Raw genomic sequence first — 56,791 nt, forward strand, 5'->3', positions numbered from 1 at the left:
CCCCCAGCCGCACCCCCCCAGCCGCAGTACCCACGGCCGGCGGGCCTGCCCGGCTGTTCTCAAGCGAGCGCACGCCGACGGGCCCGGCCGCGCTGGACTCGCTGCAATCCACGCATGTGCGGTCAGCCACGTAGCGACATTCCCCCCGATGATCGGAAATTTGCATGCGAAAAACGACAAGGTGGGCTGGTGCCACCGTGCTCGCCGCAGCCATGACCGTCCAGCCCACCGCCCTGCCACAAGCGCTGGCGAAGGCCGGCGACCAGCCGGCGACCGGCGTGCGGACGGTCACGCTGGTCACCGGAGACAAGGTGACCGTGACCGGCCCCACGAGCGCGGCGGTCGAGCCGGGCCAGGGCAGGGAGCAGGTCACCTTCCTCACCGACGTGGCAGTGGGACGGCTGCGCGTCTTACCCGACGACGCCGTCCCGCTGGTGCGGGCCGGACGGTTGGATCCCCGGCTGTTCGACGTCACCGGCCTGCTGGAACTCGGGTACGACGACAGCCGCGCGGAACTCCCGCTGATCGTGACCGGCGCCTCCGGCCCCGCGCCGGCCGTCCGCGCGATGAGCGGGTACCGGCCGCTGGGCGCGGTCAAGGGCTTCGCCGTGCGGCAGCGCAGGGACGAGGCCGCGCGGACGTGGCAGGCGCTCGCGGGCGGGACGGGCAAGGTCTGGCTCGACGGACGCCGGCGCGTGGCGCTCGACGTGAGCGTCAAGCAGGTCGGCGCGCCGCAGGCGTGGGAGCGCGGACACACCGGCGACGGCGTCAAGGTGGCGGTGCTCGACACCGGGATCGACGCCACCCATCCCGACCTCGCCGGGCGGGTCGCGGCGCGCGCCGACTTCACCGAGGCCCAGGACGAGCGCGACGTGATCGGCCACGGCACCCACGTGGCCTCGACCATCGCGGGCAGCGGTGTCGCTTCGGACGGCAGGTACCGCGGCGTCGCCCCCGGCGTGACGCTGCTGGACGGCAAGGTGTGCGAGTCCATCTGGTGCGCGGACTCGGCGATCCTGGCGGGCATGCAGTGGGCGGCCGAGCAGGGCGCGAGAGTCGTCAACCTGAGCGTCGGGTCCCCGGACACCCCCGGGATCGACCCGCTGGAGGAGGCCGTGCAGACGCTCAGCGAGCGGCACGGCACCCTGTTCGTGGCGGCGGCCGGCAACGGCGGCACTGATCGCGCGCTCAGCTCTCCCGGCACCGCCGACGCCGCGTTGCAGGTGGGAGCCGTCAGCAAGGCGGGTGAGCAGGCCGCCTTCGCCAGTCGCGGGCCGCGCGCCGGCGACGACGGCCTCAAGCCGGACCTCACCGCCCCCGGCGTGGACATCACCGCGGCCCGTGGCAAGGACAGCCCCGGCGACGGCTCCTACGTCGCGATGTCCGGCACCTCCATGGCCACCCCGCACGTCACCGGCGTCGCGGCGCTGCTGGCCGGGCAGCATCCCGACTGGACGGGCGACATGCTCAAGGCGGTCCTGACGGGTGCCGCCCGGCCGCTGCCGGGGATCGGGGTCTTCGCGCAGGGCGCGGGACTCGTGGACGCCGACCGCGGCACGCGGCAGGCCGTGACGGCCGAGCCGGCCGCGCTGAGTTTCGGGCGGCAGTCGTGGCCGCACGATGACGACCGGCCGGCCACCAGGAAGGTCGTCTATCGCAACCACGGGCGGCAGCCGGTGACCCTGCGCCTGGAGGCGCGTGGCCACGAGGCGTTCAGCGTCGCACCCGCCGCGCTGACCGTCCCCGCGGGCGGGCAGGCCGAGGCCGTCGTCACCGCCGACACCCGGGCCGGGGGGCCCGACGGCTTCGTCGGCGCGCACATCGTCGCGACCGGCGACGGCGACCTGGCCGTCAGCACGCCGGCCGGGGTCGACAAGGAGAAGGAGAGCTACGACCTCACCCTCAGGTTCACCGGCCGGGACGGAGGCCCGGCCGGTGAGGTCTACACGACCCTGTATCCCCTGGACCCCGGCCTGACGCCGATCGACGTGGAGAACGCCGAGGGGCCGGTCACCTTGCGGCTGCCCAAGGGAAAGTGGCTGGTCAGGACGGTCATCCTCGACGACCGGACCAGGACGCTCCTCGTCCACCCGGGCCTCGACCTGGACCGGTCGCAGACCCTCGACGCCGACGCGCGGCTGGGCCGGCCGATCTCGCTGACGCTGCCCCGCGCGGACGCCGTCCCGCTGCAGTCGGAGATCGTCTACCAGTACCGGATGGACGACGGGGCGACGCGTGCCTGGGGCTGGCTCGGCGACTCCTACGAGGGGAGGTTCACCGCTCAACTCGGTCCGGCACGCGTCTATCCGGGCGTGCGGACCAAGGTCGCCGGTCTGTGGGCCGCCGCCCGGGTCGGCAGCCCGTACGCCTATCACCTGACCTGGTTCCGCTCCGGCGGCATGGTCAGCGGGTTCGAGCGGCGCGTGGCGCAGCGCGACCTGGCCGCCGTCCGGTCCGACTACGCCCGCCACCTGCCCGACGCGGAGACCAGCGCGTACGGCCGTGCCTGGCCGCGCGACGGCGCCATCTTCTCCTTCCTGTCGCCCACCACGTTCGCCACGCCGTTCGAGCAGGTGGACTACGTCAACACCGACGACGGCATCCGCTGGCAGCGTCTCCTGTTCGAGTACGGCTCCGACGGCCGGCTCAACCGCTTCGACTCGCCCTTCACGGTGTACCGGCCCGGCCGGACGTACCAGGAAGCGTGGAACCGCGGCGTCTTCTCGCCCGCGCTGCCCTGGGCGGGCGCGGAGGACCAGGACGGCGTCAGCCGGGCCGGCGACGTCATCTCGACCGACCTGCTCATGTACGGCGACGGACGCGGAGCGCTCGGCCTGTCCACCCGGGCCACGCAGCGGACCGCCCTCTACCGTGACGGCGTCCTCGTGGGCGAGCAGCCGGAGACGCGGACGAGCTTCACCGTGCCCGCGGGGGAGGCCGGCTACCGTCTCGTCGTCGAGAGCGAGCGCGGAGCGCCCGCGACGCTGTCCACCCGGGTGTCGGGGGTGTGGACGTTCCGGTCGGGGCGGGTCGCGGGCGGCGCGCCGGCGCGGCTGCCCGTGTCGGTCGTGCGCTTCGGCCCGGTCCTCGACGCCGGGAACTCGGCCCCGTCCGGGCGGCGCTTCACGGTGCCGGTGACCGTGCAGCCGTTGGAGGGCAGCGCCGCCCGTCCCGTCCGGCGGCTGTCGGTGGAGGTCTCCTACGACGACGGTGTCACCTGGACCGAGGCCGAGGTGCGCGGGGCGGCGGCCGTGGTGCGCCATCCGGCCGGCGACGGGTTCGTGTCGCTGCGCGCCCGAGCGGTGGACCGGGCGGGTAACACGGCGGAGCAGACGGTCATCCGGGCCTACCGGATCCGGCCGGCGTGACCCGTCGCGTCGCCTGACGGCCGCGGGTTGACAACGGGCGGCCCGATCCAACACCCTTTCACTATTCGAATAGTGAAAGGGTGTTTTGGTGATCGAGTTCAACCTGGACCGCGGCTCGGGCGTCTCGACGTACCTGCAGCTCGTTCACCAGGTCAGACAGGCGCTGCGGCTCGGCACGCTGCGGCCCGGCGACCAGTTGCCGACCGCCCGCGAGGTGGTCGAGAGCCTGGCCATCAACCCCAACACCGTGCTCAAGGCGTACCGGGAGCTGGAACGCGAAGGGCTGGTCGAGGGGCGGCCGGGGATGGGCACGTTCGTCCGGCAGGGCGTCGCGGGCGCGACGCTCGCCGAGCACACGCGGCTGCGGCGCGGTCTGGAGGCGTGGGTGCGCGAGGCCCGTTCGGCGGGGCTCGATCAGGAGGACCTGCGGGCGCTGTTCAGCGTGGTCCTGGCCGACGCCGCGAAGGAGGGCGCGGCGTGAGGCCCGCGCTGGAGGCGACCGGGCTGGGGGTCCGCCATCGCCGTACCTGGGCGCTGCGCGACTGTTCGCTGTCCGTGCCCGCGGGACGCGTGGCGGCGCTCGTCGGGCCCAACGGCGCGGGCAAGACCACGCTCATGCACGCGGCCGTCGGCCTGCTGCGGCCCGCGCTGGGCAGCGTCCGCGTGGCCGGCGCGGCGGCGTTCGTGGCGCAGGACAAGCCGCTGTACGAGAGCTTCACCGTCGCCGAGATGCTCGCCTTCGGCCGCCGCATGAACACCCGCTGGGACGACGCGGCCGCCGCCGGCCGGCTCGCCGGGCTCGGCATCCCGCTGCGGCGCAGGGTGAGCGGGCTGTCGGGCGGGCAGCAGGCGCAGGTGGCGGTCACGCTGGCGCTGGCCGGCCGGCCCGACCTGCTCGTGCTGGACGAACCGCTGGCCAACCTCGACCCCCTCGCCCGCCACGACGTGATGCGCTCGATCCTGGGGGAGGCCGCCGGCCGGGAGCTGACCGTGCTGCTGTCCTCGCACGTCGTCTCCGACCTGGCGGACACGTGCGACTGGCTGATCGTGCTGAACGGGGGCCGGCTGCAGGTCAGCGGTGACATCGAGGAACTGCTGGATGACCATCTCGTGCTCACCGGGCCGGGCGAGGCGTCGGCGGCGGGGACGCGGGTGGTGGCCGCGAGCCGTACCGGCAGACAGGCCGGCCTGCTGGTGAGAGGCGGGCCGCCGCTCGACCCACGCTGGCGGGCGCGGCGTCCCGGGCTGGACGAGCTCGTCATGGGCTACCTGCGCAGCCCTGACTCGGCGGCGCTGCCGCACCTGACGCGGGCGGGCGCATGATCTGGGTGACGTGGCGTCAGCACCGGGCGCAGATCCTCGTGACGGCGGGCCTCCTGGCGCTGCTGGGGGTGGTGCTGCTGGGTTCGGCGGTGGAGGCGAGCCGGTACGTGGCCGAGCACGCCCCGCCCGGCTGCCCCGGGCCGGCCGTGGCGTGCGGAGACCTCGCGGCGGCGCTCGGGCAGCGCTACGACGCGGTCTACTCGGTGTTCGGCTGGATGCCGCTGGTGGCCCCGGCGCTGATCGGGGCGTTCTGGGGCGCGCCCCTGCTCGGCCGCGAGTACGAGCGCGGCACCCATCGCCTGGCCTGGACCCAGTCCGTGCCCGTGCGGCGGTGGCTGGCGGTCAAACTGTCGGTCCTGGGCGGCGCGGTGGCGGCGGGCGGGCTGCTGCTGTCGCTCATGGTGAGTCTGTGGCGGCCGGTGTTCAGGGAGGGGATCGACTCCACGTTCGGCAACATCGGGGTGTTCAACATGGTCGGGGTGGAGCCGGCGGCGTGGTGGCTGTACGCGTTCGCGCTGGGCACGCTGGCCGGCACCCTGTTCCGGCGTACGCTGCCGGCGATGGCGCTGGTCGTGGCCGGTGTGGCGGTGACGATGTTCACCCTGTTCCAGGTGAGCGACCACTACGCCGAGCCGGTGCGCACCGAGTTGTCCGGCACCGTGCTGCTGGACGACCCCGACGCCCGGCTGGTGCGCGCCGCCTGGGTGGAGCCGTCCGGGCGGGAGGTCGCGGAGCCGGCCCGCAGCGGCTGCCCGCGCGGGGTGGACGTGGGTCGGAGCGCCCGGAGCACCGAGGCGTGGCAGGCGTGCCTGTTCGGCACGGGCTACCGGTACGCGGTCTACCACCATCCGCCGTCCCGGTTCTGGCGCTTCCAGTGGACCGAGGCGGGGATCCTGGCGCTCGCGTCGGCGGCCTTCGGCGGCCTTTCGGTGCGCCGCGTCCTGCGCCGTCCCGGCTGACCGGCTTCATCACGAAACCGGAGATTTCGGACGGGGCGCGTTAAGATCGATCGATGACGGGTCACGACCGAAACGCCTTCATCATCGGGGGCACGGGGCAGATCGGCCGGGCCACGGCCGCCCGGCTCACCGCGGCCGGGTACGCGGTGACCCTCGGGCACCGCCGGCTCCGTCCGGGCCCCGAGCAGCCGGACGGGGTGCAGCCGGACGGGGTGCGGTCGGTCCAGGTCGACCGGGCCGACACGGAGGCGCTGCTCAAGGCCCTCGACGGCCATGATCTGGTGGTGGACACGGTCGCGTTCACCCCGTACCACGGCGCGCAGCTCGCCCGGCTGGCCGGCCGCGTCGGCTCGCTGGTGGTCATCTCGACGGGAGCGGTCTACCAGGCTCCCGGCCTGCCGGTGCCGATCCCGGAGACGTGGCCGACGGTCGAGCGCGACACCCACGACTATCCGGCGGGGAAGGCGGCGCTGGAGCGCCTCCTGCTGGCGACGCCCGGCCTGCCGGTCAGCATCCTGCGGACGGGCGTGCTGCACGGCCCGCACGGCAGGTCGCTGGATCACTGGTCGTTCATCAAGCGGGCGCTGGACAGGCGGCCGCACGTCGTCCTCGCCCACGACGGGCGGAGCCGGTTCCCCACCTCGGCGGTCGCGAACGTCGCCGAGCTGATCCGCCTGTGCGCGCGCGATCCGGCGGCCCGGGTCCTCAACATCGCCGACGACCCGCTGACCGTCGCCGAGATCGGCGCCAGGGTCTTCGCCGTCATGGGCCACGAGGCGGAGATCGTCACCTTCGCGGGCCCGTCGCGTCCGGACGGCCTGGGGTTCCATCCGTGGAATGTGCCGGAGCCGATCGTGTTCAGCATGGACAAGGCCCGTGCCGAGCTCGGATACCGCGACGCGGTCTCCTACGACGACGCGCTGCGCCAGGACGTCGACTGGGCCGTCGCCGCCGTGGCCGGGGCGGGCGGCGACTGGCAGGCCGTCTTCCCCGACCTGATCGTCCGCCACGGCCCCGACGTCTGGTTCCCCTACGCGGCCGAGGACGCCTACGTCGCTACCAGGTGACAGGCATCGCGTGCAGCCCGAAGAACGGGGCATGGTAGGCGAAGGGCAGCTCCTCGAACCCGACCGCCAGGCGCAGCGTCGGTATCCGGGCCAGCAGCGTGCCGTAGGCGATCCGCAGCTCGGCGCGGGCCAGGTTGCGGCCGATGCACTGGTGCACCCCGTGGCCGAAGGCGACATGGTGGTGGGCGGACCGGTGGAGGTCGAACGTGTCGGGGTCGTCGAACGCCCGCGCGTCCCGGTTGGCGGACGCGGCCAGCACCGTCAGGCGGTCACCGGCGCGGATCCGCGCGGCGCCGACCTCCATGTCCTCGGTCGCGACCCGGTCGAAGCTGACCCAGTCCTGCACCGAGTGGAAGCGCAGCGACTCCTCGACCGCACCCGGCAGCAGGCCCGGGTCCGCGCGCAACGCGGCAAGCTGCGCCGGGTGCCGCAGCAGCGTGAGGACGCCCAGGGAGATCGTGTTCGCCGGCGAGTCGTAACCCGCGAGCAGCAGGAGGAAACCGATGTTGATCAGCTCGTCGGCGGTCAGCTCGCCGGTCGGCAGGTGTCTCGCGGCCAGCCGCCGGATCATCCCCTCGTGTGGTGCGCGCTCCGCGTCGCGGATGAGTTCGCGCAGATAGCCGCGCACGTCCCTGGACGCCTGGGCCGCCACGCTCGGATCCATGCTGGTCACCGACAACATCCGCAGCCGTGACTCGAAGAACGCGTGGTCGCCGGCCGGGACGCCGAACAGCTCGCAGAGGACGCGCGCCGCGACCCGGCGCGCGTACGAACCGACGAGGTCGGCGGGCGCCCCGGCCGCCAGCAACTCGTCGATCGCCGTGTCGGCGATCCGCTGGACGGCCGGCCGCATGGCCTCCATCGGACGGACGCCGAGCTCCGAGATCAGCAACCGCCGGAACCGGCTGTGTTCCGGCGGGTCCATGTCGATGAAGAAGCCGTCGTCGGGGCGGTCGTCGTCGGGTCCGCGCGGGCGTTCGGGGCGGCCGGTGTTCGAGCTGATCCTCGGGTCGCCGAGGATCTGCCGCGCCTCGGCGTACCGCGTGACCGCCCAGACCGGTGCGCCGTTGGGCAGGACGGCCCGGACGACCGGCGCGGTGTCCCGCATCCGCCGGTACTCCTCCGGCGGCGCGAACGGGCAGGTCCGCTCCATGGGGAAGGCCGGCGTCAGGTCGGGTTCCAAGTCATTCATCGCGCTTCCCCGTTCGAGCCGGACACCACCCCGGCGATGTAGTCGGAGACGGCGGCGATGGTCGGCTGCGCCCACAGCAGCGTCGTCGGCAGCGAGCACCGGAACCGTTGCTCCAGCCGCCGCCGGACGACCACGGTGAGCACCGAGTCCAGGCCCTGCTCGATCAGCGGCCGGTGCGGTGACAGGTCGGCGGGGGCGAGCCGCATCTCCTTGGCGATCTGCGCGCCGACCTCCTCGATCAGGAATTCGCGCAGTTTCTCCGGCTCCAGGTCGGCGAACGACTCGGTGAGCCGCTCGCCTCCCGCGCCGTTCTCCCCGGGGGCCGGCGTGTCGATCACCGGATACCGCAGCCCCGCCAGCCAGCCGACGACGGCGCCGGTGTCGTCGGTGATCCGTACCTGCGCCGTGTCCGGGTGCTCGCGGTCGAGCAGCACGTCGATGGTCACCGTGTCCGGCGGCTTTCCCAGCGTGACCAGCCGGTCGACATGCGTGACCATGCGCAGCAACGGGTCCCCGGGGAAGACGCTCGGCGCCACCGACATGGCCGCGTCCAGGATGGGCGCCCAGGGCGCGGCACCGGACAGTGCGGGGCCGCACCGCACGCGGGCGCGCAGCGCGCCGTACCCGCGCCGCAGTTCCTCGACGCTCCAGTCGAACCCGGTGTCCGGCACGCCGACGGCGGCCAACCGGCTGATGACCAGGCCGGGGTCCGCCGAGGCGAGCGGCTGCGACCGCGGTGCCGGCGGCTGTCCGGGCGCGTCGGCGATCCGGGCCGTGGCGATCAACTGCCAGGCGCCGTCCGGATCGCCGGCGACACGGGCGGCCAGCCGCAGCTCGGCGTCCTGCCGGACGACCTGGACCTCGCGGCGGTCGGCGGTCAGCAGCGGAGCCGACATCGTCACCTCGCCGAGCTCCTGACGGTCGGCGGCGGCGAAGAACGTCGCCGCGAGCACCGCGGCCGGCACGATCTCCACGCCCTCGATCGCATGGCTGCCGGGATAGGGCCGGGTCTGGTCGTCCAGGACGGTCCGCCACAACCGGACGTCCGTCCCGGCGAGATCGACATGCTCGCCGAGCAGCGTGTGCGTGTCCGGATCGTGGCCGCGGCTGCCGGTGTCGGGGGGCGACGGCGTGCGCCAATGCCTGCGGCGCTGCCAGGGATAGGCCGGGAGCACGACCGGCCCGCCGGCGGGTTGCAGCCGCTGCCAGTCCACGTCGAGACCGGCGCAGTGCGCCGCGGCCACGGCGTTGAGCATCGTTTCCCGGGCGGGCCGGTCGCGGCGCAGCGACGCGCCCACGAAGACGTCGTCGTGCCCGCCCTCGCTCAGCGTCTCCAGCACCGAATGCGTGACGACCGGGTGCGCGGACAGCTCGATGAACGTGCGGTACCCGTCGGCAGCCGCCGCCGCGACCGCGTCGGTCAGGCGCACCGGCCGGCGCAGGTTGGCCGCCCAGTACGCGCCGTCGAACCCGGGCGTCGTCCGTGGGTCGTCCAGCGCCGTCGAGTAGACGGTGATGCCGGGGACGCCGGGCGTCAGGCCGGCCACGGCCGCGATCAGGTCCGTGATGAGGGGGTCCATCTGCGGCCCGTGGAAGGCCACGTCCGAGGCGACCCGGCGGGCCGGAACGCCCTCGTCGAGCCAGCTCGTCAGCACCCCGGCCACGGCGTCCGGCTCACCCGAGACGACCGTGGAGCCGGGCGAGGACGCGATCGCGGCGACCACCCCGGGATGCTCCGCCAGCCGCCGCGCCGTCTCGGCGAACGGAAGCTGCACCATGGCCATCGCGCCCCGGCCCGCGACCCGGCGCAGCAGGCGCGATCGCCGGCAGATCAGCCGGGCGCCGTCCAGGCGGCTCAGCGCTCCGGCCGTCACCGCGGCGGCGATCTCGCCGACCGAGTGGCCGATCACGGCGTGCGGGCGCACCCCGTACTCGCGCCACAGCTCGACCAGGCCGAGCTGCATCGCGAAGATCATGGTCTGGACGTGGTCGACCTCGGTGAGCTCTCCCACGCTGAGCGTCTCGCGCGGCGAGAACCCGATCTCCTCCGCGAACACCGGCTCCAGCTCGTCGATGACGGCGGCGAACGCCGGCTCGGTGGCCAGCAGGTCCCGGCCCATGCCGGCCCACTGCGAGCCGTGCCCGGAGAACACGAACACCGGCCCGGGGCCGGGATCGCCGAGTGGCCGCCCCGTGGCCACCGCGTCGTTCGGGGTGCCGGCCGCCAGGTGACGCAGCCCGGCGGTCAACGCGGCCTCGTCCCGCGCGTTCACCACCGCCCGGTGCGACAGATGGGCCCGGCGCAGCGCGAGCGTGTGCCCGAGGCCCGGCAGCGGCACCGCGCCGACGACGCCGGCGAGGTTGCCCGCGGCCTGCCGCAACGCGGCCCGCGACCGGGCGGACACCGGAAACAGCTTGCCGGCCGGTGCCGTGGCGGGCGCCGGCGCCGCGGGCCCCTGTTCGAGGATCACGTGGGCGACGGTCCCGCCGTAGCCGAAGGCCGAGACGGCGGCACGGCGCGGGTGCGCGGAGCCGGGCCAGGGCGTCGGGGCGTCCACCACGCGCAGACCGGCGCCGGTCCAGTCGACTGCCGGGGTGGGGGTGTCGATCCGGCTCGGCGGCAGTTCGCCGCGCTCCAGCGCCAGGACGGCCTTGACCAGCCCGGCGACGCCGGCGGCGCCTTCGAGGTGGCCGATGTTGGACTTGGCCGAGCCGATCAGGCACGGCTGCTCCGCCGGCCTGCCGGCCCCGTACACGGCGGCCAGCGCGGCGGCCTCGAGAGGGTCGCCGACCGCGGTACCGGTGCCGTGCGCCTCGACGTAGCCGACCGTGCCCGGATCGATCCCGGCCTGCCGCAGCGCGCGGCGCATGACATGCTCCTGCGCCTGGCCGCACGGCGCCATGATGCCGACGGTGTGGCCGTCCTGGTTGACGGCGCTGGCGAGGATGGTGGCGAGCACCCGGTCCCCGTCCCGTACGGCGTCGCCGAGCCGCTTGAGCACGACGACCGCCGCGCCCTCGCCGCGCCCGTACCCGTCGGCGGCGGCGTCGAACGACTTGCTCCGCCCGTCCGGCGCGAGGGTGCCCGCGGCGTCCAGGGTCAGCGTCTCGCCGGGGGACAGGATGAGGTTGACCCCGCCGGCCAGCACCACGTCGGTCTCGCCCGCCCGCAGCGACTGCACGCCCAGGTGGACGGCGACCAGGGACGCCGAGCAGGCCGTGTCCACCGCCATGCTCGGGCCACGCAGGTCGAGTGCGTGCGACACCCGGTTGGCCACCGCGCAGGTGGCGGCACCGATCCCGGTCCACGCCTCGACGTCGGGCAGGTCCTCGAGCAGCCGGTGCCCGTAGTCACCCGTGCACACACCCACGTACACGCCCGTGTCCGTGCCGGCCAGCGCGCCGGGGGAGATCCCGGCGTGCTCCAGGGCCTCCCACGCGGTCTCCATCACCAGGCGCTGCTGCGGATCCATCAGCTCCGCCTCGCGCGGCGAGAGCCCGAAGAACTCCGCGTCGAAGTCCGCCACCCCGCTCAGGAAGTGGCCGCGCGACACCGTGCGGCGGACCGCCGCCATGGAGGACGGGCCGCGCTCGGCGTAGTCCCGCCAGCGCTCGGCGGGCGCGGGCCCGCTCGTGTCCCGTCCCTCGCACAGCAGGTTCCAGTACTCCTGCGCCGAGTCGGCGCCGCCGGGCAGCCGGCAGCCGATCCCGATCACCGCGATCGCTTCGAACGGCCGGTCCATCACGCATCCCTTCCCTGCCGCCGCGACCACGCGGGTGATTCGAGAACCTCCACGACGGCGGCCGAGATGGTCACGCCGGGGCCGTAGGCGAACATCAGCAGATGGTCGCCGGGCCCCAGGTCGCCGCCGCGGACCAGATGCTCCAGGGCGAGAACCTGGTCACTGGCTCCGCAGTGGCCGATGGTCCGGCCGAACTCCCAGACCGAGCGGGACGCCGGGATGCCCAGCCGGTGCTCACAGATCTGATCGGCGATCTCCTGGGAGGTGTTCATGCAGGTCATCCGGGTCACGTCCGACGCCTTGATGCCGGCTTCCGACAGGGCGCGGTCGATCACCTCGACCATCCGTTCGTCCAGCGTCACCAGTACCTTGGTCCCTTCGCCTCCGGCGACCGCGCGGCGCCGGAAGATGTCGTTGTGCGCGGCGAAGTCCACCGCGCGGCCCTCGGTGACGCCGGGCGGGAACAGCGGCTCGGCGCACCGGTGCATCTCCTCGCCCTGCGACACCGACACCGAGCTCACCGAGGCCAGCCGGGCGAATCCCGGCTCGGTGTCGAGCACGACGGCGCTGGCCGCGTCGCCGGCGACGGCCCCGGGCAGCATCCGCCAGCGGTCGACCAGCGGCGTGCCGTAGTTGTCTGCGGCGACCAGCAGCGCCGCCTGACGCCCGGGTGCGGCCCGCAGGTAGCTGGCGGCCAGTTCCAGGGCCGCGAACATGCCGTTGCAGCCCTGCTTGAGCTGGGTCGACAGGACGCCGTCGCCGACCAGATGGCGCTGCACGTACGCCTGCGGCGGCCAGCCCTCCGGACCCTGGTGCCAGGTGGAGGTGTACAGGAGGAGGTCCAGTTCGGTGGGGGAGCGTCCGCTGCGGGCCACCGCGGTGCGCGCCGCCCGTAACGCCATCTCCGGCGCCGGGACGTCACCGGCCACCGCGACGGAGGCGAGCCCGTGCAGCTCGACCTCCTCCGCCGGATACCAGCCCGCCGCCACCGCATGGTGCACGTCCACCGTGTCGGGCAGGTACGAACCGACCCCGCTGATGTACATGTCCGCCGTCTCCATCTCGCCTCCCGGCTCGCTCGAACAGCTCAGACCGGCCCTGCGCAGGCGTACTCCGGCGGGATGTCCAGGATCCGCAGTACGGCGCAGGCCAGGGTGGTGCCGGCGCCGAACCCGACGAGCAGCAGGTGGTCGCCGGGGGCCAGTTCCCCGGAGGCGAGCAGGTGGTCGAGGGCGACGAACTGGTCGCTGACCCCGAGGTGCCCGATGCGGGAGCCGTAGTCCCAGGTGGTGTCGGCCAGGGTCAGCCCGAACCAGTTGACGCCGCGGTGCTCCACGTCGTCCCGGCGCACGTGGGGGAAGGCCACCCGCGCCACGTCGTCGAGCGTGATCTCCGCCTCTTTGAGCGTGCGGTCGGCCAGCTCCATCATCGCCGTCTCGATCGCCAGCATCACCCGGGAGCCGTCACCGTCCAGCAGGCGCCTGCGGAACTCCCGGTTGCGCGCGGCGAAGTCCAGCGGCCGGCCCACGGTCGCGTCCGGGGGGAACATCGGCACGCCGCCGTCGTTGACGGCCTCGGCCTCCGGCAGCACGGTCACGTTGACCGAGCGCAGCTCGGCGAACCCGGTGTCCGTGCTGATCAGCAGCGCGCACCCGGCGTCGCCCATCACGGTGCCCTCGATCATCCGCCACCGGTCGACCAGCGGCGTGCCGTGGTTGTCCGCGCCGACCAGCAGCGCGGTGCCGCCTGGCCGCAGGTACCCGGCGGCGAGCTGCAGCGCGTTGAACAGGCCGCAGCACCCCTGCCGCAGCTCCATCGCCGGGACGTCCCCGCCGACCAGATGCTGCTGCAGGTAGTACTGCGGCTCCCAGCCCTCCGGACCCTGGTGCCAGACGTCGCAGTACAGCATGAGGTCGAGGCCGTGCGGCGACAGGCCGCCCGAGCGCTCGAACGCCTGCCGGGCGGCGCGCAGGCCCAGCTCCGGGGCCGGTGTGTCACCGGCCACCGCCGCGCCGACCAGGCCGAAACGCTCCACCTCGTCGGCCGGATACCGGCCCTCGGCGACGGCCGTCTCGACCGTGACCACGGACGGCAGATGGACGCCGATACTGCGCAAGTACGTGCCGGGAGTGCGCATCTAACCCTTTCTTCAGCAGGGGTGCCGGGTGCTTCACCGGGTGTGCGCTGCCGCGACGGGATGACCGGGGCCGTCGCGGAGCAGCAGCATCGGGTCGTTCAGCTCGTACAGCCCGCACATCGGCGGACAGGGCTCGTAGCCGAGGAGCCGCTGGATGTCCTCGGGGTAGCCGCGCACCACGTCCAGGGGGATGGACAGGTACTGGTTCTCCTCCTGACGGAGGTTGCCGAGGTCGTAGGCGTACGACAGGCCGGTGCGGGGCTCGTCGGACGCGTTGGTGCCGGCCCCGTGGTACGTGCTGCCGAGCCACAGCAGCGCGGAGCCGGCGCGCATCTCGGCCGGCACCGCCTCGTCGGCGCGCGGCCCGCGCTCGTCGTCCCATCGGTGGCTGCCCGGGATCACCCGGGTGGCGCCGTTGCGCGCGGTGAACTCGCTCGCGGCGACCATGACCTGGACCCGGCTCTCCGGGCCCGGATGGGTACGGAGGTGTGCGGTGTCGTCCCGGTGCAGGCCCTGGATCGGCACGCCGGGCTGGATCTGGATCGCCCGCGAGATGCCGAGCTGGACGGTCGGCACGAACTCGATGCGCTGCTCGCCGAGCCACGCCCGCACCGGCCGCTGCAGGAAGTGCCGGGCGCTGCCGAGGAAGTGCGGCTGCCGCATGATCGTGGCCGATCGGGTGGTCCGGCGGACCAGGCCCGGCAGGATCCGGGTCTTCTCGCCCACCAGCCGCCCGTCGCCGTCCGACTGGCGTGCCAGGTCCGGGCCCAGGTCTTCCCACAGGCCGGTGAGCGTGCCGGGATCGAGGAAGTCCTCGATGATGACGGCTCCGGCCGCTTCGAGCGCGTCGATCGCCGCCTCGACCGGGGCCGAGGCGGGCAGGGTGGTCAGGGTCGTCGGCGTGGAATCGGTCATCCCGGCCTCCGAGAGAGGGGTGTGTCGATGTGGTCTGCCAGAGGTGGTCAGCGGGCTCGGGCCGGTCGGCCGAACCACCGCGCGAGGGCGTCGGGCAGCGACGCCTCGTCGGCGGGCGTGCTCCAGGCGACGAAGCCGTCCGGCCGGATCAGCAGGGCGTCCGCCGGAGCCTCGGCGCATGCGGCGGTGACCACGTCGACCCGGTCGGACCACGGCTCGGCGAGCGCGCGCAGCCCGGGACGGCCGCCGAGGTCGAGCAGCAGCGGCCGGCCGGAACGCTGGAGTTCGGCGAGCCGTACGGTGCCGTCGTCCCCCTTCAGCCGCAGGTCGGGGCAGTAGTGACCGACCAGCGGGCCGGTCAGCGACGGGTCGCCCATGTCGTAGCTGATGTGCAGGTCGTCGATGAGGGCGGTCAACCGCCGGTTCGTGTCGTCGTGCAGCAGCAGGTGGGTGAGCAGCCGGCGCAGCGCGTCCACGTGCGGGCCCGGACGCATCAACGCGATGGAGGCGCGCTGGACCTCCAGCGTCTGCGCGCCGACCGGATGCCGTTCCGAGGTATAGGTGTCGAGCAGGTCCTCGTGACAGTGACCGCGTGCGACCGCGGCGAGCTTCCAGCCGAGGTTGATCGCGTCGCCCAGGCCGAGCCGCAGGCCCGGCCCGCTCCACTGCGACTGGACGTGGGCCGCGTCGCCGACGAGCAGGACCCGCCCCTGGCGGTAGGTCGCGGCCTGCCGCTCGTTGTCGGTGAACCGGTTGATCTGGTGGACCTTGGTGACCGTCACCTCGGTGCCGCTGAGCCGGCGCAGCGCCGCCTGGAACTCCTCGAGCGTGATCGGCGCGTCCCGGTTCGCCGGTGGGCCGATGAACTCGAGGGTGATGAACCGGGGCGGTCCCTCCTCGTACACCAGCAGCCCGTTGTCCTTGCGGAACCAGCCGGGCAGGTGGAAGTCGGGGTCGTCGATCTCCGCGAAGGCGCGGTAGCCGGTCGTGATGCCGTCCGTGCCCGGGAACGGGATGCCGGCCAGCTTCCGGACCGTGCTCCGGCCGCCGTCGCAGCCGGCGAGCCAGCCGGCCTCCATCCGGTACGGCCCGTCCGGGCCGTCCACGTCGAGACGCACCCCGTCGCCGTGCTGGGTGAACCCGGTGATCGTGTGGCCGCGCCGTACCTCGACGCCGAGGTCGGCGGCACGCCGGGCCAGGTCCTGCTCCAGCAGTTGCTGGGGCACCAGCAGATCAGGGGATTCCGGACGTAGCACGAACATGGTGGCGAAGTGCCGTGCGCCGGGGAAGGCTTTGGGGTGCAGGCTGTCCGGCTGCCGCTCGCCCAGGGCGATGCGGGCCCGCTGTTCGGGCGTCGGCGGCGAGGGGGTGCCGTCGATCCCGATCATGAGACCGCGACGATCCAGGATGTCGATGGCCCGTCCGGTTATGCCCTCGGCCTTCGGGTGTGTCTCGATGCCGGGCAGTCGTTCGAGCACCACCACCGGTACACCGTGCAGCGCCACCTCGCACGCGAGCATGAGCCCAATCGGACCACCACCAACTACCGCGACCTGTGCCATTCATACCTCTGCTGGGGGCGTGAGCCTGCTCGAGGAATCATCGGACTGCCGACCACGGACCGGCGAGAGTGGCCGGGGTGTGGTCCTGCTTCTCGTGTGTTGGCAGATGTTTCTGTTCAGGTGGTGCCGATGTTAAATCGGATGGTTCAAAGATTGCTAGTGGTGGCATTTTCCTGATTTGTCATGCATAATCCCCTTCGATTGTGATCATCGGCCTGCGGGTGGGAGGTCTCCCCATGAGCGACGGTCAGCAAGCACAGCCCCTGGAAACCGACAGGCCCACCCCCTTCGATCCGCCCGCCGGGCTGCGCCGCCGGGCCCCGCTCAGCCGGCTGGCCTACCCCGACGGGCACCTCGGCTGGGTGGCCACCGGATACTCCGTCAACCGGGCCATCCTGGCGGACCCGCGCTTCAGCACCCGGCGCGAGCTGCTGCACCAGCCGGTCGGCCGCGAGCGCGCCGTCGAGCGGCCGACACCCGCGGAGCCGGGCATCTTCCCGCACATGGACCCGCCCGAACACACGCGCTACCGCCGCCTGCTGAGCCGGCACTTCGGACCCCGCCGCGTCGCCGAGCTGACGCCCACGATCAGGCAGTACACCGCGCAGGCGCTGCGCACCATGGCGGACGGCGGGTCGCCCGCCGACCTCGTCGCCTCCTTCGCCATGCCGATCCCGGCACTCGTGATCTGCGAGCTGCTCGGCGTGCCGGTGGCGGACCGGCAGCGCATCCAGGCGGCCACCGCGGTGCTGAACGACCTGGACTCGCCCGCCGACCAGGTCATCGACGCCGTGCGGTCGATCACCGGGACGGTCCGCGGCGTCCTCGCGGGACCGTCGGACAGCGGGCTGCTGGCGCACGCCGCGGCGAGCGGCGACCTGAACGACGAGGAGCTCACCAACCTCGGGATGGTGCTCCTGGCCACAGGTCACCTGCCCACGTCGAGCATGCTCGCGCTCGCGGCGTTCGTCCTGCTGACCGACCCGGACCAGCGGGCCCTCCTGACGGCCGACCCGGAGCGGGCGGTCGAGGAACTGCTGCGGTACCTGTCGATCCTCCAGTTCGACGTACGGCGCACCGCGCTGGTCGACGTCGAGATCGACGGTCAGGTCATCGCGGCCGGCGAGACCGTGGTGCTGGCGCTGCCGGTGGCCAACCGGGACCCTGACCGCTTTCCCGACCCGGACACCCTCGACGTGACCCGCTCCGCGACCGGGCACCTGGCGTTCGGGCACGGCGTCCACCAGTGTCTCGGGCAGCATCTCGCGCGGGCCGAACTCCGGGTGGCGCTGACCGCGCTCTTCGAGCACCTCCCCGGCCTGCGCCTGGCGGTGCCCGCGGCCGAGGTGCCGACCCGCAGCCGCATGGCGGTGTACGGAGTGGACCGGCTACCGGTCGCTTGGGACGTCGTCCCGGCAGACCGGCAGAAAGGGGTTGCAGATCATGCGCTACCGGACTCTGGGTGACTCCGGCCTGCGGGCGTCGGTGGTCGGGCTGGGGTGCAACAGCATCGGCTCGGGTCTCGACGCGACCCGGACCAGGGCGATCGTGGACGCGGCGATCGAGGAGGGCGTCACGCTCTTCGACACCGCCGAGTCGTACGGCGAACCCGCCGGCGCCTCGGAAGAACTGCTCGGCGCGGCGCTGGCCGGTCGCCGGGACCGGGTGGTGCTGGCCACCAAGTTCGGCAGCCCCGGCCGCCGCCCCGACGACGGGCGGGGCGAGGCACGCGGGGCGCCCGGCGGCCGGTCGTACATCCGGCGGGCGGTGGAGGGGTCGCTGCGCCGCCTGCGTACCGACTACATCGACCTGTTCCAGTACCACGTCCCGGACGGCGTCACGCCGATCGAGGAGACCCTGTCGGCCCTGACCGAGCTGGTGCGCGAGGGCAAGGTGCGCTACCTCGGCAGCTCGAACGTGGCCGGCTGGCAGATCGCGGAGGCCGCGCACGTGGCCCGCGCGGGTGGGTACCCGCCGTTCGTGTCGGCGCAGGTCCACTGGTCGTTGCTGGACCGCAGCGCCGAGCGCGAGGTGGTGCCGGCGGCCGTGCACTACGGGGTCGGCGTCCTGCCCTACTTCCCGCTGGCCCACGGGCTGCTGACGGGAAAGGCGCGACGCGGGCAGGAGCCGCCGGCCGGGTCCCGGCTCGCGCGGCTCCCGCACCTCGTCACGCCGGAGCGGCTGGAGCGGGTGGAGGCGCTGGCGGCCTGGGCCGACAAGCACGGCCGGTCCGTCCTGGAGGTGGCGATCGGTGCCCTGGCCGCGCTGCCCGGCTGCGGTTCGGTGATCGCCGGAGCGACCGGCCCGGAGCAGGTCCGGGCCAACGCGGCGGCGGGCGACTGGGAGCCGACCGCCGGGGAACTGGCCGAGATCACCGCGGTGGCGCCCCTCGGCTGACCCGTCCGCTCACCAGGTCACCCGGAGCGAGTTCAGGCCGAACACGAAGCTGAGGACCCGGAAGTCCACCTGCTCGAACGGGTCGGCCAGGGCGAGGCCGGGGAAGCGCCGCAGCAGCATGGGCAAGGCGATGCGCAGCTCCATCCGGGCCAGCGGCGCCCCGACGCAGTGGTGCACGCCGTGGCCGAACGCGACATGCCCGGCGGCTTCCCGGGTGACGTCGAGCCGGTCCGGATCGCCGGCGAACGCGTGGTCGCGGTTGGCGGCGGGAATCGAGCAGATCAGCATCGCTCCCGCGGGGATGACCTGCCCGGCGATCTCCACCTCCGTCGTGGTGACGCGGGGCGGAGGCGACTGGGCGATGGACAGCCACCGCAGCAGTTCTTCGACGGCGGCCTCGATCCGCGCCGGGTCCTCGCGGATCATCGCGAGCTGGTCCGGGTGCCGCAGCAGGGCCAGGGTGCCCAGGCCGAGCATGTTCGAGGTGGTCTCGTGCCCGGCCAGCAGCAACTGCCCGGCCAGACCGATGAGCTCGTCGGTGCCGATCTCGTCGCCGTGCTCGCGCACCAGCGTGCCCAGCAGGTCCTCGCCTGGGTCCACCTGCGCGCGGGCGACCAGGCCGGCCAGGTACGCGCGCTCCTTCCGCCGCACCACGGTCAGCTCCTGCGCCGGCAACGAGGTGTCCAGCAGGCGCGCGGAACGATCCTGGAACGCGGCGCGGTCGGCGGCCGGCACGCCCAGCAACTCGCAGATCACCAGCGACGGCACCGGCACCGCGAAGTGCGCCACCAGGTCGGCCGGGCGGCCCGCCCGCTCCAGATCGTCCAGAGCCGCCTGGACGATCTCGGTGATCCGCGGTTCGAGCCGGCGCATCCGGTGCACCGTGAACTCCGGAGTCAGCATCCGGCGCAGCCGCGTGTGCTCCGGCGGGTCCAGCGCGATCAGTTGCCCGGCGCGCATCCTGGCCAGTTCACCGGGATCCAGCGGGCCGGCGCCGCGGAACGGGGTCAGGGCGCTGCTGAACCGGGCCGGGTCCGTGAGCACCGTGCGGACGTCCTCGTAGCGGCAGACCAGGTAGCCGGGCACGCCCCAGGGCGTCTCCACCCGGACCACGCCCTCGTCGTCGCGGGCCCGGGCCAGTTCGGCTGCCGGGTCGAGCCCGGTCCGCCGCAACTGCAGGGGCAGTTCGTTCGCTCGCGTCATCATCTGTCTATCCCTCCTGTGCCTGACCTGCGGTGTCTTCGCGCGGCGGGCACCGCTCGGAGCTGGGGCCCGGAAAAGTCGCCGCTCATACCCAGGCGACGAACGAGCGGCCTCCCCCGGGGACACCTCGCCCCGGGGGATTCGGCGCTGTTCGCGTCGGCCGGCCGCCCGGCAGGGCTGGGTGCGTCAGCCGCGGGAGGCGGTGGCCTGGTCCGCGGCGGGTGCGGTGCGGGTACGGAGGGCCGTCGCGGCGATCAGCGCGCCGGCGAGGGCGATGGCGGCGGCGCCGACGAACGCGGCGGAGAAGCCGTCGGTGAGGGCGGGCAGGTCGCCGGGCCGGTCGGCGCCGTTGGCCGCCGCGACGGCGGTCATCGTGGCCAGGCCGAGCGCGGAGCCGACCTGGTAGCTGGTGTTGACGATGCCCGAGGCCAGCCCGCCTTCCTCCGGGCGGGCGGCGGAGATGGCGGTGCCGAGGGACGGGATGAAGGCCAGCGACATGCCGAGGGCGGCGACGAGGCCGGCGGGCAGGACATCGGCGGTGAAGCTGCCGTCGGGGCTGATCAGCGACAGCCACGCCATCCCCGCCGCGAGCAGGAGCAGGCCGGTGACCGTGGTCGCCTTGGGGCCGAAGCGGTCGATGGCCCGCGGCGCCAGGACGATCATGCCGATCATGATGAGCACGGTCATCGGGACCAGGGCGGCGCCGCTGGGGAAGGCGCTGTAACCGAGCACCTGCTGCAGGTAGAGGTTGAGGAAGAACCACATCGGGATCCACGCGCCGCCCAGCAGGAGCTGGGTCAGGTTGGCCGCGGCCAGGTTCGGGGTGCGGAAGATGGACAGCCGCATCAGCGGCTCGCGGCGCCGGGCCTGGATCGCCACGAAAGCGGCCAGCAGCAGCACGGCGCCGGCGAGCACGATCCACGTCCAGGCCGAGCCCCAGCCGATCTCCGGGGCGCGGACGATCGCGTAGACGGCGGCGCCGATGCCGAGGGTGACGGTCAGCGTGCCGAGCACGTCGACGGAGCCGCGCCGGGCCGGTGCGGCGGGCATCAGCGAGCCGGTGGCCAGGAGCGCGATCAGCGCGATGGGGATGTTGACGTAGAAGACCCACGGCCAGCTCAGGTACTCGGTGATGACACCGCCGAGGAACACGCCGGCGGTGCCGCCCGCGGGTGCGGCGGCGCCGTACAGGGCGAGGGCCCTGGTCAGTTCCTTGGGGGAGTGGCCGAACAACATCATCAGCAGGGTGAGCGCGGACGGCGCGATCAGCGCCGCGCCCACGCCCTGGACGGCGCGGCCGGCCAGCTCGACCCACACCTCGGACGCGATCCCGGCCAGGAGTGAGCCCGCGAGCAGGACGAGCCAGCCCGCGCCGAAGAGCCGGCGGGCGCCGAACAGGTCCGACAGGCGTCCGCCCAGCAGCAGGAGGCCGCCGAAGGCGATGACGTAGGCGTTGAAGACCCAGGACAGGTTCTCCTGGGAGAAGCCGAGGTCGTGCTGGATGCGGGGAAGAGCCACGCCGATGATCGACGTGTCCATGATCACGATGAACTGGGCGGTGGCGATCAGGCCGAGGGCGGCCCAGCGCCGGGGGGATGGTGCGGACATCAGCGTCTCCAGTCATATTCAGATACCCCTTGGGGGTATGTGTTGGGCAAATAAATACCACCCGGGGGTATCTGTCAAGTGCGCCGGGATGACGCCCGGCCTGAAGATCGCTCTCTACGTCGAGGCGTCCGGGGCAGCGCGGTCAGCGCCGGAGGCCGGCGGTCAGGACGGTTCGGTCAGCGCCGCCAGCAGTTCGGAGGCGGGCCGGGCCGGTGCCGTGCTGTTCCACGGCAGGAACGACAGCGCCTTCGCCATGGCGCAGGTGTCGGTGAGCGCGGAGAAGGCCAGACCTGCGCCGACCGTCCCGGCCACCCACTTCGCCGGCCGCCAGACGAGGCTGCCCGCGACGCCGGCCAGCACGATGCCGCCGGCCACCAGGCGGACCTGGCGCTCCATCGCCCAGGTGCCGCGGCCGTGCCGCACCGGCGCGCCCTGGCTCTCCCAGGCGTTGAGACCGCCGTCGAGCACGCTCACGGATGACAGGCCGGCCGCGGCGGCGAACCGGTGAGCGTCGCGGGCGCGCACGCCGGAGCGGCAGACGAGGACGACGTGGTCGTCGTGTCCGGCGCGGAGCCCGGCGGAGTGTTCGCGAAGCAGATCGAGGGGGACGTTGGCCGAGCCGGGAATGTGGCCGGCGGCGAACTCGCCGGGAGTGCGGACGTCGATCAGCCGGACGCCCGCGTCGTCGTGCAGCAACTGGCGGACCTGTGCGGTGGTGAGGGTGTTCATGTGCTGGTCTTCCTGGTCGTACGAAGGCCGTCCGGTGCGTGCGACGAGCGGACGGCGTGTCTTGCCGGGTGGTCAGGCGGTCATGGCGAGGCCGGAGGAGGCGGCGTGGCCGAACGCGTCGTTCACCACCACGACCTCCCGCCCGGCCCTGGCCAGCAGCGAGGCCGCCGCGGTGGCCCGGTAGCCGCTGCCGCAGTGCACCCAGACCGCCCCGGCGGGCAGGTCGCGGGCGCGGGCCGCGAGCTCGGGCAGCGGCACGTGCACGGCACCGTCGATGTGCGCGGCCCGCCATTCGCCCGCCAGCCGGACGTCGAGGATCACCTCGGGGGCGGGCAGCCCGGCCGGCACCGCACCCGCCAGGGCGGCGGCCAGGCCGGCGAACGTTGCCGTGGGCAGCGACCCGACCTGCGCCGGTTCGGCGGCGAGTTCGTGGGGCGTGCCGGTGGCCGCGGCGGCGACGTGGTCGATGCCGATACGCACGAGTTCCCGCCGCGCCGCGGCGACCTGCTCGGGCGTCTCGCCGATCAGCGTGAGCGGTGCGCCCCGGTCGATCAGCCAGCCGAGCCAGGTGGCCATCGGCCCGTCCAGGCCCAGGCTGACGGTGCCGGTGAGCCGGGCCTCGGCGTAGGCGGTGCGGTGCCGCAGGTCCACCACCCACTCCCCGGCCCGCAGCCGCCCGCGCAGTTCCTCCGGGGTGATGGGGGCGGGCAGGCGCAGATCGACCGGCGCGGGGCCACGCAGATTGAGCACGCCCATGTGCGCGTAGTAGGCGGGGTACGCATCCAGCCCGGCCAGGGTCTGCGTGACGAACTCGGCGGCGGCCAGCCGCAGCGCCGGGTTGATCTGCCGTTCGCGCTCGATGGTGGAGTCCTCGCCAGAGGACTGGGTGGCCGAGCAGAAGCTGCCGAACCCGTGCGTCGGCCAGATCGCGGCGCCGCCGGGCAGCAGGTCGGACAGCCTGCGGACGGAGGCGTGCTGCTCCCGCGCCAGCGTGTCGGCGTGCTCGTCGCCCAGCAGGTCGGTACGGCCGGTCGTGCCGAACAGCAGCGAGCCGCCGGTGAACACGCCCTCGACCCCCTGGGCGCCCTCCAGCACGTACGACAGGTGGTGGAAGGTGTGACCGGGCGTGGCCAGGACGCGCAGCCGCAGTGTGGGCGAGACCTCGACGACGTCCCCGCCGGCCAGCGGCAGGTGCGGGAACGGCACCTGGTCGTCGGCCGCCATGCCGTAGTGCGCCCCGGTCAGCCTGGCCAGCTCCAGCCCGCCGGAGACGTAGTCGTTGTGCACGTGTGTCTCGACGACGTGCGTGATGCGCACGCCGGCGCGGCCGGCCAGGGCGAGCACCCGGTCGACGTCCCGTTGCGGGTCCACCACGACGGCGACCTGACCGTCGGTGGCCAGATAGCTGCGGTCGCCCAGCGACGAGGTCGTGATGACATGGACGTCGATACTCATGATGTGCTCCTACACCCCTGGGGGTATGTGCCGGTGAAACTGCGGCGTGGCTCAGGCCAGCGCCAGGAAGAGCTTCTCGAGCTCCTGCTCGGTCATGGGCGGTTCCTCCCCGCGTTCGCGGGCGGCCTGGCAGTGCCGCAGCCCGGTGGCCACGATCTTGAATCCGGCCCGGTCGAGTGCCCGGGAGACGGCGGCGAGCTGGGTGAGCACGGCGGCGCACTCCTCACCGTCCTCGATCATCGAGATCACGCCGGCCAACTGGCCGTGTGCCCGTCGCAGTCGGGTCAACGCGTCGCCCACCAGGGCGGGGGTCATCTCCATGACGCCAACATACCCCCAGGGGTAATGTGACCTGGCCATGGGTATGGGTTGTCGCCGCCGGCCTCCTCGGGGGATCAGGTCGCCGGACGCGTTCGCGGGTGCGACGAACCTCCTCAGTACACTGGCGGCCATCGTGACCTGCCGGTGAACCGGGGAGGGGGTGGCATCCATGTGGCGACGCCGTGCGATCCGCGCTACCCGGGTGCTGCTGCTCGTCGCCCTTGCCCTCGGGGTGCTCGGCATGCACACCCTGGGGCATCTGGACGGCCGGCACGGCGGCTCCTCCTCACGTGGGCACGCCATGGAGGCGGTCCAGACCCCCCTCGCGGTCGTTCCCGCAGGGCTCCAGGCGTTCGTGCCCGAACAGGGAACGCCCGGCTTCGACCCGACGGACGTGTGCCTGGCGATCCTGATGTCGCTCATCGTCGTGCTGTTGGGCTCCGCCTGGATCAGGGCGGGACGCCGGGCCGACGCCACGGGCGGGAGGCACTCATCGGTCCGGCAGGTCGCCCGGCCACCACCGAAACGCACGTCCCAGCGTCTGGCGACTCTCTCGATCCTGCGTACCTAGGCCGATCGCGGGTGCGGGCGGCATGCCCGCAGACGGCCGAAAAGTTCCGACAGATCGAGAGACAGAACGACTGTGCGTATCAACCGTAGGATGTCCATCGCCGTGGCCGCAGGGGCCCTCGCCCTGGTCGCCGCCTGTGGCGCGAACGGCGACTCCATGGCCGGCCACGAACCGGCGAGCGCCGGCCCGCCCACCGCCACCACCACCGCCCAGCCTGCCGGCACCTTCAACGCCGCGGACGTGATGTTCGCGCAGATGATGATCCCGCACCACGAGCAGGCGGTCGAGATGGCCGGCCTCGCGTCCACCCGCGCGGGCGACCCGGAGATCAAGGAGCTCGCGGCGAAGATCAAGGCTGCCCAGGACCCGGAGATCCAGACCATGAAGGGCTGGCTGAGCGCGTGGGGCAAGTCCGCGCCGGACGACGGCATGGGGCATGACATGCCCGGCGTCATGTCCGAGGAGGACATGACCGAGCTCGAGGCCGCCGGCGGAGCGGAGTTCGACAAGCTGTTCGCTCAGCAGATGATCGCCCATCACGAAGGTGCGATCGAGATGGCTCGCACCGAGCAGCGCGACGGCTCGAACCCGCAGGCCATGGAGCTGGCCAAGACCATCGAAACCACGCAGCAGGTCGAGGTGGAGCAACTGAGGAAGATCCTCGGCCGGCTCTGATCCGCTGACCGGTCCGGGCTGAACGTCCGGACCGGTCAGGACCGCCGCAGGCCCTCGCCCGGCCCCGACGGGGAGGGGCGAACGGTCACTGGAAGCGTTTGACCACCCCGTCCGCCAGGGCGTCGGCGGCGGTGGCCAGGTGGACGCCCGCCGTGTCCAGCCGGCTCAGCAGCAGGGTCGCCTTCAGCGTGTCGGCGGTCAGCGGGCGGGTGAGCAGGGCGGAGACCGCGTACTGGTACGCCGTGCGCAGGCCCTGCTTCTTGGCGTGCAGGGCGTGTTCGGCGGCCTGCCGGGGGGCGCGGGGGAGCAGCCGGACCGCGTCGCCGAGTTCGCCGACGCCTCGGGTCAGCGCGGCCAGCACCGGGCGGAAGGCGTCCTCGTCGCCGAGTGCGAACAGGTCCGCCTCGCGGATGAAGTCGCGTACCGCGTCGAGCACGTCGTCCACGGACCGGGACAGCCGGAACAGGTCCTCCCGGTCGATGGGCGAGCTGACGCTGCGGTGCAGTTGGGCGACGAGCAGGCCGCGCCGGGCGTCCCCCTCGTGCTCTATCTCGCCGATCCGGCTCCGGGCGACGTACGGGGGCAGCTCGCCGTCGGCGAGCGCGGCCGCCAGCGCGACGCCGTCCTCGGCCGCGGCGAGCTGGTCGAGGATCAGCCCGGTGAGCACCTGGTCGTTACGTCCGGACAGCTCACGGAACAGGTGGCGGAGACGGGACGGCATCAGCGGATCGCCTCCAGGGCCAGGCAGCCCGCCGCGCCGACCGCGAACGCCGTCGGCAGGGTCAGCAGCCAGGCGCGACCGAGTCGCACCACGCCTCGCCAGCGCACCCGCCGGGCTCCGCCGGACAGCCCGGTGCCCACCATGGCGCCGGACAGGGACTGGGTCATGCTGACCGGCGCCCCGAGCGCGGCGGTGCCGAGGACGACGCCGGCGCCGGACAGTTCGGTGACCACCACCGCGTCCGGGCGGCCACTGGTCAGCCCGCCGGCGAGCGCCGCGGCGAGCCGGGGCAGCCCGATCATGCCGCCCACCAGGAAGCAGCCGGTGACGGTGGCCAGCGCCAGCGGTGACAGCGCCAGTGCGTCCGGGCTGCCGCTCTGGACGGCGGCCCAGACCGCCAGCATCTTCTGGCCGTCGTTGGCGCCGTAGGCCAGGCAGGTCGCGGCGAGCGCGGCCGCGTGCAGCCGGCGCAGCCGCCGGCCCGCGTCCTCCGGCGCGGGCAGCGCCCCGACCATTCTCGTCACGGCCAGCGCGGCGAGGGCTCCGGCCACCGGCGACACGGCGGCGACCAGCAGGACGAGCCCGATGACCGGCCAGTTGACCGGCGTCTGAGCACCGACGCCGGCACCGGCGATGCCGCCGATCAGGGCCAGGGTCAGGCTGGTCGGCAGGCCACGCGCGGACAACGCGGCGGTGACCAGGATCGCGCCGCCGACTCCCGCGGCGACGGCGACACCGGCGTCGGCGCCGTCGAAGGCGACCAGGCGGCGGCCGAGGGTCGCGGCCACCGCCGTGCCGAGGATCACCGGGGCGGCGGCGACCGCGGCGGCGAGCAGGACCAGGCCGGTGACCGGCCGCAACCCGCGGATCCGCAGCCCGATCCCGACCAGGGCGCCGGCGTCGTTGAAGCCGGTGAAGGCGGCGAAGAGCGCGGCCAGCGCGAGTCCCGCCCAGCTCATGTCTGTCATCGGCACCTCCACAGGACGTCGAACGGAAACTGCGCGCACGGGCCGCGCCACCCGACGCGCCATCGGCCGCATGCCGCCGACGAAGGCGGCGACAGCACCTGAACAACCCGCCGACTCCGGCACCGGCCGCCCGCGCCCAGGCTCGCCCGCGCACGGGGTTCGGCCGCGCACGGGGTTCGGCCGCACCAGCGCTCGGGCGCACACGTGCGTGGGCGCACATGCTCAGCCGCGCACGGGTTCGCCCGAGCCGCACACGCGCTCGGGCCCGCACACGCGCTCGGGCGCGCGCTCGGGTTCGGGCGCGCACGTGCTTGGGCGCACGGGTTCGGCCGCGCACGCGCTCGCCCGCGGCCGGGTCGCGTGCTCAGCCGATTCGGGCGGCGAGCAGTGAGATCAGCCGATCGACGGTGACGGTCTCCAGCGGGACCACCACGGCACCGTGACCGTCGGCCGGCGCCTCGCCGTCCTCGGGCACGGCCACGACCAGGCAGCCCGCGGCCAGCGCCGCCGCGATGCCCCGGGGGGAGTCCTCCAGCGCCACACAGTTGCGCGGGTCGACGCCCAGCCGTCCGGCCGCCGTCAGGTACGCCTCCGGATCGGGCTTCGGGCGGGTCACCTCGTCGCCGCAGACCACGGTGTCGAACATGCCGGGATCGAGCTGGGCCAGCACCTCGTCGACCAGGGCGCGGTGGCTCGAGGTCACCAGCGCCGTGGGGATCCCCTGCCGGCGTACGGAGTCCACCACGTCCTGGGCGGCCGGCCGCCACGGCACCCCGAGGGCGAACAACTGCCGGGTACGTTCCAGCAGCCAGGCGGCCGACTCCTCGACGTCGGCCGCGACACCCAGGTCCTCCTGGACGATCCGGGCGGTGTCCCGCAGATCCGCGCCGATCACCCGGCGGCGGGTCCCGGCCGACAGCGTGCCGCCGAGCATCTCGGCCAGTTCGGCGAGGCTGACGTCCCAGAGGCGTTCGCTGTCGAAGAGTGTGCCGTCCATGTCGAACAGCGCCGCTTCCAGCGGACCGGCGCCCGGAGCAGTGGTGCTCGCCGTCACCGGCGGGCCTCGGCGAGCCAGCGTCGCAGCGTACGGGGGTCGTCGGTGGTCGTCCCGTCCACGCCGAGTTCGAGCCAGTGGCGTAGGTCGTCCGCGTTGCGGGTGGGCCAGCCGTGCACCGGGACGTCCTCGTCGTGCAGCCGGTGGACGACCTCGGCGGTGAGCCCTTGCCCGCCGCTGTGGATCCGGGAGGATCCGGTGTCCTCGATCAGCTTCCGGTAGCCGCCCGGGTGGGCCTCGGCGTCGGTCCAGTTGGACACGATGATGCCCCGGGGGATCTCCGGCAGCTTCTCGGCCACGGCGGCCATCGCCTCGACCGAGAAGCTGGTGAGGATCGTCCGTTTCGCGTAGTCGGGGTGGTGGGGGAAGAAGTCGGCCAGGCCGTCGATGGCGCCCAGAGCCTTGATCTCCAACTGGATCAGCCGCGTCGTCGCCTGGTACATCTGCTCCAGCGTGGGCACCCGCTCGCCGTCGCCCACGTCGACCGAGCTGATCTTCGCCCAGGTCAGCTCCGCGACGGGGCCCAGGTCCTTGCCGTCCGGCTCGGCCGCGACCCGGTCCAGGGTGGCGTCGTGCAGCATGAAGAGTTGCCCGTCGGAACTGATGCGGACGTCGGTCTCCACCTCGTCGACGCCGACCTCCTCCGCCACGCGGTAGGACGCGATGGTGTTCTCGGGTGCTTCGGCCATGGCGCCGCGGTGTCCGATGATGGCAAATGCCACGTTCTTCCCTTCTCGATATACGTCTACGTGCCGATGAGAGGTCAGGCCGCCACCAGCCGCTGGTACTTCGGCTGCACGCGCTCGATGGCCGGGCCGAGCTTCCTGGCCGCCTCGCGCAGCACCTCGCCCGGGTCGGCGCCGGCGGCGTACACCTGCTCCAGCGCGATCAGCAGCTCGGAGATCGCCTCGTTCACGTACCGGCGCATCACGTCGGGCTGGCGGGCGCGGCCGAGTTGGTCCTGGGCGATCTGGTACGCGGGGGTCGCGGTGTTGCGCTCCTTGATCTTCGCCGAGTTGAGTGAGCTGGTGGTCACCGGGAGATAGCCGGTGTTGAGGCTCCACTCGGGCGCGCCCGTCTCGGCGAGGTACCTGACCAATTCCCAGGTCGCCTGCTTGCGCGCCTTGGTCGAGTTGCGCATGACCGCCAGCCCGCTGCCCCCGGTCGGTACGCCGGGCGCGTCCTGCTCGGGCAGGAAGGCCGCGCCGAACTCGAACTTGGCCGCCTTGAGCAGCGAGGCGAGCGCGCCGGTGGAGTTGCAGATGGTCGCCGTCACGCCGGAGACGAAGTCGGCGTTGATGTCGCCGGACAGGTAGGCCATCTGGTCGTCGTGGATGAAGGCCCGATCGAACTCCAGGGCGGCGATCGTCTGCTCGGAGTCCAGCCTCGGCGCCATGCCGTCGGAGTAGCTGCCGTTGAAGGCCCAGGTCGAGCCCTGGAAGTACCAGTCGTCCTTGCCGGTGTAGCCGCGCATCCTGACCGGTGAGCCGCGGTATTTGAAGCCCTTGAGCTGGCGGCCCCATTCCCGCAGTTCGGTGTACGTCTTCGGCCCGCGGTCGGGCAGCCCGGCGCCGGCGAAGATCTCCTTGTTGTAGTAGAAGAGCGGCGTCGAGCGGGCCCAGGGCAGCCAGTAGACCTGGCCCCGGACGGTGCCCTCGGCCAGGAACCGCGGATGGAACGCGTCGGGGCCGAAGCCGGCGTCGAAGTAGCCGCTCAGCGGTTCCAGCGTCTCGGCGAGGAAGTAGCGGTTCCAGTTCACGTCGCTGAGCGTGACGATGTCGGGAACCTGCGCCAGGGCGAAGCTGGCGGCCAGCTTCGAGTCGAGCGCGGGGTATCCGGGGAACAACTGGATCTCGCAGAAGATGTCCTGCTGCGAAGCGTTGAACCCGTCGATGACCGACTGCAGGATCGTGGCGTTGTGGGAGGTGAACGCGCTCCACAGCACGACCCGCTCGCGGCGGGCGAACTGCGCCGGGACCTCCCCGCTCACCTGGGCGTAGTCGCCTTCCCTGCGGCCGACGCAGCCGGTCAGCGCGAGGCCGGCCGCGGCCGCGGTGACGCCGGTCAGGAGCCGGCGGCGGCTGAAACTGGTCCCGGTCACACGGGTTCCTCTCTGGTCGAACCGGATCGCCGGCACGTGACGGTCATCGGCGGACCACGCTCCCGGCCAGGCCGGCGACGATGTAGCGCTGTGCCAGCAGGAAGACGATCGCCATCGGCAGCACGACGAACAGGGTTCCGGCCATCAGGGCGCCCCAGTCGTTGATGCCGTCGTTCTCCTTGAGGTAGAGCAGCCCGACCGGCAGCGTTCGCATGTTGACGGAGTTGGTCGCGATCAGCGGCCAGACGAAGCCGTTCCACTCGTCGATCAGGGCGATCAGGCCGACCGTGATGATCGCCGGGCGGGCCATCGGCACGATGAACGAGACGACCGTGCGCAGATGTCCGGCGCCGTCCAGTTGCGCCGCCTCCAGCACCTCCTGGGGGAGCGACCGGAAGAACTGGTGGAGCAGGAAGGTGCCGAACGCCGACGCCACGCCCGGCAGGATCAGGCCGGCGTAGGTGTTGACCAGCCCCAGTTGGCCGATGGTGATGTAGTTCACCAGCAGGGTCACGTGGCCCGGCACCATCAGCGCGCCGAGCATGAAGACGAACAGCCAGCGCTTGCCGGGGAACGGCAGGAAGGCGAAGGCGTACGCGGTGGAGATCGCCAGCAGCACCTTGAGCACCGTGCCGATCGCGGCCACCACGACCGAGTTGATCAGGAACTGGTCGAACGGGGCCAGCGTCCAGGCGTTGACGAAGTTGTCCAGCGTCAGCGAGCCCGGGATCAGCCGCAGCGGCCAACTGTTGATGTCGGCGTCGGTCTTGAACGCCGTGCTGACGAAGAGGTAGATCGGGACCAGGAAGATCAGGGCCGCGGCCACCAGGGCGAGTACGCCCCACCAGAGCGTACGCCGAGGGCCGGACGACTTGCGCGGGCTGACCGCGGTCGGCATGGCCGTCATCAGTAGTGCACCCTCCGCTCGACGAATCGGAACTGCAGCACGGTGATCGCCATCAGCACCACGAACATGATCATGGAGGCCGCGCTCGAGACGCCGACGTTGGTCCGGCTGAACGCCTCGTCGTAGATGAACCAGCTCAACGTGGTGGTGGCGCCGGCGGGCCCGCCGCCGGTCATCATGGCGATCACGTCGAAAGCCTGGAAGGCGGAGATCGTCTGGGTGATCACCAGGAAGAAGGTGGTGGGGGAGAGCAGCGGGAAGATCACCCGCCGGAACTGCGTCCACCGGCCGGCGCCGTCGATGCGGGCCGCTTCCAGCACCTCGGCCGGGATCTGCTGGATGCCCACCAGGTAGACGATCGCGACGAAGCCGAGGCCCTTCCAGATGGAGACGATGATCAACGCCCACAGCGCCCAGGAGTCGTCGGTCGTCCAGGCCGGTGAGCTCGTTCCGAACGCTTCGAACACCATCCGGCTGAGGCCGTGATGGGGGTCGAAGATCAGCAGCCAGATGGTCGCGATCGCCGCCCCGGACAGCACGTGCGGGGAGAAGGCGAGCGTCTGCACCGCGGTGGTGCCCCGGATGCGCTGCGCGAACAGCAGCGCCAGCGCCAGGCCGAGCACCAGGCTGACGACAACGACGACGACCACCCACACCAGCGTGCGCAGGAGGACCTCGGGGAAGGCCCAGCTACTGAACAGCGCCCGGTAGTTGAGCAGGCCGACCAGGTCGGCCTGCGGCGAGATGAAGTCCCAGGTGGTGAAGCTCAGATAGATGTTCTCGATGATCGGCCAGTACGAGAACACGGCGATCAACGCCAGGTTGGGCAGCGCGAACGCGGCGAACAGCAGGTAACCGCGGCGGCGTCGGGCCGCCGCACCTGGTAGTCGTTCGGAGGTCGTGCCCCCGGTATCGGCGGGCCGAGGGGCCCTGACCGACTGAGCCGATCTCGAACCGAGATCGCTTGCTCCACTGCTCACGGGCTACCACCCATCCGCATCTACGAAGAACCGCTGGCGACTTTACTGAAGGTCACGTGCTCGAATCTGCTCAAACGGTGGCGAATCTGTGATCATTGCACGAACGTTTCAATCATCTGTGCAAGGGTGCAAACCGGATGTCAAGCTCGTTTCACGGCCGTGCCTTCGATCGTCAGCAGCGGATTCTCAACTACGTCAGGAACGAAGGCCGTGCGGTCGTCTCCGAGATCGCCGGCCTGTTCGCGATCTCGCCCGCGACGCTCCGCCGCGACCTGCGCTCGCTGGAGGCGCAGCGGCTGATCGTCCGGTCATACGGCGTCTTCTACCCCACCGACATCGGCCGCTACGAGACGCCGGTGAAGTCCCGGCACAAGGCCAGGACCGAGGAGCGGCTGGCGATCGCCGAGGCCGCGGTCGCCCTGATGGCCGACGTCGGCACGGTCCTGCTCGACGAGGGCGCGCTGCCGGAGGATCTGGTCGGGCCGATGCGCCGGCTGCCGCGGATGACCGTGGTGACCCGATCTTTGACCGTTGCCGCCGAACTCGGCCGCCAGACTGATCACGATGTGATCATTGTCGGCGGCCGGTTGCGGCCGGCCACCATGGGCACCGTCGACCGGTGGGCCACGGCGATGCTCGCGGAGCTGAACGTCGATCTGGCCTTCATGGGCGCCAACGGGGTGTCCATCGAGCGCGGGCTGACGACTCCGGACCCGTCCGTGGCGCAGGCCAAGACGGCGGCGATGCACGCGGCCCGCCAGTCCGTGCTGTTGTGCGAGCACACCCGGTTCGGGGTGACCAGCTTCGCCAAGTTCGCCGACGTCGGGCAACTGGCCTGGGTCATCACCGGCAGGCAGATGTCCCGGTCGTCCGCGCAGCGCTACGGCGCGGCCGGCCCCAAGGTGCTGCGGGTTTAGCGGCCGGTGCCCGTGGGCGTCCCGAGGTCGAGGCGGCCGAGCTGGGTCCGGGAGGTGACGCCGAGCTTGGGATAGGCCTTGTAGAGGTGCTGCGCCACCGTTTTGGGGCTGAGGAAGAGACGTCCGGCGATGTCGCGGTTGCTGAGGCCCTCGGCCGCCAGCCGGACGACCTGGAGTTCCTGGGGCGTGAGCCGGTGCAGGCTCCACGGTCCGACCCCGGGGTCCGTCCGGGCCTCGCCCGCGGCGTCCAGTTCGGCCCGCGCGCGCTCCGCCCACGGCCGGGCGCCGAGTTCCTCGAACATCCGCAGGGCGGTCCGTAACTGGATCCGCGCCTTGGCCCGGCTGCGTCGCCTGCGCAGCCACTCGCCGTAGGCCAGACAGGTCCGGGCATGCTGGTACGGCTGCGCGCACCGTTCGTGCACCTCGACCGCCGCCTCGTAGTACTCCCGCGCGGCGCTTCCCCGCGTCGTCATGGCCTGGCAGCGCAGCGCCATGGCCGAGGCCCAGGGCTGCCGGACCGACCGGGCCCACTCCATGAACGCCGGCAGCGAGCGCTCGGCGAGCTCGGTCCGGTTGGCGCGCACCCCCGCCTCGATCAGGTCGGCGGCGCACCACGCCGCGACGACGGGGTGCCGGGCGGCCTGCAGATGGCCGATGGCGTGCGCCACGCGCCCCGCGCCCAGTTCGAGCAGGCCGAGTGCCCACGTGCCGAGCGCTTCCGACGTCACCACTCCGTGCTCGTTGCCGTAGCTGATGCCCGCCTCCGCCAGCCTGCGGCACCGCTCCTGGTCGCCGCTGATCGCGGCCAGCCAGGCCAGCACACCGCCGAGATGGGCGAAGCGGTGGAGCTGGCCGATGTCGCGGCCGATGCCGTACCCCTCGGCGGCGTTGACCAGCGCGTCCAGGTGCCGCCCGCCGAGCAACTGAGCCTCGGCGATGATCTCCAGCGCGTGCGGCAGCAGCCCGGCCATCCCGTACGAACGCGCGTGCTCGGCGACCGGCTCGGCCAGCTCCAGCGCGACCCTGTCCTGCGCCGTGACGAGGGCGAGCGAGGCGGCCAGCAGCCGTTCGGCGTGGCGGTGGGCCGGCAGGTGGTGCGCCGCCGCGATCAGCTCGTGGATCGGCGCGCCGATGCCGCCACCGCCGCCCTCCAGCAGGTCGGCCAGCGCCCGCATCGCCCCGACCAGGGGTGTCAGGCCCGACTCCGGCGGCACCTCGATCTGGCTCAGCCGTCCCGCGGCGTCGTGCGCCCGGCCGGCGGCGCCGCTGAAGGAGAAGTTGCGGATGGCGTCGGCCAGCATCAGCGCGGCCCGCACGGGATCCGTGCGCTCGATGGACTCGGCGCTCCGCACCAGGACGTCCCCCGCGTCCAGCGGGAAACCCTGCTCGAACTCCACGGCGGCGCGCACCCTGGCCAGGCCGGCGAGCAGAACGGGGTCGTGGGTGAGCGACTCGGCGCGGTCGGCGAGGTCGCACGCCTGCCCGAGGTGACCCGACTGGACCGCCGACTCGGCGGCGTAGGAGAGCCGCCGGCCGCGCAGGCGGCGGTCCGTGGTCAACTGGGCGGCCCGCTCGTAGGCGGCGGCCGCGGTGGCGTACCCGCTCCGGCCGCCCACCCGCCGGGCCATCCCTTCCAGCGCGGTCCCGATGGCGTCGTCGGACCTGGTGGCGGCCAGGGCCAGGTGCCAGAGCCGCCGATCGGCGGCGTCGCCGTAGGTGAGCAGGACGTCGGCGAGCGCGCGGTGCGCCGCGCAGCGGCGGGTGAAGGGCGCGCCCTGGTAGACGGCCGACCTGACCAGCGGGTGCCGGAACGTCAGCAGGCCGGCGTCGATGCGTACCAGGCCCGCGGTCTCGGCCGACTCGAGGGCGCGCTCGGCTTCGACCGGCCCGCCCGAGAGGTCCACGGCCCGCAGGATCAGTTCGAGGTCGCCCGTGTCGTCGGCGGAGGCGAGGAGCAGCAGGTGCCGCACCGCCTCCGGCAGCGCGTCCACCTGGCGGTGGAAGGTCTCGTGCAGTTTGCGGGTCAGCGGCAGCGCGGCCCGCGGGCCGTCGGGCCCCTGCGGTTCGGCGGCCGTCTTCGCGAACTCGATCAGCGCGAGCGGGTTGCCGAGCGCCTCGCCCATGACCCGTTCGCGTAACTGCGGGCTGAGCCCGGGAGCCCGCTCCCGCAGCAGTGCCTCGGCGGCGGCCGGGTCGAGCCGCGCCATGGGCAGCTCGGCCAGCCCCGCGGGCGCGGGCCAGTCCTCCCTGGCGGCGAACAGCAGCGCCACGGCCTCGGCGTCGAGCCTGCGGGCGGCGAAGACCAGCGCGTCCGCCGAGGACCGGTCGAGCCACTGCGCGTCGTCGATCAGGCAGAGCACGGGAGCGCAGTCGGTGAGCAGCGTCAGCACCGCCAGGCCGAGGAGGAACCGGTCGCCGGACGGGGGACCGAGCCCCATCGCGCCGCGCAGCGCGTCCGCCTGGGTGCGCGGCAACTCCTCCAGCCGGTGCATGACCGGCCGGAGGAGCTGGTGCAGGCCGGCGAAGGGGAGTTCGGCCTCGGTCTCCACGCCGCCGGCCGACAGCAGGAGAGTGCCCTCGACCGCGCTGCCCGCGTATTCGAGCAGCGCGGTCTTGCCGATGCCCGGCTCACCCCTGATGATCAGTGCGCCGCTCCCGCCGTCGGCCATGCCGGCCAGCAGTTCGTCCACGACCTGCCGTTCCCGCATCCTGCCCGTCAAGATCGATTCGCGCACAGTGGATCATTGTGCCCCTGCCCCGCACCCTGGCCAGGGTCAGGGCAGGACGCGGGGGAAGATGCCGGGGAAGGCGTCGAGGGCGTCCCACACGTCGGTGAAGTACTCCCTGCAGTCGCCCGAGCCGTCCAGATTGCTGCCGCCCGAGTTGATGCCCTTCACCTGAACCCGGCCGTTCGACATGACGAAGTACGTCGTGCCGCCCGAGTCGCCGTGGCCCGAACACTTGCCGGTCTTGAACCCGGCCACCACGTTGCGGACGGTCTCACCGCCGGAGTAGTTGATGTTGACCCCGTAGTTGGTGACCTTCCACCCGCACAGCTCGCCGGTCTTGTAACCGCTGGTGCAGTACTCGTCGCCCAGCCCGGCGCGGCGCGGCGCGAGCTGGCCGATGATCGAGGTGTAGGGACTCGCCACGGATCCGCGGTAGATGTAGTAGCCGCTGAACCCGTTGGGGATCTCGATGAGCGCGAGGTCGCCCCTGAAGACGCTCTGACCCGGGATCAGCGTGCTGCCCTGGCCGTCGGACCAGTTCTCCCGGTTGTTCTCGCTGACCCAGCCCATGTAGCTCGTGTCGTTCCCGTTGAAGGTGTAGCCGCCCTTGGGAAGACAGTGGCCCGCGGTCAGCATGCCCGACTTGTCACCCGGCAGCCAGACGGGGATGCCGGACGAGCAGCCGACCACGTCTCCGTTGGGGGCCTGGCGGACCGTCATCCGCGCGGCCCCTCCCCAGTTGTTCGGCCCGTCGTCGTCGCGGCCGGGCTTGCCCGGGTCGAAGGCGGGATCGACCTCGACGGCGAACGCGTCGGCTCCGTACCTGGCCGTCAGGGCCTGGAGCAGCGCGTCCGTGGTTCTGTTCACGGTGACGATCACGCGGTTGTGCTCGGCGTCGAGGCGGGTCATCCTGATGGCGTCCGCGTCGGGGATGTCCGCCGCCGGCTCGCCGATCGCGCCGTCCTTGATCTTCTCCAGTACGGCCTTGCTCCGGGCGACCGGCCGCAGCAGCGCGTCCTTCTCCTGGCCGGCGGCCAACCGGCCGGCGCTGCCCGTCACCGTGCCGAGGACCACCTGACCGGTCTCCGGGTCCACCCACGGCTCGCCGAAGTCGTCGGGATGCTGCTCGGCCAGCTTGCGCGCCCGGTCCAGAGCCTGCGCGGTCGGCTCGGGCAGCGTCTTGACGTCGGGTGACTGCGGCGATAACAGGACGGGCCCGGCGGCCGGCGCCGCCGAGGCGAGCGCCGCCGCGGGCAGCCCGCTCACCACCGTGAGAGCCAGGGCCGCCGCCAGTCCTAGGGTTGTGTTGCGCACGCGTTCCTCCACGTTCTGGAAAGCCCGAACCGCGACAAATCTAAGGAGCGAGGCGGAAGTTCGAATCCGAAACGCAATCCCAAAAACCATGCATGCGGACCGGCCGGAATAGGTAACCCACTCCCTGGCAATCGGTAATTGATCGGTTACCCATTTCGGATGGCGCCAGGTGGGGGCCTGACCTGTTTCGCATGGCGGCGAGCGGCGGACGGGAGAGCGCTCATCGGTCCGTTCCGGCGGTATGGCTGAGCAGGTCGCCTGGCTGGCAGTCGAGGGCGTCGCAGATCCTGGTCAGGGTGGTGAACCGGATGGCCTTGGCCCGGCCGTTCTTCAGAACCGAGAGATTGACCACGGTCACCCCCACCCGGTCCGCCAGTTCGGTGAGGGTCATGCCGCGCTCGGCCAGGAGCCGGTCGAGATGAACGGTGATGGCGTGGGCGTCCGGCTCGGCCGGCGACATCAGACGGTGCCTTCCAGGTCGTCGCGCATCCGCACCCCGGTGCGCAGGACGTTCGCCAGCGCCAGCAGCCCGAGCCCGACGAGCGGCACGATCACGGGGATCTCTTTGGGACCGAAGTGGGCCTCGTTCGCGGCCATCGTGTCCAGCAGCGCCATCATCGCGAAGTGCTCGATCTGCGGGGCCAGCAGGCCGCCGGCGAGCAGCCACCAGCCCAGTACGCGCACCTGGGCGGCGACCTGCGGCAGGTAGACGCCGTCGCGAGCCCGCCACAGCAGCCGCCACAACAGGAAGAACGCGCCGATCGCCAGAACGGAGCTCGGGAAGGTGGTCAGGGCCTGAAGGACGTACTGGCCGGTGTCGGGCGACCAGTCGAAGAATCGGAGCTCACTCGCCTCGGCCGTGACGCCCGGCCGGGCCCCATCCGTGTACGCGGGCTCGTCGAGACCGATGCCGTAGCTTCCGGGCGACTGGGCCATCACGTGCCGGCCGGTCAGGCCGAAGAGCCCGGCCCTGGAGTAGAGCACCAGGCCGGTGATCGCCCCGGCTATCAGGACGAGAGTCACGAAAATCGCAGGTCGACGTGCCATGCGTCCGACAGTGCTGTGTTGTGCGGCCATCGGCCCACTCCGATCAATATCGTTTCTCGATGGTATCGAAGAACGATAACATCGAAAAACAATATGGCAAGTCGCTTCGATCGACCGGGCGTCCCCCGTCGGAACCTGTGACGTGTGGGTGCTGCCGAGCGCGCGTCCAGGGTTCCGGCCTTGACGCGTAGGATCGAAATCATGCTTTCGCCGGGACGGTCGAATGCCACTGCCAAAGCCCGGCACGCCGGCTTATGCAGGGCGGTGGCCATAGCGCTGACGCTGATTTCCTGCACATTGTCGTGCACTGCTCAGGAATCCGGTCCATCTCTCCCGGGGCATCCGCAGGTGCCGCCTGAGGTTCCCGAATTCGGATTGGCTGCGGACATATGGCGGGACGCCGTTGTCACGGTTCCTGTGCGGGTCAAGGGCAGGCCGCCCATCAAGCCGGCGGCCATGTTGAGCGAGGACGAGGTTTTGCTGGTCACCTCGTCACAGATGCGGCCCACCTTTTACTCCTACGACCTTCGTGCCGGTCGGATCCGCACCCTCGGCACCGCACCGAAGTGGGCGGAATGCGGTTTGTGCTTCGAGGTCATGAGCGTGGCCACGAGTGAGACCAGCATCGTGTGGACCGCGGGGGTCTATCGCTCGGAACCGTGGAACGCGGGAAAACGGCACGTGGAACTGTGGACGATGCCCCGGTCGGGCGGTCGGATGAGACTGGTGACCTGGTTGACCGGGCATGGCGAGATACCAGAGGGCAGGCTGTCGATCATCGGTGCTGACGCCGTTTGGCGCGGAGATCGGCAGACCTATCGCGTGCCGTTGGGCGGAGGGCCCGTGCAGCGGCTCCCGTCGGCCACGCAGACGGTGCCGGCGGCTGCGCGGGAACTGGACGGGACGCGGTGCGGGCGTGAATGGTGTGTCGGTATGCGGCCCAGCCGCCTCAATGAACTGACCAGACTCGTAGTGCTGCGAAAGGACGGGACGGAACGCCGGGAAGTCGTGGCGTCGTACGGCGGGCCCCTGCTGAACGATCGGTTCGGCCTGTTCGCGGGGCCGTACGTGAATGGCAACAGGGAGATGACCTACACGGCGAAGCACCCTGCGCCACAGCCGGTTCTGTACGACCGATGCACGGAGAAATCGGGGAGGATCGGCGGGCGACTGGAGGACAGTGCCACTTACGGCGTGTCCACGGCGGGCGAGCGCGCGGCTGACCCAGAGGAACCGCTCCTGTACTGGAACTCGTCTGACCATAAATCCTGGATCGTGCTTGATCTGTCACGCATTCCAGATTCTTCATGCACGTAATGCGCGAGTCGTCCTGGGTCGGGTACGGGTGGGCGCTCGGCTGATGGTTTCGCCGCCCGGGCTGGCCGCGTGCCTGTGGAGCCGTCTCACCGGTCATGCTTCCGCATCGGTTCGTGGCGGGGCGAGTCGTCCGTGATCCGGCGCGACCCGTCCTGGGGTTCGGATCCTCCGCCGGAGAGGGGAGCGGGCTGGCGGACTGCAAAAACCGTTATTTCCGATCTTTTATGTATATTGGGTAGCTCGCGCAGGTTCAGGAGGCGGGATGACATCACCGACGGATCCGTTCGCCGACGCCGGTGACCAGGACCTGAGCAGGCTCCTGCACGGATTTCAGCAGGACCTGGCGGCGTTGGAAGGGCTGCGCGATCGGGTCGCGTCCGTCAGTGGCCGGGGTGAGGCGGCCGAGGGGCGGGTGGTGGTGAAAGTGGGGCAGACCGGCGCGCTCGTCGGGCTCACGATCGATCCGCGTGCCATGCGGCTCGGCTCCGACCGGCTCGCGGCGGCGATCATGGACGCCGCCGCGCGGGCGGCGCGCGACGCCGAGCAGCAGGCGAGCGACCTGGTGACGCCGTTCATCTCCGGCACGTTACTGGACGGCGACCGTGCCGACGGCGTTCGTGCTGATGGGGGCCGTGCTGCCAGTGCCCGTGCTGATCGGGACCATACTCGGGACCGTGCTGATCGGGATCGTGCTGATCGGGACCGGCGGTGAAGATCAGTCCCGGTCGTGCGAGCATCTACGCGTTCGGCACCCTCGGCATCGCCGCCTTCGTGTTCGAGATGCTGGCCGTCGACTACCCCGAGGGCGATCCGGACAAGGCACGCCTGGCCGCCGCCGTCTGGGGCCGCCTGGCCGCGCGCATCGAGCAGAGCCCCGACCGCACCTACCCGGCCGCGGAGTCGGTGTGGCGCCGGAACGAGGGGGGCGGGGTCGAGGAGTTCAAGTCGGCGATCACCGCCGGGCTGTACGGCCGGCCCGACGAGGACGGGTACACCGCCAAGCTCGCGAAACGGTGCCGCGACAGCAGCACGGCCTGCACGGACTACGCCGAGACGCTCAAGTCGGCCCGGGACGCGTACTGGACGCTGGCCCTGGCGAACCTCGCCAGCTTCGTCTTCATCACCACCTTTCCCTGGCAGGCCGGGGCCGCGTACCAGATCACGCAGATCCTCATCCGGCGGGCGCAGGCCGGGCTGCTGGCGAAGCTGCTGCAACACAGCATCGCCAAGATCGTGCTGAGCAAGCTGACGGAGTACACGATCGGCAGCGTCTTCTTCGCCGTGGGTGACGTGGCGGTCGTGGCGGGCGTCAAGGCGGCGCGCGGTGAGGACCCCGGCTCGCTCGGGGAGAACGCCACGCAGGCGCTGAAGGAGTTCGCCGCCTCGGTCGCCTTCTACGGGGTGTTCGACGCGGCCGCGCCCCTGGCCAGGAAGGTGACCTCGAACGCGGACGTCCAGTATTTCCTGAGCCGCCTGGCCGGCGGGTCGATCGGGTACGGCCCCTCGTACGACGCCATGAACGGGGAGACGGGCACGGACCTCATCCCCACCTGGAAGCAGACCCTGGGCCGGATCCTCCTGTACTTCACCATGGCTCACAAACCGGCGGGAGGCTGAGGACGGCATGGAGCACCACAAGGCGCAGTTCCGTTCGGCGGCGGACGCGTTCGACCTGGAAAAGAGAGACCTGGCCGCGTTCGTCATCGAGGCCGCCGCGGACCTGAACGCCATCGGCGACTTCTGGGGCGGCACCTCGGAGGGCGTGACGTTCTTCAAGGGCCAGGGCGGCGCCAGCGGTTACGAGGCGGTCGCCGGTCAGATCATCGCCGGCATCCAGGTGCTCCTCGACGCGCACGAGGAGGTCGCCGACCGGCTGCGTCTCATGACCGGCAACGTCGAGGTCGCCGACTGGGACAGCGTGGCGGCCATCCTGTCGATGCTGCCGCCCGCCGATCCCGACCAGCCGATCTGGGGCGCGGGCTGACCACGCGCCGATGAACGCCGGCCCGATCACCGGCACCCCCTTGATCGTCAAGGAGGCATCTGTCCCGGCCCCTTCCCCGAGGAGCCGTCACAGCAGCTTGTCGAGGGTGATCGGCAGGTCGCGGACGCGCCTGCCGGTCGCGTTGAAGATCGCGTTCCCCCGGCGGCCCCCGTCTCGGTGATGCCGATCTCGCCGGCCTTCGCCACGGCCGGACCGGCGCCTGACGGCGTCGCGGCCGAACGCCGGATGGCGGAGCACCGAGATGCTCCGCCATCCGCCTTGCCGGGATCGTCAGAAACGTTGCCAGGTGTTCTTCGTGCGCTGCTGGGACACCCCGGGCCTGGCGTAGTCGCACACCCCCTGCGGGAAGATCGCCCGCAGCCGTCGCCACTGCTCGTCGGTCCACGGCGTCCCGTAGCCGTCGCGCGCCGGCTGGGTCAGCCGGCACTTGACGATGTCCGCGGTGACGTCCTCGCCCGCCACCTCCCTGGGGAAGGACGCGGTCGGGTACAGCCGCTCGCACGCGCTCGCCGGGTCGCGTTCGAGGGTCTCGGCCACGAACCGCGGCTTCTCGTCACGGGTGTTGCACCCCTCGACCAGGGTGCCCGGCCGCGCGGTGGTGATCCGCTCGATCGGCTTGCCGCCGGGGCGGAGGCCGGCGAGGTTCGTCAGCCAGTGGTCCATCTGGGTCACCGCCTGCCGCACCAGCGGGCTCTCGGTGCTGAACAGCCCGTACCGGGCGTCCTCCAGCAGGCTGACGTGGTTGGCCGCGGTGCCGTTGGCCTCCTTCAGCCGCTCCCGCATGGAGAAGGTGTGGTAGCGGACGTGGATGTCACCCCAGGACACGTCGTCCCAGTACGAGCGGTAGTCGATGATCGGCGTCCGGGCCAGCCCGCGACCGCCGCTGATCACCCGCCCGGTGCGGTAGGCGATCCGGGTCGCGTCCGGGTCGGCCTCGGTCCGCCGCGGCACGACGTTCGCGTCGGCGTCGAGGCCGCCGATGCGCTCGTTGAGGTCGAGGAACTGCTCCGGCGTGATGCCGCCGTCCTTCAGCGCGCCGAGCCCGTACTGGATGCCGACGTTGTCCAGCGGCCTGCGGGCGAAGCCGGTGGCCGGGTCGGCGCCGTAGACGTTGATCGTGTGGTCGTAGACGCCGCAGCGCACGCCGCCCGGGTTGGACGTCGGGTGGTAACGCCGCTGCTCGGGGACCATGTCGCAGTCCAGCCGCGGGTCGATCCGGTTGGCGCCCCGCGACATGGCGGACACCATGGCCGCGGTCGCGAAGCCGGAGGTCCGGCGCTTCTGCTCGTCCGTCCACGCGACGGTCGTGCCGGAGGTGAAGTAGGTGTCGAGCAGTCGCGCGTCGGTGAGGAAGTTGACCGTGCCGATGCCGACCTCGGGGAACGAGCAGCCGACGACGATGCCGTCGAAGACGCCCGGGTAGTTGTCGGCGATCTGGTGGGCCTGGTACGACCCGCCCGAGCAGCCGTAGCCGATCGTGTGCTCGACCGGCCCGTGCCGCTCGACGAACAGCTCCTTCGTCATCATCGCCGACTCGGCCGCCGTGACGTCGTTGCAGTTGTTGCCGAAGACGTTCAGCGAGGACGACATCAGCGCGAACCCGCGGCCGAGCATGAACTCGTCGGTGACGGTCCCGGTGCCGCTGCCCGACCGGTACCACCCGCCCGCGCAGCCGCCGCCGAGGGTGAACACGGCCCGCCCGTTCCAGCCCGCCGGACGCACCGTGGGGGACGGCTCGGGCTCGGCCAGCGGGTCGTGCAGCATGCTCATCTGGACCACCGCGCGGTTGGCGGTGGCCGTCTCCATCCGGACGATGAACTTGGCCGCGACGCCGAGCGAGGTCGTCGTGGTGGCCAGGTCGGCGGGGTAGGTGGTGGCGCCGGCAGGCCAGCGCTTGTACGTGCCGGCGGTGCTCCGGTAGAAGTAGTCGGTCCGCGGGGTGATCGTGCAGTTCGCGTCGAGCGGCTCGCCGAGTCTGCCGCCGATCACCGGGATCGCGAACGCCGCGGTCTCGCAGGCGAACGGCTGCTCGTGCGGGCCGGAGAACACCGGGCCCTGCGCGGGGTGGTTCACCAGCGTGATCGAGGCGCGCGGCCGGTCGGGCGCGGTGACCTCGACCGTGTTCTCGCCCTCGCGCAGCCCGGTCACCAGCCCGGTGAGGTCACCGGCGCCCGGCCCGGCCCGGAAGGCGGGCGTGACGTCGGTCCGGCCGTTCAGTGTCACCCGGAGACTCTCGCGCGGGACGGCGCGGGGCAGCTCGATCCGGAGCAGCGAGTCGCCGCCGCTCACCATGTCGGCCCGGCCGGAGAGCGCCGAGATCTTCAGCTCGCCGGGCCCCGACTTGTCCGGCTCGGCGGTCACGGTGACCGTGACGGTCGCGGTCGAGCGCTCGGAGTCGTCGCCGACCCCGTAGGTGAAGGTGTCCACGCCGACGTATCCGCGGTCGGGGCGGTAGCGGAACGACCCGTCCGCGGACGTCGTCAGGGTGCCGTGGGCCGGCTCGGACCATGCCGTCACCGCGGGGGTGACGTCGTCGGGGAAGCTGTCGTTGCCGAGCACGCCGGGCGCGCCGGTCACCAGTTCGGTCCCCTCCGTGACGGTGTGGAAGTCGTCGGCGGCGGTGGGGCGCGGCGTGGGCGGTCCCTCGCCGGGCGCCCGGACGACCACCTCGTACAGGCGGGCCGCGTCCGTGCTGTGCCGCGACTTCTTCGTGATCACCAGGCGGAGCGTGTCGGTCACGAGGTCGGTGCCGAACGTGACCACCGGCTGGGTGTTGCCGACCGCGCTTCCGACGTTCACCCAGCCGTCCTCGGTCCGGGCCTCGACGGCGAAGTCCACCAGGACCGTGTCAGCGAAGGGGTTGGGCCAGCCGGAACCGCTGTAGATCCCGATCGTGCCGACCCGGGTCCTGGCCGGGAACGTGATCGTCAGCGTGGGGGTGGCGTCGCTCGCCGACGACATCCAGCGGGAGGACTCCGCGCACAGGCCGTCGACGGCGTTCTTCGCGCCGTAGCTGGAGCTGAAGGTCGAGGACGCCGTGACGGTCGCCCCCATCGCCCGGTGGCCGGTGCATTCGAGGTCCGATGCCTGGGCGGCGTTCTGCGTGGTGGTCTCGGCGGACAGCGGTGCGGCGCTCAGATGGCCCGCTGTCAGCAGGGCGGTGGTCAGCAGCGCGATGACCGAGGACCTCAGGTGCATCCTCGCGGACACGACGTCTCCTCGTCTGGAGTGGGGGGTGGGGTCGGGAGCGGGGCCGGCCCGCCGAGCACGTGGTCGGCGGGCCGGCGCCGGCTCAGGGGCCGTCGGGGTAGACGAGGTGGACCCGGATGTTGGTCCAGTTCTGCGGGCAGTTCGCCGCCTGGCAGGTGCTGGGGTCGTACACGCCGGTGAACTCAGGGCTGAGCTGCCAGGTCTTGCCGTAGTCGTAGGAGACCTCGAAGTAGGTGGACTCGTCGAGGTTCGCCGGGTCGAACGTGGTCCGGGCGTACATGCCGAACACCGGCGCGATCGCCTCCCAGCCGGGGGAGAACGAGGTCTTGCCGTCGATGATGTAGCGCTCGTCGAACAGCCGCTTCGGGTCGGCGCCGACCGGGCCGACGATGAGCCACTGGGGCCGGCCCATGAACGAGTTCTGGTTGAGCTCGTTGCTGAGGAACTTCACGTGGTTCGCGGGGACGATCTGGAAGCCGCCGCGGACGTTCTCGTCCCAGCTGAAGCCGTAGAACGGCGAGGTGGAGAAGGTCATCGCGCCGGGGTGGTTGGTGTCCATCTGGCCGATGTGGGCGAACTCCGTGCCGCCGAAGCGCCCGGTGCCCTGGACCCGCTGGACGACGTCGGCGACCCGGCGCTTGTCACCCCGGGCGTAGCCGACGTAGATCCCGCCGTTCTTCCGGTGGGCCTTGCCCGCGACCGTGTCGCCCGCGGCCCAGTTCTCGAACTCGATGTAGGTCGGCGAGGCGTTGCGCACCAGGGGCTGGTAGGCGGTGAAGCGCAGCTTCCTCGGGGGCGCGGCGTCGGGGTCGGCGCGGAAGTGCTCGGCGATGGGCAGCCAGGACTGCTTCGCCTCGTCGAAGTAGGACAGCGGCGCGCCGGTGGGCAGCGAGCTCTTCCCGCCGAAGATCCCCGAGCCGCCGGGGATGTCGGTGTAGATGGTGTCGGCCAGCCAGTTGCCATGGTCCGCGCCGATGTACCGGTCGGGGCGGACGTTGAGCAGGCTGGTGGTCCAGTCGCGGGTGCCGGTGGCCGGGTCGAAGTTCTCGTAGCGCAGCGGGTCGTAGCTCTCCTCCGGCCAGACCTTGGAGCGCAGTACGTAGACCGAGGTGGCGAGCAGGTGACCCGCGGTGCCGTCGATGGCGCGCGAGTACTTCGACGCCCAGAAGCCGTCGTTGGCCTTGACGGTGGCGGTCGCCGGCCGCTGCACGTGCCCGAGCACCGTCCGCGTGCCGTCCAGGGCGACGTGCTCGATGGCGCCGTCGGTGGAGTTGTCGATCTCGACGTGGAACTGCGCGACGAAGCGCGGCTTGTTCTCCGGCCTGGCGTGCGGGGGGATCGGCGTGCCCACCATGTTGGTGATGCCCACGGGGCCGGGCGGGCCGGACTCGAAGGACGACGCGCCGGCCGCGGTGGCGGGGGCGAGCAGCGCCACCGTGGCGAGGCTCACCCACCAGAGGCGGGCGCCACGGAGCCGGCGGTTCGTCGTGGTGGGGGGAGCGGGGGGTGTGTCCGAGCGGGCTGCTCGGCGAGCGGGAACCACGGGATGGTCCCTCCAATTCTGATGTTGCGCATTATCACAACGGCAAGTTCGGTCAGTGTTTCGACCCGATCGTCCGCCTGTCAAGATCTGGTCTTGACCGATAATGCGCATCACCATCATGATGATGCGCATTATCGAGCTGGGTTCAGCCCCTGCGGAGGTACAGATGTTCACAAAATGGCGTGGCGCTTCGCGCCTGGCGGCCGGTCTCATCGCGGTGACCGTCCTGAGCGGATGCGGCGGTGGCGGCGCCGCCGGCAGCGGTGGCTCCGGTGACGGCGCGAGCACTCTGCGGGTCTGGTTCCCCGGCAACCTCGCCGAGGAGATCTCCTGGGTGAACGAGAAGCTGGTGCCCGCGTTCGAGGCGGAGCACAAGGTCGACGTCCAGGTCGAGTTCGTCGACTGGGCCAACCTCGCGACGCGCCTGTCCACCGCCTTCGCCGGCGGCACCGCACCCGACGTCTTCGGGCACGGCAACGCCGCGGCGGCCGGATACGCCGCCAACGACCGGGTGATCGCGCTGGACGACTACCTCGCCAAGATGCCCGCCACCGACACGGCGGACCTGACCTTCCTCGACCAGGGCAAGGTGGGCGGCAAGCAGGTCATCATGCCGCTGCGCGGCTTCGGCCACCTGCTCGCCTACCGCACCGACCTGTTCCAGGAGGCGGGCCTCGACCCGGCCGCCCCGCCCGCCACCTGGCAGGACCTGCGCGCGGCGGCGGACCGGCTCGTCGTCCGCGACGGCGACGCCATCACCCGCTCCGGCGTGATCTTCCCCGCCGACGACCCGACGAGCATGTCGCAGGCGTTCGGCAGCTTCCTGTTCCAGGCCGGCGGGTCCTTCGCCGACGAGAGCGGCACGAAGGTCACCTGGAACTCCGAGGCGGGCAAGCGCGCGCTCGGGTTCCTCGCCGAGTTCTACAACGGCCCGAAGGCGGTCTCCACCGGCCTGGGCGAGGCGACGAGCGGGGCGGGGGCGCAGCACCCGCTGGTCACCGGACGCGCGGCCATGGCCGTGCTTGACGAGGCGACGCTCAAGAGCATCCACGAGCAGTCCCCCGACGTCGCCGCGAAGATCAAGCTGGCCCCGCCGCTGAAGGACACCACCGCGGCGTCGTTCGGCGGAGCCGGCAACGGGCTGTTCATCAGCGCCGACTCCGGCCACAAGGACCAGGCGTGGGAGTTCATCGAGTTCCTGCTCAAGCCGGCCAACGCCAAGGCGTACGTCCAGGCCGTCGGCGGCATCCCGGCGCGCGCCTCCCTGGCCGACGACCCCGAACTGTCCGCCCTGCCGTACATCAAGCCCTACATGGACGCCGCCGCCCAGTTCCGCGGCAACCCCAACGTCGAGACCTGGACGCAGCAGCGCGAGGCGCTGGCCAAGGAGATCGAGGCCGTGCTGCGCGGCAAGGCGACCGCCGGCGAGGCGCTCGACCGCGCGGCGGCGCAGGCCGCGAGCCTGGCCACGCAGAACTGATCGCGGACGGATGACGCCACATCATGAAGACTGAGACCCGGCCGCCGGGACCGCCCCCCGGGCCCGATCCCGTGGCAGTGCGCCGGCCGAGGCGGAGCGCGCTGCACTCGGCCCAGCGCAGGGCGGGCTGGCTCCTGGTCCTGCCCGCCGTGCTCGCGCTGTCGCTGGTCACGATCATCCCGATCGGGTACGGCTTCTATCTGAGCCTGACCTCGTACAACCCCGTCGAACGCGGCGGGCCCAGGTTCCACGGCCTGGACGGCTACCTCGCCGTGCTCGGGTCCGGCGAGTTCTGGCACGCCATCTGGATCACCGTCCAGTACTCCTTCGGCACGCTGATCCTGGCCGTGCCGGCGGCCCTCGCCCTGGCGCTCCTGGTCAACGGCCGGTTTCCGGGTGTGGCTCTGTTCCGCGCGGTGCTCTACCTGCCGCGCGTGGTGCCGCTGGTGGCGGTGAGCATGATCTGGCTGTGGCTGTACTCCCACGACGGGCTGTTCAACTACCTGCTGGATCTGGTCGGGCTGCCGCCGGTGGACTTCCTCACCGACGAGGACACCGCGCTGGCCTCGCTGATCGGGATGCGGGCCTGGAAGGCGCTCGGCGGCAGCATGATCATTTTCCTGGCGGGGCTCCAGGCGGTCCCGGCCTCGCTGCTGGAGGCCGCGTCCGTGGACGGCTGCGGACGCTGGCGGACGCTGCGGCACGTGATCCTGCCGCTGCTCGTGCCGATCACGACGTACGTGGTCGTGGTCGACCTCATCTACCTCGCCCAGTCCTTCTCCGAGATCTACGTCCTGACCTCCGGAGGTCCGCTGTCCTCCACGACCGTCCTGAACATGCTGATCTACAACGAGGCATTCGAGCACTACCGGCTCGGCAACGCCAGCGCCATGGCGTTCCTGCTGTTCTGCCTGATCTTCGGCCTCGCCTACCTCAGCATCCGCACGATGACCAGAGGAGGCCGCCGGTGAGCGCGCCTACGGCCCGGAGTTCACGACCGGGCGCCGGCCGGCGCAGGGCGGTGCTCGCCGGGGTGGTCACCCTGCTGGTGGCGATGCCGTTCGTCTGGATGGTGTCGCTGGCCTTCAAGCCGAAGACCGAGGTGTTCAGCTACCCGCCGAAGCTGCTGCCCGACCAGCCGACGCTGGACAACTTCGCCTACGTCTGGAACTCCACGAACATCCCCGGGGCGATGGCCAACAGCCTGATCGTGGCGACGCTCACGGTCGCGGGGAACTGCGTCGCGGCGGCGGCGGCCGGCTACGCCCTGGCGCGGATCGACTTCCGCGGCTCGCGCCTGCTGTTCAGCACGGTGCTGGGCAGCGCCATGGTGCCGTCCATCGTGCAGTTGATCCCGCTGTTCCTCATCGTCAAGGGCTTCCCGCTGGCCGGCGGCAACGACCTGTTCGGCCAGGGCGGCACCGGGCTGCTGGACTCGCACGTCGGGCTCGTGCTGCCGATGCTGGTGCAGCCGCTGAACATCTACCTCGCCCGGCAGTACTTCCTCGACATGCCCGGCGAACTGGCGGAGGCCGGCCGGCTGGACGGCGCGGGAGAGCTGCGCATCTTCTGGCAGATCTACCTGCCGCTGGCCCGGCCGATCGTCGCCACCATCGCCATCCTGTCCTTCACCGGAGCCTGGGAGGACTTCCTGTGGCCGCTGGTGGCGGTGTCGTCACCGCAGATGCAGACGTTGCCGCTGGCGCTCAGCTCGTTCGCGGGCAGCGGCGTGACCCAGTACGGCCCGCTGATGGCCGGGACGTTCCTGGCGATCGTCCCCGTCCTGGTGATCTTCGTCGCGGGGCAGCGGCACTTCGTGCAGGGGCTCGGAGCGGGAGGGGTGAAGGGATGAACCACAGCACAGCGGTCGTGACGCTGCTCCCGCTCGACGACCGGCCGGTGAACACCGGCCACGTCGCCGGGCTGGCCGGCACCGCCGGAACCCGGCTGCGGCTCCCACCGGCCGGGCTCCTGCCGGCCCGTGGCGTGCCCGCGGACATGGACGGCACGGCCCGGTGGCTGGAGCACGCCGCCGGTGACAGCGACGCCGTCGTGGTCAGCGTCAACCAGCTCGCCTGCGGCGGATTCGTCGCCTCGCGGCGCACCACCGAGCCGCTGGCCCGGACGCTGGCCCGCCTGGACGTGCTGCGCCGCATCCGGGCGGCCCGGCCGGAGCTTCCCGTGCACGCCTTCGTGACACTGATGCGGACCAGGAAGACCGACGGCGCCGGGGCCGAACCGGAGTACTGGGACGGGTACGGCCGGCGCTTCTTCGCCCTGTCCGAGGAGCTCTACCGGGCCGAACACGGACGCCCGGACGCGGCGGCGCGGGCCAGGGCGGAGATCCCCGAGCCGTTCGTCGCGGACTTCTTCACCCGGCGGATGCGCCTGCACGCCCTGCAGTTGGCCTGCGTCGAGCTGGTGGCGGAGGGAGTCGTCGACACGCTGTCGATCCTGGTGGAGGACAGCACGGTCGAGAGTGTGTCCACGAGCGAGCGGGAGTGGCTGGAGTCCTGGATCGCCCGCCTCGGCCTGGGCGGGCGGATCCGCTGCCTGCCCGGCGCCGACGAGGCCGGCGCCGTGCTCACCACGCGGGCCGCGCTGGAGCACGCCGGCCTGCGCCCCAGGGTGGCCGTCGCCTGCCCCGACCCGGACGCGCTCGGCCGGATCGCGGCGTACGAGGACGTGCCCGTCGGCGACACGATCGCCGACCAGATCGCCGCCATCGGCGCCGTCCTGGTCGAGGACGCCGGCCGGGCCGACCTGGTGCTCGCCGTGCACCCGCCCGGCCTGCCCCCGCGCGACTGGTGCTCGGTGCAGGAGCAGCCGGAGCGGCCAGGGGACGACGCGGCCCGCCTCGCCGTCCGGGTCCGCGACCTGCTGGACGCGGGACGCCCCGTCGCGGTCGCGGACGTCGCCGACGCCAACGGCGCCGACCCCGTGCTGGTCACGGCGTTGCGCGCGGCCGGCCTGCTCCCGCGCCTGGCCGGGTACGCGGCCTGGAACACCGCGGGCAACACGATCGGCAGCGCGCTGGCCCAGGGGTGCAGCCGCCTGCTGGCCGACGGCGACCGTCGGCTGGCCGAGCACGCCCGCACCCTCACCCACCGTCTGCTCGACGACTGGGGGTACCAGACCCGCGCGCGGAGCGGGGTGTCGACCGCCCGGCCGGACCTGGTGGAGCGGGAACTGGGCGATCTGCTCGCGGATCTCGGCCCGCCCGCCGACAAGTTTCGCATTGTGCCCGGCAGCGTGTGCTTCCCGTGGGATCGTCCGTTCGAGATTGCCTTTGAGCTGGAGCACCTCGAGGAAGGGAACGATCGCCGGTGAAGGATGCGCCTCGCCGCAGGCCGCGCCAGTCGGACATCGCCAAGCTGGCCGGTGTCTCGCAGACCACGGTCTCCATAGTGATCAACGGCCGGGAGTCGGACACCATCAGGATCCCCCCGGAGACCAGGCGGCACGTCTTCGAGGTGGCCCGATCCCTGGGCTACGTCGTCGATCCGGTGGCCCGGAGCCTGGCCGGCGGCATGAACCGCCTGATCGGCGTCTACACGTTCGAGTCGATGTTCCCGATGGACCATCACGACTTCTACTACCCGTTCCTGGTGGGGATCGAGGCCGCGGCCGAGGCGCTCGGCTACGACATGCTGATGTTCACCAGCGCCACCGGCTCGGACGGCAGCAGGTCGATCTACCGCGATGGCGTCAACCGGCTGGGGCTCGCCGACGGCTGCGTGCTGCTCGGCAAGGAGACCAACCGCGACGACATCGTCCGGCTGCGGGACGAGGGGTTCAGGTTCGCGCTGGTCGGCCGTCGTGACGTGCCCGGCCCCATCGCCTACGTCACCGCGGACTACGCGAGCGCGACCGCGCAGGTCGTCGACCACCTGGTGGGCCTCGGGCACGAGCGCATCGCCTACCTGACGGCGGCGGATCCGAGCGAACCGTCCGCCGACCGTGACGCCGGGTTCCGGGCCGCCCAGAGCCGGCACGGGCTGGACACCGACGGGCTCGTCCTGCCGGTCCGCAAGGAGGACGGACCGTCGGCCGAGGAGGTGCGGCGGCTGCTGGCGGCCGGCGCCACCGCGTTCGTCGCCCACGAGTCGGTGGTCGCGCTGCGGCTGCTCGGACTCCTCGAAGGGATGGGCGTCGACGTGCCCGGCGCGTGCTCGGTGGCCGCGCTCAGCGACCCGCCGCACGACGTACCGGGCCCGGAGCTCACCTGCTTCCGGATCCCGGGACGGGAGATGGGGACGCGCGCGGTCGAGTTGCTGGTCCGGCAGCTCGAGTCGGAGGAAGAGGTCGAGCCCGAGGCCGTCGCGCTGTCATGCACCTTCGTCGCTGGACAGACCAGCGGCCCGAATCGAAAGGAATCATGAGTGACCGAGTTCCGCGCAGACGTACTGGTGGTCGGTGGGGGGCTGGGCGGCGTCGCGGCCGCGCTGGCCGCGGCCAGGAACGGCGCGCAGGTGGTGCTCACCGAGGAGTCGGCCTGGCTGGGCGGGCAGCTCACGACGCAGCTCGTCCCGCCCGACGAACATCCCTGGATCGAGGCGTTCGGCAGCACCGCGAGTTACCGGCGGCTGCGCGACGGCATCCGTGAGTACTACCGCAGCGGGTATCCGCTGCGGTCCGCGTCGAGGTCGCTGGCGCACCTGAACCCCGGCGGCGGCCGGGTCGGCCCGCTGTGCCACGAGCCGCGGGTGGCCCTGGCGGTGATCGACGCCATGCTCGCCCCGTGGCAGGCGGCCGGGCAGATCACCGTGCTGCGCCGGCACGTCCCGGCGACCGCCGAGGTGGACGGCGACCACGTGACGGCGGTGGGCTTCCACGACCTGGAGACGGGCGGCGACGTCACCGTCACAGCCAGGTTCGTCCTGGACGCCACCGAGGCCGGGGACGTGCTGCCGATCACCGGCACCGAGTTCGTGACCGGCGCCGAGTCGCAGGCCGACACCGGCGAGCCGCACGCCGCGGCGACCGCGCGGCCGGACAACATGCAGGCGGTGTCGGTGTGCTTCGCGCTCTCCCACCACGAGGGGGAGAACCACACGATCGACAAGCCGGACGACTACGCCGCATGGCGGGCGGTGGCTCCCGAGTGGTGGCACGGCCCCCAGTTCGGCTGGGTCGCCCCGCACCCGCACACGCTGGAACCCCGGCGCTACGTCTTCACCCCGAACCCGGACGACGACCCGACGGCCATCGTCGCCGACCAGAGCAAGGACCCGGGGTCGGACGAACTGTGGACGTTCCGGCGGATCCTGGCCCGCAACCACTTCCGGCCGGGCGCGTTCGACAGCGACCTCACCGTCGTGAACTGGCCGATGATCGACTACCTGGGCGGTCCGGTCTTCGGCGGCACCGCCGAGCAGAACGCGGCCCACGCCGCCGCGGCGCGGGCGCAGAGCCTGAGCTTCCTGTACTGGCTGCAGGCCGAGGCGCCCCGGCCCGACGGCGGCTCCGGCTGGCCGGGGCTGCGGCCGCGTCCCGACGTCACCGGCACCGCCGACGGCCTGGCGATGCGCCCGTACATCAGGGAGTCGCGGCGGATCCGCGGGCAGTACCGGATCGTGGAGCAGGACCTCGCGGTGGCGGTACGTCCCGAGGGGCCCGTCTCCTACCACGACAGCGTGGGGGTCGGCTCGTACCGGATCGACCTGCACCCCTCGACCGGCGGGGACAACTACATCGACGTGCCGGCCTGGCCGTTCCAGGTGCCGATGCGCGCGCTGGTTCCCGAGCGGGTGCGGAACGTGATCGCCGCGGGCAAGAACATCAGCACCACGCACATCACCAACGGGTGCTACCGGCTCCACCCGGTCGAGTGGACCGTGGGCGAGGCGGCCGGTCACCTGGCCGCGTTCTGCGTGGCCCGCGACACCGAGCCGCACCAGGTCACCGCGACCGCGGGCCTGCTGGCCGACGTCCAGCGATCGATGGCCGGCCAGGGCATGGAGCTGAACTGGCCGAACGTCACCTACTACTGAGGCGGAGTGCTCGAATGCGTTTGCCACAATCGCGGCCGGCCGTCCTGGTCAGCCTGCCGCGCAACGAGACCGCTCTCGCACGGGAGGCGGCGCTCGCGGGAGCCGACGGGCTGAAGGTGCACACGAACGTGCGGCACCGGGCCTCGGGGACGGCCTTCGGATCCCTGGACGAGGAGCGTGAGCGACTACGCGACATCCTGGCGCTCGGCGTCCCGACGGGCCTCGTCGTCGGCGCGGCCGGGTCGGTGTCGCTCACCGAGATGGCCGCGGCGCGGGAGATGGGGTTCGACTACTTCGACGTCTACGCCGCCGACGCGCCCGCGGGCTACGTCGAGGCGTGCGGGCCGGTGACGCCCATGGTGGCGCTGGGCCCGGGTGACGGCCCGGCCCAGGCGCGGGCCCTGGCGCGGCGCGGGACCCGGGCGCTCGAACTGTCCACGCTCGAACCCGAGCGGTACGGCACGCCGCTGACGCTGGCGACCCTGGCGAGGCTGGAGGCGGTCGCGTCGGCGGTCGACGTCCCCGTCATCGTGCCGAGCCAGCACGCGCTCGTCCCCGACGACCTCGCCCTCCTGCGGGCGGCGGGCGCGGCGGCGGTGCTGCTGGGAGCCGTGGTGACGGGCGCCGACCCGGCCGGCTTCGGCGCCCGCATCGCGCCGTACGTCGCCGCCCTCCGGTAGCCGCTTGAGGGTCTCTCCGGTTCCGCACGGAAGACCCTCAGACAGTCACATGATCCAGTACGACCAGAAGCGCTGCAGGATGAGCCCGCCTACCGCGACGGTCCAGAGCACGAGCACGACCGTGTGGTAGCGGGCGAGGCGGAGCAGGACGCCGGAGCGTGGCAGGCGGCCCGCTTCGGCGTTGGCCAGGGTCACGTACCAGCAGACGACGACCGTGGCGACCCAGACCAGCATGCAGTACGGGCACAGCGCGCCGATCCGGTACAGCGACTGGAAGATCAGCCAGTGCACGAAGACGGCGCCCGCCACGACCCCGGCCTGCAGGCCGTACCAGAACCAGGCGTGGAAACGGGCGCCGGCCAGCAGCGCCGCGCCGACGGTCACCAGCACGGCGAAGGCCGCGAGCCCGATCAGCGGGTTGGGGAACCCGAACAGGGACGCCTGCTCCGTCTTCATGACCGAGCCGCAACTGATGATCGGATTGAGGTTGCAGGTGGGCAGGTAGCCGGCGTCGGCGGCCAGCCTGAGCCGTTCGACGGTGAGCAGGAAGGCCGCCAGGAGGCCGAGGCCGCCGCCCGTGACGAGGACGTACGGCAGCGACCGGGTGACGATGGAGGCGGGCGCGGTCGTCATGAGCGCAGGACCGCGTCGATCTTGGCCTTCAGGTTGTCGTAGCTGGGCTCGACGTCCAGCGGGCTGCCGTTGAAGAAGACCGTGGGAGTGCCCTGGACGCCGAGCGCCAGCCCGTCGCCCTGGTCCTTCCTGACCCGCTCGGCCGTCGCGGGCGCGTCGAGGTCGCGCTTGAAGGCCGCCATGTCGAGGCCGGCCCGCTCGGCCAGGTCGAGGAAGAACGCCTCCTTGGACTCGCTCGCCTCGCCCCACTGCGTCTGCGTCTCGAACAGCCTGGTGTACATCACCTCGAACTCGCCCTGCCGGGCGGCGGCCTCGGCGACGCGCGCGGCGAGGTCGGCGTTGCGGTGGCCCGGCATGGGGAAGTAGCGGACGACCAGGTTGATCCGCCCCGCGTACTCGGCGCGGATGCGCTCCATGTGCGGGAAGACCGCGCCGCACCCCTCGCACTCGAAGTCGAGGAACTCCACCAGCGTGACCTTGCCGTCGGCGGCGGTGGAGAGCCGATGGCTGTCCTCGCGCACGAGGAACTGCGCGGGGGCGGTTCGTGCCGTGGAGTCGGTGGCCGGCGTCTGCGCGCGACCGTCGCCGAACATCACGACCGCCGCCACGATCAGCGCCAGGATGAGGGCCACCACCGCGCCGATACCGAGGCTTATCTTGAGATTCGTCGTCATCTTTCCCTGCTCAGCCGGAAGGGGGTGGGGTCTCGGTGGCGCCGCGCGCCGTCAGCATGCGCCGCGGGGACAGGACCTCGGCGTCCCGCTCTGTCGCGGGACGTTCGGGAGCCTCACGCGGACGGCTCCCCGATCCCGCCGGTGCAGATGGCACCCGGCTCCGGCGTCTCCGGGCCGTTGATGTTGGCCCGCAGGTAGGCGACCAGGCGTGGGTCGTCGGCGCTGTCCAGCCTGAGCTGCCTGCCCCAGGAACTGAGCACGACCGGGGCGGCCAGGCCCTCGTACGGTGACAGGAGCACGAAGTCGCGCCCCCTGGCCTGGTCGAGCAGGACGTCCAGGTGCTCCTTCGGCAGCCCCGGCCGGTAGGCGATCCAGACCGCCCCGTGCTCCTGGCTGTGCACCGCGTTCTCGTTGCGGACCGGCTCGGCGTAGACGCCGCAGTTCTGCCACTCGGGCGCGTGGTCTCCGCCCACCGGCGGCGACTGCGGGTAGGAGACCGGGCTGGTGGTGTGGTTGCGTCGCGGCACGTCGATCCGCTGGACCGCGTCCAGCGAGGTGCGGGCACGGTCCTGGAGGACGAGCACGGTGGCCGCCGCGATCAGCCCGGCGCCGGTCAGCAAGGAGAGGCCGATCACGAGGAGGCGCCGGCGCGATTCGGCCCGCCGCTGTCGTTCCCGCAGCGCCGAGAGCCGCTCCTGCACCGTGCCGCGCGGCTGCTCATCCATCCGGCCACCTCCACCCCATCAACTTCTACGACCCGTAGAACTTCTACAGTATGTCGAATATGGAAGCCGTAAGTGGTTCGTCGTCAGGATGAGTGACGGTCAGACGACCAGGCACACCAGGGGAGCGATCAGCACGGCCAGCGGGCCGCTCAGCAGCAGGCCGGCCGTCGAACAGGCGGCCGCGGGCACCCATCGGGGCTGATCCCGCCCGGTGAGCAGCCGCTGCAGGCGCTCCGTGACGCCGGCGTCCGCCAGGGCGAAGGCGGTCGCCGGCCCCGGATCGGCCGGGCCGGCCGCCATCCGGACCAGGGCGCGCGCCAGCGGCAACTCGCCGTGCGCGCGGCAGGCGTGATCGTCGGCGATCATCTCCAGCAGCACGGAGACCGCCTGACGTACGGTCCGCGCGGCCGGCAGCCACGGGAACGCGTGCGCCAGCGCCACGAACGGCAGCAGCGCCAGATCGTGCCGGCCGCGCGCGTGCGCCCGCTCGTGCCGCAGGACGGCCGCCAACTCCTGCGGTCGCAGCAGGTCCAGCGTGCCCTGACTGAGCACGATGCGCCGATGCCTG

50 protein-coding genes (1 of these 50 cut by a window edge) are annotated in these 56,791 nt (G+C 72.2%); 21 read left to right on the forward strand and 29 right to left on the reverse strand.

Features of this window, described 5'->3' with window-relative positions; translation table 11 throughout:
• The first annotated feature begins 197 nt into the window (after window positions 1–197).
• The 5 genes from FAF44_RS07705 to FAF44_RS07725 all read left to right on the forward strand — a co-directional run bounded on the left by FAF44_RS07705 (window position 198) and on the right by FAF44_RS07725 (window position 6,717).
• On the forward strand, window positions 198–3,368 hold the full coding sequence (locus FAF44_RS07705; protein ID WP_237102340.1) for a S8 family serine peptidase: 3,171 nt from the start codon (window positions 198–200) through the stop codon (window positions 3,366–3,368).
• Window positions 3,369–3,456: 88 nt separating this feature from the next.
• Window positions 3,457–3,849 (forward strand): GntR family transcriptional regulator, encoded by a 393-nt coding sequence (locus FAF44_RS07710; RefSeq protein ID WP_237102341.1) that lies wholly within the window; start codon window positions 3,457–3,459, stop codon window positions 3,847–3,849.
• Entirely contained in the window at window positions 3,846–4,691 is an 846-nt protein-coding gene (locus tag FAF44_RS07715; protein ID WP_237102342.1) for an ABC transporter ATP-binding protein, read from the forward strand. Before FAF44_RS07710 ends, FAF44_RS07715 begins: the two co-directional genes overlap by 4 nt.
• A complete protein-coding gene (locus FAF44_RS07720) occupies window positions 4,688–5,650 on the forward strand; it encodes an ABC transporter permease (RefSeq protein WP_237102343.1) in 963 nt (320 codons plus the stop codon). Before FAF44_RS07715 ends, FAF44_RS07720 begins: the two co-directional genes overlap by 4 nt.
• A gap of 53 nt (window positions 5,651–5,703) precedes the next feature.
• Window positions 5,704–6,717: an NAD(P)-dependent oxidoreductase gene (locus tag FAF44_RS07725; RefSeq protein WP_237102344.1), complete on the forward strand. Its 1,014-nt coding sequence runs from the start codon at window positions 5,704–5,706 to the stop codon at window positions 6,715–6,717.
• On the opposite strand, the gene FAF44_RS07730 is transcribed toward FAF44_RS07725, so the two are convergent.
• From FAF44_RS07730 to FAF44_RS07755, 6 genes are read right to left on the reverse strand one after another with little or no spacing between them, the layout of a single operon-like run.
• The gene (locus tag FAF44_RS07730) at window positions 6,707–7,909 is read right to left on the reverse strand and encodes a cytochrome P450 (RefSeq protein ID WP_237102345.1); all 1,203 of its coding nucleotides are present in this window, start codon (window positions 7,907–7,909) and stop codon (window positions 6,707–6,709) included. The two genes, FAF44_RS07725 and FAF44_RS07730, sit on opposite strands and share 11 nt — an antisense overlap.
• Window positions 7,906–11,652: a type I polyketide synthase gene (locus FAF44_RS07735; RefSeq protein ID WP_237102346.1), complete on the reverse strand. Its 3,747-nt coding sequence runs from the start codon at window positions 11,650–11,652 to the stop codon at window positions 7,906–7,908. The genes FAF44_RS07730 and FAF44_RS07735 overlap by 4 nt, the downstream gene beginning before the upstream one ends.
• Window positions 11,652–12,713, reverse strand: coding sequence for a ketoacyl-ACP synthase III family protein (locus tag FAF44_RS07740; protein WP_237102347.1), 1,062 nt, complete (start codon window positions 12,711–12,713; stop codon window positions 11,652–11,654). Before FAF44_RS07740 ends, FAF44_RS07735 begins: the two co-directional genes overlap by 1 nt.
• A 26-nt stretch (window positions 12,714–12,739) precedes the next feature.
• Entirely contained in the window at window positions 12,740–13,789 is a 1,050-nt protein-coding gene (locus FAF44_RS07745) for a ketoacyl-ACP synthase III family protein (protein ID WP_237102348.1), read from the reverse strand.
• 33 nt (window positions 13,790–13,822) lie between these two features.
• On the reverse strand, window positions 13,823–14,704 hold the full coding sequence (locus tag FAF44_RS07750; RefSeq protein WP_237102349.1) for a phytanoyl-CoA dioxygenase family protein: 882 nt from the start codon (window positions 14,702–14,704) through the stop codon (window positions 13,823–13,825).
• A gap of 47 nt (window positions 14,705–14,751) precedes the next feature.
• The gene (locus FAF44_RS07755; RefSeq protein WP_272894205.1) at window positions 14,752–16,266 is read right to left on the reverse strand and encodes an FAD-dependent monooxygenase; all 1,515 of its coding nucleotides are present in this window, start codon (window positions 16,264–16,266) and stop codon (window positions 14,752–14,754) included.
• Window positions 16,267–16,502: 236 nt separating this feature from the next.
• On the opposite strand from FAF44_RS07755, the gene FAF44_RS07760 reads away from it, so the two are divergent.
• Window positions 16,503–17,732, forward strand: a complete 1,230-nt coding sequence (locus FAF44_RS07760; protein ID WP_237102351.1) for a cytochrome P450 — start codon at window positions 16,503–16,505, stop codon at window positions 17,730–17,732.
• Window positions 17,710–18,663: an aldo/keto reductase gene (locus FAF44_RS07765; RefSeq protein ID WP_237102352.1), complete on the forward strand. Its 954-nt coding sequence runs from the start codon at window positions 17,710–17,712 to the stop codon at window positions 18,661–18,663. The genes FAF44_RS07760 and FAF44_RS07765 overlap by 23 nt, the downstream gene beginning before the upstream one ends.
• A gap of 9 nt (window positions 18,664–18,672) precedes the next feature.
• Here FAF44_RS07765 and FAF44_RS07770 read toward each other — a convergent pair whose 3' ends face one another.
• The 5 genes from FAF44_RS07770 to FAF44_RS07790 all read right to left on the reverse strand — a co-directional run bounded on the left by FAF44_RS07770 (window position 18,673) and on the right by FAF44_RS07790 (window position 23,979).
• A complete protein-coding gene (locus tag FAF44_RS07770) occupies window positions 18,673–19,869 on the reverse strand; it encodes a cytochrome P450 (RefSeq protein WP_237102353.1) in 1,197 nt (398 codons plus the stop codon).
• Window positions 19,870–20,052: 183 nt separating this feature from the next.
• The gene (locus tag FAF44_RS07775) at window positions 20,053–21,474 is read right to left on the reverse strand and encodes an MFS transporter (RefSeq protein ID WP_237102354.1); all 1,422 of its coding nucleotides are present in this window, start codon (window positions 21,472–21,474) and stop codon (window positions 20,053–20,055) included.
• 162 nt (window positions 21,475–21,636) lie between these two features.
• Window positions 21,637–22,203 (reverse strand): rhodanese-like domain-containing protein, encoded by a 567-nt coding sequence (locus FAF44_RS07780; RefSeq protein WP_237102355.1) that lies wholly within the window; start codon window positions 22,201–22,203, stop codon window positions 21,637–21,639.
• Between the two features lie 72 nt (window positions 22,204–22,275).
• Window positions 22,276–23,658: a rhodanese-like domain-containing protein gene (locus FAF44_RS07785; protein ID WP_237102356.1), complete on the reverse strand. Its 1,383-nt coding sequence runs from the start codon at window positions 23,656–23,658 to the stop codon at window positions 22,276–22,278.
• A gap of 51 nt (window positions 23,659–23,709) precedes the next feature.
• A complete protein-coding gene (locus tag FAF44_RS07790; RefSeq protein ID WP_237102357.1) occupies window positions 23,710–23,979 on the reverse strand; it encodes a metal-sensitive transcriptional regulator in 270 nt (89 codons plus the stop codon).
• A gap of 169 nt (window positions 23,980–24,148) precedes the next feature.
• Here FAF44_RS07790 and FAF44_RS07795 point away from each other — a divergent pair, with 169 nt between their 5' ends.
• Window positions 24,149–24,550 (forward strand): DUF6153 family protein, encoded by a 402-nt coding sequence (locus tag FAF44_RS07795; RefSeq protein WP_237102358.1) that lies wholly within the window; start codon window positions 24,149–24,151, stop codon window positions 24,548–24,550.
• A gap of 90 nt (window positions 24,551–24,640) precedes the next feature.
• Window positions 24,641–25,225, forward strand: a complete 585-nt coding sequence (locus FAF44_RS07800) for a DUF305 domain-containing protein (RefSeq protein ID WP_237102359.1) — start codon at window positions 24,641–24,643, stop codon at window positions 25,223–25,225.
• 85 nt (window positions 25,226–25,310) lie between these two features.
• On the opposite strand, the gene FAF44_RS07805 is transcribed toward FAF44_RS07800, so the two are convergent.
• The 7 genes from FAF44_RS07805 to FAF44_RS07835 all read right to left on the reverse strand — a co-directional run bounded on the left by FAF44_RS07805 (window position 25,311) and on the right by FAF44_RS07835 (window position 31,956).
• Window positions 25,311–25,946 carry a DUF47 domain-containing protein gene (locus FAF44_RS07805; protein ID WP_237102360.1) on the reverse strand — a complete coding sequence of 212 codons (636 nt, stop codon included), beginning with the start codon at window positions 25,944–25,946 and terminating at the stop codon, window positions 25,311–25,313.
• Complete coding sequence (locus FAF44_RS07810; protein ID WP_237102361.1) at window positions 25,946–26,914, reverse strand: inorganic phosphate transporter; 969 nt, start codon at window positions 26,912–26,914, stop codon at window positions 25,946–25,948. Before FAF44_RS07810 ends, FAF44_RS07805 begins: the two co-directional genes overlap by 1 nt.
• A gap of 364 nt (window positions 26,915–27,278) precedes the next feature.
• Entirely contained in the window at window positions 27,279–27,968 is a 690-nt protein-coding gene (locus FAF44_RS07815) for an HAD family phosphatase (RefSeq protein WP_237102362.1), read from the reverse strand.
• A complete protein-coding gene (locus FAF44_RS07820; RefSeq protein WP_237102363.1) occupies window positions 27,965–28,690 on the reverse strand; it encodes a glycerophosphodiester phosphodiesterase family protein in 726 nt (241 codons plus the stop codon). Before FAF44_RS07820 ends, FAF44_RS07815 begins: the two co-directional genes overlap by 4 nt.
• Window positions 28,691–28,731: 41 nt before the next feature.
• Window positions 28,732–30,069, reverse strand: a complete 1,338-nt coding sequence (locus FAF44_RS07825; RefSeq protein ID WP_237102364.1) for an ABC transporter substrate-binding protein — start codon at window positions 30,067–30,069, stop codon at window positions 28,732–28,734.
• Between the two features lie 43 nt (window positions 30,070–30,112).
• Window positions 30,113–30,976, reverse strand: a complete 864-nt coding sequence (locus FAF44_RS07830; RefSeq protein WP_237102365.1) for a carbohydrate ABC transporter permease — start codon at window positions 30,974–30,976, stop codon at window positions 30,113–30,115.
• On the reverse strand, window positions 30,976–31,956 hold the full coding sequence (locus FAF44_RS07835) for a carbohydrate ABC transporter permease (RefSeq protein WP_237102366.1): 981 nt from the start codon (window positions 31,954–31,956) through the stop codon (window positions 30,976–30,978). Before FAF44_RS07835 ends, FAF44_RS07830 begins: the two co-directional genes overlap by 1 nt.
• Before the next feature lie 137 nt (window positions 31,957–32,093).
• Between FAF44_RS07835 and FAF44_RS07840 the strand changes: the two genes are divergently transcribed.
• Window positions 32,094–32,873, forward strand: a complete 780-nt coding sequence (locus tag FAF44_RS07840) for a DeoR/GlpR family DNA-binding transcription regulator (protein WP_237102367.1) — start codon at window positions 32,094–32,096, stop codon at window positions 32,871–32,873.
• Here FAF44_RS07840 and FAF44_RS54520 read toward each other — a convergent pair.
• The 4 genes from FAF44_RS54520 to FAF44_RS07865 form a co-directional block, all read right to left on the reverse strand.
• Window positions 32,870–35,608, reverse strand: a complete 2,739-nt coding sequence (locus FAF44_RS54520) for a LuxR family transcriptional regulator (RefSeq protein ID WP_308193300.1) — start codon at window positions 35,606–35,608, stop codon at window positions 32,870–32,872. The genes FAF44_RS07840 and FAF44_RS54520 overlap by 4 nt on opposite strands.
• A gap of 39 nt (window positions 35,609–35,647) precedes the next feature.
• Window positions 35,648–36,916 (reverse strand): S1 family peptidase, encoded by a 1,269-nt coding sequence (locus FAF44_RS07855; RefSeq protein WP_237102368.1) that lies wholly within the window; start codon window positions 36,914–36,916, stop codon window positions 35,648–35,650.
• A gap of 220 nt (window positions 36,917–37,136) precedes the next feature.
• Window positions 37,137–37,376 carry a helix-turn-helix transcriptional regulator gene (locus FAF44_RS07860; RefSeq protein WP_237102369.1) on the reverse strand — a complete coding sequence of 80 codons (240 nt, stop codon included), beginning with the start codon at window positions 37,374–37,376 and terminating at the stop codon, window positions 37,137–37,139.
• A complete protein-coding gene (locus FAF44_RS07865) occupies window positions 37,376–37,963 on the reverse strand; it encodes a hypothetical protein (protein WP_237102370.1) in 588 nt (195 codons plus the stop codon). The genes FAF44_RS07860 and FAF44_RS07865 overlap by 1 nt, the downstream gene beginning before the upstream one ends.
• A gap of 264 nt (window positions 37,964–38,227) precedes the next feature.
• Between FAF44_RS07865 and FAF44_RS07870 the strand changes: the two genes are divergently transcribed.
• The 4 genes from FAF44_RS07870 (at window position 38,228) to FAF44_RS07885 (ending at window position 41,264) form a co-directional block, all read left to right on the forward strand.
• The gene (locus tag FAF44_RS07870; protein WP_237102371.1) at window positions 38,228–39,280 is read left to right on the forward strand and encodes a hypothetical protein; all 1,053 of its coding nucleotides are present in this window, start codon (window positions 38,228–38,230) and stop codon (window positions 39,278–39,280) included.
• Between the two features lie 262 nt (window positions 39,281–39,542).
• The gene (locus FAF44_RS07875) at window positions 39,543–39,992 is read left to right on the forward strand and encodes a YbaB/EbfC family nucleoid-associated protein (protein ID WP_237102372.1); all 450 of its coding nucleotides are present in this window, start codon (window positions 39,543–39,545) and stop codon (window positions 39,990–39,992) included.
• Window positions 39,989–40,897, forward strand: a complete 909-nt coding sequence (locus FAF44_RS07880; protein ID WP_237102373.1) for a hypothetical protein — start codon at window positions 39,989–39,991, stop codon at window positions 40,895–40,897. Before FAF44_RS07875 ends, FAF44_RS07880 begins: the two co-directional genes overlap by 4 nt.
• 7 nt (window positions 40,898–40,904) lie before the next feature.
• Entirely contained in the window at window positions 40,905–41,264 is a 360-nt protein-coding gene (locus FAF44_RS07885; RefSeq protein ID WP_237102374.1) for a hypothetical protein, read from the forward strand.
• Window positions 41,265–41,351: 87 nt separating this feature from the next.
• On the opposite strand, the gene FAF44_RS07890 is transcribed toward FAF44_RS07885, so the two are convergent.
• From FAF44_RS07890 to FAF44_RS07900, 3 genes are all read right to left on the reverse strand, one after another.
• Window positions 41,352–41,522 carry a hypothetical protein gene (locus tag FAF44_RS07890; protein WP_237102375.1) on the reverse strand — a complete coding sequence of 57 codons (171 nt, stop codon included), beginning with the start codon at window positions 41,520–41,522 and terminating at the stop codon, window positions 41,352–41,354.
• Window positions 41,523–41,555: 33 nt separating this feature from the next.
• The gene (locus FAF44_RS07895) at window positions 41,556–44,495 is read right to left on the reverse strand and encodes a DUF6351 family protein (protein WP_237102376.1); all 2,940 of its coding nucleotides are present in this window, start codon (window positions 44,493–44,495) and stop codon (window positions 41,556–41,558) included.
• 82 nt (window positions 44,496–44,577) lie between these two features.
• Window positions 44,578–45,945 carry a hypothetical protein gene (locus FAF44_RS07900; RefSeq protein WP_237102377.1) on the reverse strand — a complete coding sequence of 456 codons (1,368 nt, stop codon included), beginning with the start codon at window positions 45,943–45,945 and terminating at the stop codon, window positions 44,578–44,580.
• 259 nt (window positions 45,946–46,204) lie between these two features.
• On the opposite strand from FAF44_RS07900, the gene FAF44_RS07905 reads away from it, so the two are divergent.
• Genes FAF44_RS07905 through FAF44_RS07935 form a run of 7 tightly spaced genes read left to right on the forward strand, consistent with a single transcriptional unit; the run spans window position 46,205 to window position 54,191 of the window.
• Window positions 46,205–47,518: an ABC transporter substrate-binding protein gene (locus FAF44_RS07905; protein ID WP_237102378.1), complete on the forward strand. Its 1,314-nt coding sequence runs from the start codon at window positions 46,205–46,207 to the stop codon at window positions 47,516–47,518.
• Window positions 47,519–47,541: 23 nt separating this feature from the next.
• Window positions 47,542–48,489 carry a carbohydrate ABC transporter permease gene (locus tag FAF44_RS07910; RefSeq protein ID WP_237102379.1) on the forward strand — a complete coding sequence of 316 codons (948 nt, stop codon included), beginning with the start codon at window positions 47,542–47,544 and terminating at the stop codon, window positions 48,487–48,489.
• Window positions 48,486–49,370, forward strand: a complete 885-nt coding sequence (locus tag FAF44_RS07915) for a carbohydrate ABC transporter permease (protein WP_237102380.1) — start codon at window positions 48,486–48,488, stop codon at window positions 49,368–49,370. The genes FAF44_RS07910 and FAF44_RS07915 overlap by 4 nt, the downstream gene beginning before the upstream one ends.
• Window positions 49,367–50,848 carry a DUF4127 family protein gene (locus tag FAF44_RS07920; RefSeq protein WP_237102381.1) on the forward strand — a complete coding sequence of 494 codons (1,482 nt, stop codon included), beginning with the start codon at window positions 49,367–49,369 and terminating at the stop codon, window positions 50,846–50,848. Before FAF44_RS07915 ends, FAF44_RS07920 begins: the two co-directional genes overlap by 4 nt.
• On the forward strand, window positions 50,845–51,900 hold the full coding sequence (locus tag FAF44_RS07925) for a LacI family DNA-binding transcriptional regulator (RefSeq protein WP_237102382.1): 1,056 nt from the start codon (window positions 50,845–50,847) through the stop codon (window positions 51,898–51,900). Before FAF44_RS07920 ends, FAF44_RS07925 begins: the two co-directional genes overlap by 4 nt.
• A complete protein-coding gene (locus FAF44_RS07930; RefSeq protein ID WP_237102383.1) occupies window positions 51,901–53,511 on the forward strand; it encodes an FAD-dependent oxidoreductase in 1,611 nt (536 codons plus the stop codon). It abuts the gene before it with no gap.
• A gap of 14 nt (window positions 53,512–53,525) precedes the next feature.
• On the forward strand, window positions 53,526–54,191 hold the full coding sequence (locus FAF44_RS07935; RefSeq protein WP_237102384.1) for a hypothetical protein: 666 nt from the start codon (window positions 53,526–53,528) through the stop codon (window positions 54,189–54,191).
• 45 nt (window positions 54,192–54,236) lie between these two features.
• On the opposite strand, the gene FAF44_RS07940 is transcribed toward FAF44_RS07935, so the two are convergent.
• From FAF44_RS07940 to FAF44_RS07955, 4 genes are all read right to left on the reverse strand, one after another.
• A complete protein-coding gene (locus FAF44_RS07940; protein WP_237102385.1) occupies window positions 54,237–54,824 on the reverse strand; it encodes a vitamin K epoxide reductase family protein in 588 nt (195 codons plus the stop codon).
• Entirely contained in the window at window positions 54,821–55,498 is a 678-nt protein-coding gene (locus FAF44_RS07945) for a thioredoxin domain-containing protein (protein WP_237102386.1), read from the reverse strand. The genes FAF44_RS07940 and FAF44_RS07945 overlap by 4 nt, the downstream gene beginning before the upstream one ends.
• A gap of 113 nt (window positions 55,499–55,611) precedes the next feature.
• Window positions 55,612–56,223, reverse strand: a complete 612-nt coding sequence (locus FAF44_RS07950; protein ID WP_237102387.1) for a DUF3105 domain-containing protein — start codon at window positions 56,221–56,223, stop codon at window positions 55,612–55,614.
• A gap of 99 nt (window positions 56,224–56,322) precedes the next feature.
• Window positions 56,323–56,791: the 3' portion of a M56 family metallopeptidase gene (locus FAF44_RS07955; protein ID WP_237102388.1), read on the reverse strand. Its footprint extends 467 nt past the window's final position; only the last 469 of its 936 coding nucleotides appear in the window; its start codon lies beyond the right edge, outside the window; its stop codon occupies window positions 56,323–56,325.

Source organism: Nonomuraea sp. MG754425, from assembly GCF_021699195.1.
Taxonomy (GTDB): Bacteria; Actinomycetota; Actinomycetes; order Streptosporangiales; family Streptosporangiaceae; genus Nonomuraea.

What these genes read in the sequence shown, in the direction of transcription:
- FAF44_RS07720 (WP_237102343.1), top strand. Translation starts at nt 4,688, where the DNA reads ATGATCTGGGTGACGTGGCGTCAGCACCGGGCGCAGATCCTCGTGACG.
- FAF44_RS07725 (WP_237102344.1), top strand. Translation starts at nt 5,704, where the DNA reads ATGACGGGTCACGACCGAAACGCCTTCATCATCGGGGGCACGGGGCAG.
- FAF44_RS07730 (WP_237102345.1), bottom strand. Translation starts at nt 7,909, where the DNA reads ATGAATGACTTGGAACCCGACCTGACGCCGGCCTTCCCCATGGAGCGG.
- FAF44_RS07735 (WP_237102346.1), bottom strand. Translation starts at nt 11,652, where the DNA reads ATGGACCGGCCGTTCGAAGCGATCGCGGTGATCGGGATCGGCTGCCGG.
- FAF44_RS07740 (WP_237102347.1), bottom strand. Translation starts at nt 12,713, where the DNA reads ATGGAGACGGCGGACATGTACATCAGCGGGGTCGGTTCGTACCTGCCC.
- FAF44_RS07745 (WP_237102348.1), bottom strand. Translation starts at nt 13,789, where the DNA reads ATGCGCACTCCCGGCACGTACTTGCGCAGTATCGGCGTCCATCTGCCG.
- FAF44_RS07750 (WP_237102349.1), bottom strand. Translation starts at nt 14,704, where the DNA reads ATGACCGATTCCACGCCGACGACCCTGACCACCCTGCCCGCCTCGGCC.
- FAF44_RS07755 (WP_272894205.1), bottom strand. Translation starts at nt 16,266, where the DNA reads ATGGCACAGGTCGCGGTAGTTGGTGGTGGTCCGATTGGGCTCATGCTC.
- FAF44_RS07760 (WP_237102351.1), top strand. Translation starts at nt 16,503, where the DNA reads ATGAGCGACGGTCAGCAAGCACAGCCCCTGGAAACCGACAGGCCCACC.
- FAF44_RS07765 (WP_237102352.1), top strand. Translation starts at nt 17,710, where the DNA reads ATGCGCTACCGGACTCTGGGTGACTCCGGCCTGCGGGCGTCGGTGGTC.
- FAF44_RS07770 (WP_237102353.1), bottom strand. Translation starts at nt 19,869, where the DNA reads ATGATGACGCGAGCGAACGAACTGCCCCTGCAGTTGCGGCGGACCGGG.
- FAF44_RS07775 (WP_237102354.1), bottom strand. Translation starts at nt 21,474, where the DNA reads ATGTCCGCACCATCCCCCCGGCGCTGGGCCGCCCTCGGCCTGATCGCC.
- FAF44_RS07780 (WP_237102355.1), bottom strand. Translation starts at nt 22,203, where the DNA reads ATGAACACCCTCACCACCGCACAGGTCCGCCAGTTGCTGCACGACGAC.
- FAF44_RS07785 (WP_237102356.1), bottom strand. Translation starts at nt 23,658, where the DNA reads ATGAGTATCGACGTCCATGTCATCACGACCTCGTCGCTGGGCGACCGC.
- FAF44_RS07790 (WP_237102357.1), bottom strand. Translation starts at nt 23,979, where the DNA reads ATGGAGATGACCCCCGCCCTGGTGGGCGACGCGTTGACCCGACTGCGA.
- FAF44_RS07795 (WP_237102358.1), top strand. Translation starts at nt 24,149, where the DNA reads ATGTGGCGACGCCGTGCGATCCGCGCTACCCGGGTGCTGCTGCTCGTC.
- FAF44_RS07800 (WP_237102359.1), top strand. Translation starts at nt 24,641, where the DNA reads ATGTCCATCGCCGTGGCCGCAGGGGCCCTCGCCCTGGTCGCCGCCTGT.
- FAF44_RS07805 (WP_237102360.1), bottom strand. Translation starts at nt 25,946, where the DNA reads ATGCCGTCCCGTCTCCGCCACCTGTTCCGTGAGCTGTCCGGACGTAAC.
- FAF44_RS07810 (WP_237102361.1), bottom strand. Translation starts at nt 26,914, where the DNA reads ATGACAGACATGAGCTGGGCGGGACTCGCGCTGGCCGCGCTCTTCGCC.
- FAF44_RS07830 (WP_237102365.1), bottom strand. Translation starts at nt 30,976, where the DNA reads ATGACGGCCATGCCGACCGCGGTCAGCCCGCGCAAGTCGTCCGGCCCT.
- FAF44_RS07840 (WP_237102367.1), top strand. Translation starts at nt 32,094, where the DNA reads ATGTCAAGCTCGTTTCACGGCCGTGCCTTCGATCGTCAGCAGCGGATT.
- FAF44_RS07860 (WP_237102369.1), bottom strand. Translation starts at nt 37,376, where the DNA reads ATGTCGCCGGCCGAGCCGGACGCCCACGCCATCACCGTTCATCTCGAC.
- FAF44_RS07865 (WP_237102370.1), bottom strand. Translation starts at nt 37,963, where the DNA reads ATGGCACGTCGACCTGCGATTTTCGTGACTCTCGTCCTGATAGCCGGG.
- FAF44_RS07875 (WP_237102372.1), top strand. Translation starts at nt 39,543, where the DNA reads ATGACATCACCGACGGATCCGTTCGCCGACGCCGGTGACCAGGACCTG.
- FAF44_RS07885 (WP_237102374.1), top strand. Translation starts at nt 40,905, where the DNA reads ATGGAGCACCACAAGGCGCAGTTCCGTTCGGCGGCGGACGCGTTCGAC.
- FAF44_RS07905 (WP_237102378.1), top strand. Translation starts at nt 46,205, where the DNA reads ATGTTCACAAAATGGCGTGGCGCTTCGCGCCTGGCGGCCGGTCTCATC.
- FAF44_RS07910 (WP_237102379.1), top strand. Translation starts at nt 47,542, where the DNA reads ATGAAGACTGAGACCCGGCCGCCGGGACCGCCCCCCGGGCCCGATCCC.
- FAF44_RS07920 (WP_237102381.1), top strand. Translation starts at nt 49,367, where the DNA reads ATGAACCACAGCACAGCGGTCGTGACGCTGCTCCCGCTCGACGACCGG.
- FAF44_RS07935 (WP_237102384.1), top strand. Translation starts at nt 53,526, where the DNA reads ATGCGTTTGCCACAATCGCGGCCGGCCGTCCTGGTCAGCCTGCCGCGC.
- FAF44_RS07940 (WP_237102385.1), bottom strand. Translation starts at nt 54,824, where the DNA reads ATGACGACCGCGCCCGCCTCCATCGTCACCCGGTCGCTGCCGTACGTC.
- FAF44_RS07945 (WP_237102386.1), bottom strand. Translation starts at nt 55,498, where the DNA reads ATGACGACGAATCTCAAGATAAGCCTCGGTATCGGCGCGGTGGTGGCC.
- FAF44_RS07950 (WP_237102387.1), bottom strand. Translation starts at nt 56,223, where the DNA reads ATGGATGAGCAGCCGCGCGGCACGGTGCAGGAGCGGCTCTCGGCGCTG.